General features: G+C 73.3%; 49 protein-coding genes and 2 tRNA genes (1 of these 51 running past the window's edge). 7 read left to right on the top strand and 44 right to left on the bottom strand.

Annotation, left to right across the window (positions count from 1 at the left end):
• The 6 genes from AWH51_RS10685 to AWH51_RS10660 form a co-directional block, all read right to left on the bottom strand.
• Positions 1–97 carry the start of a glycoside hydrolase family 3 protein gene (locus AWH51_RS10685; RefSeq protein WP_063072047.1) on the bottom strand. Its footprint begins 1757 nt before the window's first position, so the window shows 97 of its 1854 coding nt (coding positions 1–97); the start codon lies at positions 95–97; its stop codon lies off the left edge, out of view.
• 32 nt (positions 98–129) lie between these two features.
• The gene (locus AWH51_RS10680; protein ID WP_063072046.1) at positions 130–1041 is read right to left on the bottom strand and encodes a carbohydrate ABC transporter permease; all 912 of its coding nucleotides are present in this window, start codon (positions 1039–1041) and stop codon (positions 130–132) included.
• Positions 1042–1052: 11 nt separating this feature from the next.
• Positions 1053–1994, bottom strand: a complete 942-nt coding sequence (locus AWH51_RS10675) for a carbohydrate ABC transporter permease (protein ID WP_107490193.1) — start codon at positions 1992–1994, stop codon at positions 1053–1055.
• A 3-nt stretch (positions 1995–1997) separates the two neighbouring features.
• Entirely contained in the window at positions 1998–3266 is a 1269-nt protein-coding gene (locus AWH51_RS10670; protein WP_063072045.1) for an extracellular solute-binding protein, read from the bottom strand.
• A gap of 189 nt (positions 3267–3455) precedes the next feature.
• Positions 3456–4022 (bottom strand): hypothetical protein, encoded by a 567-nt coding sequence (locus AWH51_RS10665; protein WP_063072044.1) that lies wholly within the window; start codon positions 4020–4022, stop codon positions 3456–3458.
• A gap of 5 nt (positions 4023–4027) precedes the next feature.
• Positions 4028–4852, bottom strand: coding sequence for a ribokinase (locus tag AWH51_RS10660; RefSeq protein ID WP_175345510.1), 825 nt, complete (start codon positions 4850–4852; stop codon positions 4028–4030).
• Positions 4853–4998: 146 nt separating this feature from the next.
• Between AWH51_RS10660 and AWH51_RS10655 the strand changes: the two genes are divergently transcribed.
• Positions 4999–6351 (top strand): MFS transporter, encoded by a 1353-nt coding sequence (locus AWH51_RS10655; RefSeq protein WP_063072042.1) that lies wholly within the window; start codon positions 4999–5001, stop codon positions 6349–6351.
• Here AWH51_RS10655 and AWH51_RS10650 read toward each other — a convergent pair.
• Genes AWH51_RS10650 through AWH51_RS10640 form a run of 3 tightly spaced genes read right to left on the bottom strand, consistent with a single transcriptional unit; the run spans position 6314 to position 8963 of the window.
• On the bottom strand, positions 6314–7156 hold the full coding sequence (locus tag AWH51_RS10650) for an ABC transporter permease (protein WP_081235051.1): 843 nt from the start codon (positions 7154–7156) through the stop codon (positions 6314–6316). The genes AWH51_RS10655 and AWH51_RS10650 overlap by 38 nt on opposite strands.
• Complete coding sequence (locus tag AWH51_RS10645; RefSeq protein ID WP_063072041.1) at positions 7153–8040, bottom strand: ABC transporter permease; 888 nt, start codon at positions 8038–8040, stop codon at positions 7153–7155. Before AWH51_RS10645 ends, AWH51_RS10650 begins: the two co-directional genes overlap by 4 nt.
• Positions 8037–8963, bottom strand: coding sequence for an ABC transporter ATP-binding protein (locus AWH51_RS10640; RefSeq protein WP_063072062.1), 927 nt, complete (start codon positions 8961–8963; stop codon positions 8037–8039). Before AWH51_RS10640 ends, AWH51_RS10645 begins: the two co-directional genes overlap by 4 nt.
• Before the next feature lie 215 nt (positions 8964–9178).
• Between AWH51_RS10640 and AWH51_RS10630 the strand changes: the two genes are divergently transcribed.
• On the top strand, positions 9179–11122 hold the full coding sequence (locus AWH51_RS10630) for an ABC transporter ATP-binding protein (protein ID WP_063072039.1): 1944 nt from the start codon (positions 9179–9181) through the stop codon (positions 11120–11122).
• Between the two features lie 3 nt (positions 11123–11125).
• Here AWH51_RS10630 and AWH51_RS10625 read toward each other — a convergent pair whose 3' ends face one another.
• The 15 genes from AWH51_RS10625 to AWH51_RS10555 all read right to left on the bottom strand — a co-directional run bounded on the left by AWH51_RS10625 (position 11126) and on the right by AWH51_RS10555 (position 26510).
• A complete protein-coding gene (locus AWH51_RS10625) occupies positions 11126–11485 on the bottom strand; it encodes a DUF2834 domain-containing protein (protein WP_063072038.1) in 360 nt (119 codons plus the stop codon).
• Positions 11486–11512: 27 nt separating this feature from the next.
• Positions 11513–12331, bottom strand: coding sequence for a TrmH family RNA methyltransferase (locus tag AWH51_RS10620; RefSeq protein WP_063072037.1), 819 nt, complete (start codon positions 12329–12331; stop codon positions 11513–11515).
• Positions 12331–13812, bottom strand: coding sequence for an NAD-dependent succinate-semialdehyde dehydrogenase (locus tag AWH51_RS10615; RefSeq protein WP_063072036.1), 1482 nt, complete (start codon positions 13810–13812; stop codon positions 12331–12333). Before AWH51_RS10615 ends, AWH51_RS10620 begins: the two co-directional genes overlap by 1 nt.
• Before the next feature lie 99 nt (positions 13813–13911).
• Positions 13912–14502: an isochorismatase family protein gene (locus tag AWH51_RS10610; RefSeq protein WP_063072035.1), complete on the bottom strand. Its 591-nt coding sequence runs from the start codon at positions 14500–14502 to the stop codon at positions 13912–13914.
• A 64-nt stretch (positions 14503–14566) separates the two neighbouring features.
• Positions 14567–16072, bottom strand: a complete 1506-nt coding sequence (gene dacB, locus AWH51_RS10605) for a D-alanyl-D-alanine carboxypeptidase/D-alanyl-D-alanine-endopeptidase (protein WP_254654541.1) — start codon at positions 16070–16072, stop codon at positions 14567–14569.
• A 195-nt stretch (positions 16073–16267) separates the two neighbouring features.
• A tRNA-Thr gene (locus AWH51_RS10600) sits at positions 16268–16343 on the bottom strand.
• Between the two features lie 85 nt (positions 16344–16428).
• Positions 16429–17943, bottom strand: coding sequence for an alpha/beta hydrolase (locus AWH51_RS10595; protein ID WP_254654540.1), 1515 nt, complete (start codon positions 17941–17943; stop codon positions 16429–16431).
• Between the two features lie 98 nt (positions 17944–18041).
• Positions 18042–19247, bottom strand: coding sequence for a DNA polymerase III subunit delta' (locus AWH51_RS10590; RefSeq protein WP_063072034.1), 1206 nt, complete (start codon positions 19245–19247; stop codon positions 18042–18044).
• Positions 19244–19879: a dTMP kinase gene (gene tmk / locus AWH51_RS10585; protein ID WP_063072033.1), complete on the bottom strand. Its 636-nt coding sequence runs from the start codon at positions 19877–19879 to the stop codon at positions 19244–19246. Before tmk ends, AWH51_RS10590 begins: the two co-directional genes overlap by 4 nt.
• Positions 19876–22827 carry a type I DNA topoisomerase gene (topA, locus tag AWH51_RS10580; RefSeq protein ID WP_063072032.1) on the bottom strand — a complete coding sequence of 984 codons (2952 nt, stop codon included), beginning with the start codon at positions 22825–22827 and terminating at the stop codon, positions 19876–19878. Before topA ends, tmk begins: the two co-directional genes overlap by 4 nt.
• A gap of 326 nt (positions 22828–23153) precedes the next feature.
• Positions 23154–23531, bottom strand: coding sequence for an Rv3654c family TadE-like protein (locus AWH51_RS10575; protein WP_063072031.1), 378 nt, complete (start codon positions 23529–23531; stop codon positions 23154–23156).
• Complete coding sequence (locus tag AWH51_RS10570; protein ID WP_063072030.1) at positions 23521–23919, bottom strand: TadE family type IV pilus minor pilin; 399 nt, start codon at positions 23917–23919, stop codon at positions 23521–23523. Before AWH51_RS10570 ends, AWH51_RS10575 begins: the two co-directional genes overlap by 11 nt.
• Positions 23916–24113, bottom strand: a complete 198-nt coding sequence (locus AWH51_RS10565) for a DUF4244 domain-containing protein (RefSeq protein WP_063072059.1) — start codon at positions 24111–24113, stop codon at positions 23916–23918. The genes AWH51_RS10570 and AWH51_RS10565 overlap by 4 nt, the downstream gene beginning before the upstream one ends.
• Positions 24114–24498: 385 nt before the next feature.
• Positions 24499–25506 (bottom strand): type II secretion system F family protein, encoded by a 1008-nt coding sequence (locus AWH51_RS10560; protein WP_063072029.1) that lies wholly within the window; start codon positions 25504–25506, stop codon positions 24499–24501.
• Positions 25503–26510: a TadA family conjugal transfer-associated ATPase gene (locus tag AWH51_RS10555; protein ID WP_254654537.1), complete on the bottom strand. Its 1008-nt coding sequence runs from the start codon at positions 26508–26510 to the stop codon at positions 25503–25505. Before AWH51_RS10555 ends, AWH51_RS10560 begins: the two co-directional genes overlap by 4 nt.
• 673 nt (positions 26511–27183) lie before the next feature.
• On the opposite strand from AWH51_RS10555, the gene acs reads away from it, so the two are divergent.
• Entirely contained in the window at positions 27184–29223 is a 2040-nt protein-coding gene (gene acs / locus AWH51_RS10550) for an acetate--CoA ligase (protein ID WP_175345509.1), read from the top strand.
• A 74-nt stretch (positions 29224–29297) separates the two neighbouring features.
• On the opposite strand, the gene AWH51_RS10545 is transcribed toward acs, so the two are convergent.
• A complete protein-coding gene (locus AWH51_RS10545) occupies positions 29298–29762 on the bottom strand; it encodes a RidA family protein (protein WP_063072028.1) in 465 nt (154 codons plus the stop codon).
• The gene (locus AWH51_RS10540) at positions 29762–29944 is read right to left on the bottom strand and encodes a hypothetical protein (protein WP_063072027.1); all 183 of its coding nucleotides are present in this window, start codon (positions 29942–29944) and stop codon (positions 29762–29764) included. Before AWH51_RS10540 ends, AWH51_RS10545 begins: the two co-directional genes overlap by 1 nt.
• Before the next feature lie 105 nt (positions 29945–30049).
• Between AWH51_RS10540 and AWH51_RS10535 the strand changes: the two genes are divergently transcribed.
• The 3 genes from AWH51_RS10535 to AWH51_RS10525 all read left to right on the top strand — a co-directional run bounded on the left by AWH51_RS10535 (position 30050) and on the right by AWH51_RS10525 (position 33684).
• Complete coding sequence (locus AWH51_RS10535; RefSeq protein ID WP_063072026.1) at positions 30050–32590, top strand: transglycosylase domain-containing protein; 2541 nt, start codon at positions 30050–30052, stop codon at positions 32588–32590.
• Positions 32590–33534 (top strand): metallophosphoesterase, encoded by a 945-nt coding sequence (locus tag AWH51_RS10530; RefSeq protein WP_063072025.1) that lies wholly within the window; start codon positions 32590–32592, stop codon positions 33532–33534. The genes AWH51_RS10535 and AWH51_RS10530 overlap by 1 nt, the downstream gene beginning before the upstream one ends.
• A gap of 76 nt (positions 33535–33610) precedes the next feature.
• Positions 33611–33684: transfer RNA gene (locus AWH51_RS10525), tRNA-Pro, on the top strand.
• Between the two features lie 102 nt (positions 33685–33786).
• Here AWH51_RS10525 and AWH51_RS10520 read toward each other — a convergent pair.
• Positions 33787–34992: an acyltransferase family protein gene (locus AWH51_RS10520; protein WP_063072024.1), complete on the bottom strand. Its 1206-nt coding sequence runs from the start codon at positions 34990–34992 to the stop codon at positions 33787–33789.
• Positions 34993–35128: 136 nt separating this feature from the next.
• Entirely contained in the window at positions 35129–37336 is a 2208-nt protein-coding gene (locus AWH51_RS10515) for a transglycosylase domain-containing protein (RefSeq protein ID WP_063072023.1), read from the bottom strand.
• A 169-nt stretch (positions 37337–37505) separates the two neighbouring features.
• On the opposite strand from AWH51_RS10515, the gene AWH51_RS10510 reads away from it, so the two are divergent.
• On the top strand, positions 37506–38027 hold the full coding sequence (locus AWH51_RS10510; RefSeq protein WP_063072022.1) for a VanZ family protein: 522 nt from the start codon (positions 37506–37508) through the stop codon (positions 38025–38027).
• A 39-nt stretch (positions 38028–38066) separates the two neighbouring features.
• Here the strand turns inward: AWH51_RS10510 and AWH51_RS10505 are convergent, their stop codons facing one another.
• The 16 genes from AWH51_RS10505 to AWH51_RS10430 all read right to left on the bottom strand — a co-directional run.
• Positions 38067–38606 carry a hypothetical protein gene (locus AWH51_RS10505; RefSeq protein WP_063072021.1) on the bottom strand — a complete coding sequence of 180 codons (540 nt, stop codon included), beginning with the start codon at positions 38604–38606 and terminating at the stop codon, positions 38067–38069.
• Between the two features lie 299 nt (positions 38607–38905).
• Positions 38906–39481, bottom strand: a complete 576-nt coding sequence (locus AWH51_RS10500; RefSeq protein WP_063072020.1) for a hypothetical protein — start codon at positions 39479–39481, stop codon at positions 38906–38908.
• A gap of 88 nt (positions 39482–39569) precedes the next feature.
• Positions 39570–41384 carry a DUF4012 domain-containing protein gene (locus AWH51_RS10495; protein ID WP_063072019.1) on the bottom strand — a complete coding sequence of 605 codons (1815 nt, stop codon included), beginning with the start codon at positions 41382–41384 and terminating at the stop codon, positions 39570–39572.
• Positions 41381–42409: a hypothetical protein gene (locus tag AWH51_RS10490; RefSeq protein WP_254654536.1), complete on the bottom strand. Its 1029-nt coding sequence runs from the start codon at positions 42407–42409 to the stop codon at positions 41381–41383. Before AWH51_RS10490 ends, AWH51_RS10495 begins: the two co-directional genes overlap by 4 nt.
• A 327-nt stretch (positions 42410–42736) precedes the next feature.
• Positions 42737–44131, bottom strand: a complete 1395-nt coding sequence (locus tag AWH51_RS10485) for a polysaccharide biosynthesis tyrosine autokinase (protein WP_063072017.1) — start codon at positions 44129–44131, stop codon at positions 42737–42739.
• Between the two features lie 360 nt (positions 44132–44491).
• Complete coding sequence (locus tag AWH51_RS10480) at positions 44492–45166, bottom strand: thymidine kinase (protein WP_063072016.1); 675 nt, start codon at positions 45164–45166, stop codon at positions 44492–44494.
• Positions 45167–45847: a helix-turn-helix transcriptional regulator gene (locus tag AWH51_RS10475; protein WP_175345508.1), complete on the bottom strand. Its 681-nt coding sequence runs from the start codon at positions 45845–45847 to the stop codon at positions 45167–45169.
• A gap of 94 nt (positions 45848–45941) precedes the next feature.
• The gene (locus tag AWH51_RS10470; protein ID WP_063072015.1) at positions 45942–47138 is read right to left on the bottom strand and encodes an Rv2578c family radical SAM protein; all 1197 of its coding nucleotides are present in this window, start codon (positions 47136–47138) and stop codon (positions 45942–45944) included.
• An 81-nt stretch (positions 47139–47219) separates the two neighbouring features.
• A complete protein-coding gene (locus tag AWH51_RS10465; protein WP_081235049.1) occupies positions 47220–48698 on the bottom strand; it encodes a malate:quinone oxidoreductase in 1479 nt (492 codons plus the stop codon).
• A gap of 87 nt (positions 48699–48785) precedes the next feature.
• Positions 48786–49877 carry an aspartate-semialdehyde dehydrogenase gene (locus AWH51_RS10460; RefSeq protein ID WP_081235047.1) on the bottom strand — a complete coding sequence of 364 codons (1092 nt, stop codon included), beginning with the start codon at positions 49875–49877 and terminating at the stop codon, positions 48786–48788.
• A 34-nt stretch (positions 49878–49911) separates the two neighbouring features.
• On the bottom strand, positions 49912–51177 hold the full coding sequence (locus tag AWH51_RS10455) for an aspartate kinase (protein ID WP_063072013.1): 1266 nt from the start codon (positions 51175–51177) through the stop codon (positions 49912–49914).
• Between the two features lie 97 nt (positions 51178–51274).
• On the bottom strand, positions 51275–51874 hold the full coding sequence (recR, locus tag AWH51_RS10450) for a recombination mediator RecR (RefSeq protein ID WP_012297640.1): 600 nt from the start codon (positions 51872–51874) through the stop codon (positions 51275–51277).
• Between the two features lie 6 nt (positions 51875–51880).
• Entirely contained in the window at positions 51881–54496 is a 2616-nt protein-coding gene (locus AWH51_RS10445) for a DNA polymerase III subunit gamma and tau (RefSeq protein WP_063072054.1), read from the bottom strand.
• Positions 54497–54542: 46 nt separating this feature from the next.
• Positions 54543–55745 carry an HTTM domain-containing protein gene (locus AWH51_RS10440; protein WP_063072012.1) on the bottom strand — a complete coding sequence of 401 codons (1203 nt, stop codon included), beginning with the start codon at positions 55743–55745 and terminating at the stop codon, positions 54543–54545.
• Positions 55742–56638 carry a DUF5819 family protein gene (locus tag AWH51_RS10435; protein WP_063072011.1) on the bottom strand — a complete coding sequence of 299 codons (897 nt, stop codon included), beginning with the start codon at positions 56636–56638 and terminating at the stop codon, positions 55742–55744. Before AWH51_RS10435 ends, AWH51_RS10440 begins: the two co-directional genes overlap by 4 nt.
• A gap of 186 nt (positions 56639–56824) precedes the next feature.
• Positions 56825–57671, bottom strand: an 847-nt coding sequence (locus AWH51_RS10430; RefSeq protein ID WP_131798129.1) for an LPXTG cell wall anchor domain-containing protein, incomplete at its 5' end; no start/stop codon positions are given.

Below are 57671 nucleotides of genomic sequence, written 5' to 3'. Positions count from 1 at the left end.
GGCTCCGGCGCGGATCCTCGTAGGGCGCCATCACCCCGTCGCCGTCGAGGTCGCGGAACGGCGTGCCGTCGGGGGCGGTGAGCTGCGTGCGGGGCATGGGGGTCTCCATCGGTCGGAGGCGGGAGGGGGTCACTTGAGGCCGGCGGTCGCGACGCCCTGGATGAAGTGGCGCTGCAGCACCACGAACAGGGCGAGGATCGGCGCGATCACGAGCACGGATCCCGCGAGCAGCAGGCCGTAGTCGGTCGCGTTCTGCCCGGTCGAGTACAGCGACAGCGCGATCGGCAGCGTGTACATCTGCTCGCTCTGGGCCGCGACGAGCGGCCAGAGGAAGTTGTTCCACGAGGCGAGGAACGTGAGGATGCCGAGGGTCGCGAGCGGCGGCCCGCACAGCGGCATCACGATGCGGGCGAAGATGCGGAACTCGCCCGCGCCGTCGAGCCGGGCGGCCTCGATGAGCGCCTCGGGGATCCCGAGCATGAACTGCCGCATGAGGAACACCCCGATGGGCGCCGTGATGAACGGGAGGATGAGCGCCGCGTACGTGTTCACGAGTCCGAGCCCCGAGACCATGACGAACAGCGGCACGAACGTGACGACGCCCGGCACCATGAGCGTCACCATCACGGTGAGGAACAGGAGCCGCTTGCCGGGGAACTCCATCTTCGCGAGCGCGTAGCCGACCATCGAGCAGAACACGAGGTTGCCGAGCACCGTGATGAGCGCGACGACGAGGCTGTTGGAGAAGAACGTGCCGAAGTGCAGCGGCCCGAACCACTGCGCGAAGTTGTCGGCGACGGGATCGGCGGGCCACCACGTGGGCGGGCGCTGCAGGATCTCGCCCTGCGTCTTCACGCTGCCGAGCGCCATCCAGACGAACGGGATCAGCCAGACGCAGAGCGCGGCGGCGAGGACGAGGTAGAGGATCGCGCGGGCGCGACGCCCGCGGTCGGTGCGGCGCCGGGGGCGGCGGGGCGGGGTGCCGGTCGCGGCGTCGGCGACGACGGGCGCGGCGGCGGGGGCGGATGCGGTGGTGGTCATGCGCGGGCCTTTCAGTCCTTCGACCGCAGCAGCCGGAACTGCAGCAGGCTGAGCAGGGCGATGGCGAGGAAGAGGACGTAGCTCGCCGCGGAGGCGAGGCCGTACTCGCCGAAGCCGAACTGCCGGTACGTGTAGTACGCGACGGACAGCGTGGAGTCGAGGGGGCCGCCGCGCGTCATCACGAACGCCTCCTCGAAGAACTGCAGGAAGCCGACCGAGATGAGCACGGATCCGAGCAGCAGCGTCGGGCGGAGCAGCGGCAGCGTGACGGAGATGAGGCGGCGCCACGGGCTCGCGCCGTCCATCACGGCCGCCTCCTGCACCTCCTCGGGCACGGCCTGGAGGCCGGCCAGGAAGATGATCATGAGCGTGCCGACGTTCCGCCACACCGCCATCACGACGAGCGAGGGCAGCGCCCACGTGGTGTCGCTGAGCCAGTTGGGGCCGGTGATCCCGATGCCCGCGAGCGCTGTGTTGAGCAGCCCGTCCGGCAGCAGGATGTAGCGCCACACGACCGACACCGCGACGATGCTCGTCACGACCGGCGCGTAGAACCCGACCCGGAAGAACGAGACGATGCGGCCGCGTCCCGAGTTGAGCGCGAGGGCCAGCGCGAGCGCGATGACCATCGTCACCGGGATCCCGACGACCACGAAGAAGGCCGTGACCCCGATGGAGCGGAGGAACGTGGCGTCCGTGAAGAGCTTCGCGTACTGGTCGAGGCCGACGAAGTCGATCGCGAACGGCGAGCGGATGTCGGTCGCCCGGAAGTCGGTGAACGACATCGCGAACGAGCTGACGAGCGGCACGAGCATGAAGACCGCGAACACGGCCACGAACGGGAGGCAGAAGCCCCAGGCGACGAGCGCCTGACGACGGCGCTGCCGGGCGACGAGCGGGGACCGGGTGCGGCCGGGACGGGTCCCGGCCGCACGCGTGACGGTGATGGCCAACGGCTACTCCGCCGAGCCGATGGAGTCGGCGTCCGACTGCAGCTTCGCGAGCGCGTCGGGCACGCTGGCGGTGCCGCGGCGGATGCGCTCGAGCGCGGAGTCCGCGGCGGATCCCACCTTGACCCAGTTCGTGCTCACCGGCACCGACTTGGCCGTCTTCAGCTGCTCGCCGAACGCGGCGAGGGTGGGGTCGCCCTGGAGCGCCGGGTCCTGCCACGCGGACTGCTGCGCGGGCAGGTCGCCCGTGGCCGCGTACCAGGCCGCCTGCGTCTCGGGCTGGCCGAGCCAGCGGGCGAGCTTCCACGCGGCGTCCTGGTTCTTCGCCTGGTCGAACACGACGAGGTTGGCGCCGCCGCTGAACGACGCCGAGGTCTCCTGGGACGGCAGCACCGCGGTGGTGAACTTCGAGGCGAAGTCCGCGCCGCCGACGCTCTTCAGCTGGCCGATCTCGAACGGGCCCTCGATGAGCATGGGGGTGGATCCGTCGACGAACGACGACTCCTGCGCGCCCGAGGACACGTCGACGTCGGGGTCGGCGATGCCGTCGGCGAAGAAGCTGCCGTAGTACTCGTACGCCTCGCGCATCTGGGGGGTGTCGAGGGTCCACTTCGCACCGTCGGCGATCTCGGCGCCGTTCGACCACGGCATCCAGAGCGTGCCCTGGAAGGCGTCGTTGCCGGCGGGGAGGCGGATGCCGTGCTTAGCGCCCGCCTTCGTCTGCATGTCGGACGCCATCTGCTTCAGCTCGTCCCAGGTGGTGGGGGCCTTCGTCCAGCCGGCCTTCGCCGCGAGGTCGGTGCGGTAGTAGAGCACGCGGGTGTCGACGTACCAGGGGATGCCCGCGGCGCGGTCCTTGACGGTGTTCGTGGCGAGGGATCCCGGGAAGGCGCCGCTCGCGTCGACGTCGGTCGGCACGGTGGTGAGGGCGTCGGCGAAGTCGGCCATCCACGTCGTGCCCATCATGGCGATGTCGGGCGTCGTGCCGCCGGCGATCGCCGTCTGGATCTTGTTGTGCGCCGCGTCCCACGGGATCGCGGTGACGTCGACCTCGACGCCCGGGTTGGCGTCCTCGAAGGTCTTGAGGAACGAGGGCAGGGCCTCGCCCTCGGCGCCCATCGCCCACATCGTGACCTTGCCGGTGGCGGGCGCGGAGCCGAGGGTCGTCGCGGCCGCGGCGCCGGAGCCCTCGTCGGCGGACCGGCCGCAGCCCGTCAGCGCGACGGTGGCGGCCAGCACGGTCGCGACCGCTCCCAGACGCATGGATGTCTTCACGTGTTCCTCCTTGAACGAAGCGCCCGCGTCGCGAGCCGGTGATCTACTTATGCGCATAAGAAGCGCAACGCGTCGAGCATCTCATGGACCCCGTGCAGGGGGCAAGCGCGGGGTGCGCGCTCCCGCGATCCGCGCAGCCGGGAGGCGGTCGGCCCGCTGTCTGTCCGCTGTCGGCCCGATGTCGGGCGGTCAGGCGGGGTCGGCGGCGCCCGGTCTGACCGCGGGCGCGACGGCCGGCGCGTCGAGCACCGGTCCGTCGCCGGCGGCCGCCTCCGCGCGCGCCGACCGCTCGCGGTGCTCCACCCACGCCATCACGCTGCTGTCGACGCGGTCGAAGAGCTGGACACCCACCTCGAGCTCGCCGACGTCCCACACCACGGGGTTCGGCTGGCCCTCGATCGGCGAGCGGGACGGGCCGAGGGCGGCGGTGAGGGCCGCGACGAGCGCGTCGTGCTCGCGGCGGACGAGCGGATCCCGCGGGCCGCCGTGGCGCGCCAGGGAGAAGTGGGTGCTCGTGACCGCGCCCTCGTGGGTGCCGAGGCTCACGTGGTCGACGGTGTCGGGGCCGCCGGCCAGGGCGCGCGGCTCGGAGCCGCCCCCGTGCGCGTCCACCTCGCCCGTCGGATGCACGCCGAGGCGGGCCAGCATCCGCTCCGCCTCCGCCGCGTCATCCGGCCATGGCGGCGTCGTGAGGGCGAGGATGAACGCGACGACGGCCGCGGTCGCCCCGTGCGGATCCGGCGCCACGTCGGCCACGGGGATCAGTCGTCCGCCGGCTGCGCGCCCTGCCGCTGCACGACGACCGCGGCCGCGTCCGCCGCCACGACCAGGGCGCCCTCGCGGTCGGCGCCCGCGGCGAGCGCGGAGGCCAGCGCGCCGCAGAACGCGTCGCCGGCGCCCGTGGTGTCGACGACGCGGGAGACCCGCGACGCGGGCACCTCGACATCGCCCCACATCGCGCCCTCGGCGCCGAGGGTGACGAGCAGCGACGCGGGCGCGCGCGTGCCCGACTCCCGCAGCAGCCCGGCCTCGTGCTCGTTGACGACCACGGGATCCGCGAGCGCGAGGACGTCGGCGGGCAGCGCGGCGAACGGCGCGAGATTGAGCACGACGCGGGCGCCCGCGGCATGCGCCCGACGGACGCCCTCGGCGACGGTGTCGAGGGGCAGCTCGAGCGACGCGAGCAGCACGTCGCCCGCGGCGAGCGCGTCGAGCGGATGCAGGTGGGCCGACGCTACGCGCCCGTTGGCGCCGGGCGCGACGATGATCGTGTTCTCCCCGTCGTCGTCCACCGCGATGACCGCGAGGCCCGTCGTGGCGCCCTCCACGGTCACGAGGCCGGACACGTCGATGCCCCGGTCGGCGAGGCGCGCGCGGTACGCGGATCCGTCGGCGTCGTCACCCACGGCCCCGACCATCGCGACCTCGCCGCCCGCGTCGGCCGCCGCGACGGCCTGGTTCGCGCCCTTGCCGCCCCAGAGGCGCTCGGGGTCGGATCCCATCAGGGTCTCCCCCGGCTGCGGGTGCCGCGGGACGCGCACCACCTGGTCGACGTTGAGCGATCCGAGCACCACGACGCGGCCCATGGGCACCTGCCTCCCCCGGCCAGGCCGGACGCGCCCGGGTGGCGCTCCCCGCCAGGGTACCGAGCGGATCCGCCGCGCTGGCACCGCCCGGGCGCCGACGCGCCTGCCGCTACCGTGGGGAGGAGACGACGGATCGGAGGTCGCCCGTGCCCGACCCCGACCCGCGCGCGCCCGGCCCCCGCCGCCCGCTCCTGATCTCGCGCTCGTTCTCGCTGATCTGGCTCGCGCAGGCGCTCTCCGCGTTCGGCGAGTACGTGCTGGCGGCGACCGTCACGGTGTGGCTCGCCACGGGTCTCGCGCCCGGCGACCCGGCCCTGCCGCTGTACATCGGCGCCGTCGTCGCGGCGACGAGCCTGCCGCGGCTCCTGCTCGCGCCGGTGGCGGGCGTGCTCGTCGACCGCTGGCCCGCGCGCCGCGTGATGATCGCGGCCGACCTCGCGCGCGCCGCCCTCCTCGTGCCGCTCCTGGTGATCGCCGCGACCGGACCCGTGCCCGTGGTGATCGGGACGGTCATCGCCACCCAGTTCCTCATCGGCTGCGCGTCCCAGCTCTTCGACCCGGCGCGCGCCGCCCTCGTGCAGGTGGTCGTGCCCGCGGACCGCCGCGCCGCCGCCGCCGGCCGGTCGCTGCTCGCGAGCACGGGCGTGGGGATCCTCTCGGCCATGGCGGGCCCGGCCGTCTATGCGGCACTGGGGCCGGAGCCCGCCATCGTGATGGACGCCGCCTCGTTCCTCGTGTCGGCGGCGCTGGTGCTCGCGGTGCGGGAGCGCGGGGCCGTGGCGGCGGTCGGCGATCCGGCGGGAGCGGGTGCGGGAGCGGGCGGCGGCGGCACGCACGGCGCAGTCGCGAACGCCCGCGCGCGGTTCCGCGGGGAGCTGGCCGCCGGGATCCGGATCGTGAAGGCCTCGCCGCGCCTCCGGATCCTCGTGGCCGGCCTCGCCGCCTACGGCGTGACCCTCGGGGTCAACAACGCGACCCTCGCCCTCGTCGCCCTCACCACGATGGGGCTGACGGCCGCCGAGTACGGCGTGGTGACGGGCATGTTCGCGGTCGGCGGCCTCGTCGGATCGTTCACGGCGCCCGTGCTCGTGGCCCGCCTCCGTCCCGAGCGCGCGCTGCCGGCCGCGCTCGTCGCCCTCGGCCTCACCTACGCGGCCTACTCGACCGTGCGCGCGTTCCTGCCCGCGGCGATCCTCATGGGGCTGGCGGGCCTCGTCTTCGCCGTGTTCCTCGTCTCCCAGGGCCCGATCCTCCAGGCGGAGGCGCCCGTCGGCACCATGGGCCGGGTCTCGTCGCTCACGTCGACGGTGCTGGCGGCCTCGTCGCTCCTCGCGACCGTCGTGACGGCGCAGGTGCTCGCCCTCCTCCCGCCGGACGCCCAGCCCGCCGCCTACCCGGTCGCGATGGCCGCGGCGGCCGTGGTGATGGGCGGCGCCGGGCTCGGGCTGGTGGCGAGCGGCCTCAGTCGAGGAACAGGATCCGCAGCCGCCGCGTCGTGAAGACCAGGCCGATCGCCGTCATCACCGCGAAGTAGAGCACGTGGCCGACGACCGCGAACGAGATCGCGCCCGTCGTGAAGCCGCGCACGAGCTCCACCGCGTGCCAGAGCGGCAGCGCCTGGATCACCGTCTGGATCCACGCCGGGTAGACCGACAGCGGGTAGAAGGTCGCCGAGAACAGGAACATGGGCAGCAGGATGAAGTTGATCCAGTCCATCTGCTGGAACGTCTTCATGTAGCTCGTCACCGCCATGCCGAAGCTCGCGAACGCCAGCGCCACGAGCACGACCGAGGGCAGCGCGAGGATCGCCCACCACGACAGATTCAAGCCGAGCACCTGCATCACGACGAGGAAGCCCGACGAGTAGACGACGCCGCGCAGCAGCGCCAGCGAGATCTCGCCGAAGGCCACGTCGAGCGGGCCGAGCGAGGTCGCGAGCATGCCCTGGTACAGCTTCGAGTGGTTCATCTTGAAGAAGACGTTCCAGGTGGAGTCGTAGACGGCGCCGTTCATGGCCGAGACGGCGAGGAGCGCGGGCGCGATGTAGGCGGCGTACGGCACCGGCTGGCCCGTGCTCGTGGTCACGTCGCCCACGAGCGAGCCGAGGCCGATGCCCATGGCGAGCAGGTAGAAGACGGGCTCGAAGAAGCCGGAGAGGACGACGGTCCAGTTGGTGCTGCGCGTGGCGAGCAGGCCGCGGGAGAGGACCGAGCGAGCGTTGCCGGCGTAGAGCGCGCGGGGGCCGCCGCGGCTCCGGCGGGCGGCCGGTGCGGGGGCGTCCGCGGGCATCGTGGATCCGGTCATGCGCGGAGCCTCCTCGTCGCGACGCGGCGGGCCAGCGCCCAGCCCACCGCGAGCCAGAGCAGCAGGTACGCGACGTGCGCGAGCGTCAGCCAGAGCGGCTCCTGCATCCCGTAGGTGGCGACCCGCCCGAGCTCGGTGCCGTGCCAGAGCGGCGAGATCCAGCCGATCCACTGCAGCCAGATCGGGAACTGCGTGAGCGGGAAGAACGTGCCCGAGAACAGCGACAGCGGCGTGATGACGAAGCGCATCACCATGGCGATCTGGCCGGTGTCCTGCGTGAGGGTCGCGACGTAGGCCATGAGCATCACGCCGATGGCCATGCCGGTGAGCACGGCGGCGCCGATCGCGAGGACGCCCGTGCCGAGCGGCACCGCGCCGAAGAGCAGCATGAACGCGAAGTAAGCGATGCACGTGGGCGCCATGCGGATCGCCACGCCGATCACCTGGCCGTCGACGATCTGGGCCGGCGTGAGCGGCGACGCGTTCATGGCGTGGAACACGGGGTTCCACTTGAAGCCGCCGAAGATCGGGTAGCTGAACTCCTCGCTCGCGACCGTCATGGCGCTCGTCGCGAGGAGCGCGGGCGCGACGAACACCAGGAAGCTGACGCCGAGCGCCTGGTTCGCGCCCGTGCCGCGGTCGACGACCGTGGCGAGGCCGACGCCGAGCGCGTAGAGGTAGACGTACGGGCTCGCGATGCCGGTGGCGAGGGCCGTGCCGAGGTAGGCGCGGATCCCGAGCAGGCGGTGCTCGGCGGCGTACCAGCCGCCGAAGCGGCGCGGGCGGACGCCGCCGGCGAGGGCGCGCGCCCGGTCGTCGGCGCCGTCGCGGGGCCCGTCGGCGGCCGCTCCCCCGGCGGCGGCGCTGCGGTCGACGACGCTCACTCGACCAGGCTCCGTCCCGTGAGGCGGAGGAAGACGTCCTCGAGGCTGGAGCGGCGCACGAGAGTGGTGATGGGCTTCAGGCCCTGCTCGAGGATCCGGCTGAGCACGGCCTCGCCGTCGGACGCGTAGACGAGCACGCGGTCGGGCAGCACCTCCACGCGGTCGCCGTACCCGGCGATCTCGCGCGACGCGGACTCGTTGCGATCGGAGCCGAAGCGCACCTCGAGCACCTCGCGGCTGGAGTGGTCGCGGATGAGGGACGCGGGCGAGCCCTCGGCCATGATCCGGCCCTCGTCGACCACGACGATCCGGTCGCACAGCTGCTCGGCCTCGTCCATGTAGTGCGTCGTGAGCACGAGCGTCGTGCCCTGCTCCTTGAGGCGGAAGAGGCGGTCCCAGAGGATGTGGCGGGCCTGCGGGTCGAGGCCCGTCGTCGGCTCGTCGAGCAGCAGGATCCGCGGGTCGCTGATGAGGGCGCGCGCGATGGTGAGGCGCCGCTTCATGCCGCCGGAGAGGTCGTCGACCTTGGCGCCCGCGCGGTCGCTCAGCTGCGCGAACTCGAGCAGCTCGTCGGCGCGCGCGGCGACCTGCTTGCGCGGAAGCCCGAAGTAGCGGCCGTAGACGATGAGGTTGTCGCGCGCCTTGAGCTCCAGGTCGAGGTTGTCGGCCTGCGGCACGACGCCCAGCTGCGAGCGGATCTCGGGGCCGTGCGTGTCGGGGTCGAGCCCGAGGATGTCGAGCGTGCCGCCCGTGCGCGAGGAGACCGCGCCGATCATGCGCATGGTCGTGGACTTGCCGGCGCCGTTCGGGCCGAGGAGCCCGAAGGACTCGCCGGGCGCGACCTCGAAGGAGAGGCCGTCGACGGCGACGTGGTCGCCGTACTTCTTCACGAGGCGGTCGGCGGTGATGACGGGGGTGGGCACGATCAGCAAGCCTAGGGAGCCGAGCGCTTTTCCACCATGGGCGGGAATGCGCGGCGCGCGTCCGCCCCCGCCCGGCGGACCCCCGGCGCCCGGCGCGTAGAGTCCTGGAGGCGGTGCGACGCGCCCGATCCCGGGCCCCCGGCCCCGCCGACGACGCCCTGCGGGAGACCGCGGCCGCCCGCCTCGACCACGCTCACCACCCCCGGAGAACACGCATGAGCACCGCCCGCCCCTCCACCGCCGCCCCGCGCGCCCGGTCCCGCAACCCGTTCGCGCGCCGCGACTCCGCCGACGACGGGCCCCGCGCGCGCTTCTCGGAGCTGCTGCCCTACATCCTCGAGCAGCGCGGGCTGATGGCCTTCGTCATCGTGCTCAGCGTGCTCGGCGCGGCCGCCAGCCTCGGCCAGCCGCTCCTCGTGCAGCGCGTGGTGGGCGTCGTGCAGGCGGGCGGCGCGCTCGGCGCCCTCGTGTGGGCGCTCGTCGGCCTCGTCGTCGTGTCCGGGCTCCTCTCCGGCTACCAGCACTACCTGCTGCAGCGGATGGGCGAGGGCATCGTCCTCTCGTCGCGCCGCACGCTCGTGCGCCGCATCCTCCGCCTCCCCATCTCCGAGTTCGACACGCGCCGCACGGGCGACCTGGTCTCCCGCGTCGGCTCCGACACCACGCTCCTCCGCGCGGTCCTCACGCAGGGACTCGTCGAGGCGATCGGCGGCGCCGTCACGTTCCTCGGCGCGATCATCGCGATGTTCATCATCGACCCGGTGCTCCTCGGCCTCACCGTGCTGGTCGTCGCCGTCTCGGTCGTCGCGGTCGTGGGCCTCTCCGGCCGGATCCGCGTCGCCAGCCAGCGCGCGCAGCGCAAGGTCGGCGACCTGGCCGCGAGCGTGGAGCGGGCCATCGGCGCGATCCGCACCGTGCGCGCGAGCAACGCCACCGACCGCGAGATCCGCACCATCGAGCAGGACGCCGAGGGCGCGTGGGAGATGGGCATCAAGGTCGCGAAGGCGTCGGCCGTGGTGGTGCCGATCGCGGGCATCGCCCTGCAGGCGTCGTTCCTCGTGGTGGTCGGCGTGGGCGGGTTCCGCGTCGCGTCGGGTGCCATCGCGGTGGGCGACCTCGTGGCGTTCATCCTCTTCCTGTTCCTCATGATCATGCCGCTCGGCCAGGCGTTCGGCGCCGTGACCGCCGTGAACCAGGCGCTCGGCGCGCTCGGCCGGATCCAGGAGATCGTGAAGCTGCCCGTCGAGACCGACGGCGACGCGGAGCTCGCCGGCCGCCTCCGCGACGACGCGCCCGCCGCGGACGACCGCGCCGACGCGCCCGCCGTGGAGCTCGTGGACGTGCGGTTCGCCTATCCGGTGGCGGCCTCGGCCGACGACGAGGACGGCGAGGACGGCGAGGACGGCGAGGACGGCGCATCCTCCGCGAGCGGATCCGGCGCCGACGACGACGCCGCACCCGGCGCCGACCGCACCGGCGGCGGCGTCCTCCAGGGCATCAGCTTCCGTGCCGAGCGGGGCACGCGGATCGCGCTCGTCGGCCCGTCAGGCGCGGGCAAGAGCACGATCCTCGCGCTCATCGAGCGCTTCTACGACCCGACCTCCGGCGTCGTGCGCGTCGGCGGCCGCGACATCCGGGCTCTCGACCGCGAGGACCTCCGCCGCCAGATCGGCTACGTCGAGCAGGACGCCCCCGTGCTCGCCGGCACGCTGCGCGAGAACCTCACGCTCACCGCGTTCGACGCGACCGACGAGGACTGCGTGAAGGTCCTGCATGCCGTCAACCTCACGGAGGTGCTCGCCCGCAACGAGCTCGGCCTCGACGCGCCCGTCGGCGAGGACGGCATCATGCTCTCCGGCGGCGAGCGCCAGCGCCTCGCCATCGCGCGCACCCTGCTCTCCGCGCCGCCGATCCTGCTGCTCGACGAGTCGACGTCCAGCCTCGACGGCCTCAACGAGCAGCTGCTCCGCAAGGCCATCGACGCGGTCGCCGAGCACCGCACCCTCATCGTCATCGCGCACCGGCTCTCGACCGTCGTCGACAGCGACCTCATCGTCGTCGTCGAGAAGGGCCGCGTGGTCGGCACGGGCACGCACGCGGAGCTCGTCGTCTCGACGCCGCTGTACCGCGACCTCGCGAAGCACCAGCTGCTGGTGTAGCGCTCAGGTCGTCTCCGGGCGTCCCGCCGCGGCCAGGTGCATCTCCCGCGCTGCGAGGAACACCGGCAGCGCGACGGCGAACGCCACGAGCGGCGCGAGCAGCACGTAGATCCACACCCGCCGCATCCGGAGCCGGCGCCCCTCCACGATGATGAAGGTGACGCTCGCGACCGCGGCGATCAGCAGGTCCCACGACAGCGACGACACGGCCGGGCCGCCCGCGCCGAGGTCGGCGAGGAAGTCGCGGCCCTCCGTCATCACGCGGATGTTCGCCGACCAGGTGAGCACGAGGCCGGCCGCCGCGAGGACGAGGTAGACGACGGCGAGGCGCGTGGGGCGGCGGCGTGAGGATCGTGCGGGCATCGGGACCTCCTGGTGGCTGACGCCAGGCTAGGCGCTGGCCGGGGACGCCGTGAGCGCGTACAGCGCCACCGCGCTGGCGGCGGCGACGTTCAGCGAGTCGATGCCGTGCGCCATCGGGATCCGGACGACCGTGTCGGCCGATGCGATCGCCTCCGCCGAGAGCCCCGGCCCCTCCGAGCCGAGCACGATGGCGAGCCGCTCGTGCGCGTCGGCGCGGAAGTCCCGCAGCGAGACCGCATCCGGCGTGAGGGCGAGCGCGGCGACGTGGAAGCCGGCGTCGGCGAGCGCCTGGCGCGTCTCCGGCCACTCCCCCGCGCGGGTCCACGGCACCTGCAGCACGGTGCCCATGCTCACGCGGATGGCCCGACGGTAGAAGGGATCCGTGCAGCGCGGCGTCACGAGCACGGCGTCCGCCCCGATCGCGCCGACCGAACGGAAGATGGCGCCGACGTTCGTGGGGTCCACGACGTCCTCGAGCACGACGACCCGCCGCGCGTCCGCGAGCAGCGACGCGACCGACCGCAGGGGCGGCCGGTCGAGCGACGCGACGACCCCGCGATGGAGCACGTACCCGGTGAGCTCCGCGAGCAGCTCCCCCGGTCCCGTGAACACGGGCACGTCCCGGTCGCCCACGAGCGCCAGCGCCTCATCGACCGTGCCGCCGAGCGCGAGCACGGACCGCGGCGCGTGCCCCGCCCGCAGCGCCCGCTCCAGCACGAGCGCCGACTCCGCCAGGTAGATCCCGTGGCCCGCGCCCTCCGCCTTCCGGAGCGCGACGTCGGTGCGGTGGCTGTAGTCGGCGAGCCGCGGATCCGCGAGGTCCGTGACCTCGACGACGTGCGCCACTAGCCGGCGAACGGGTCGGGCGTGAGCGTGTACTTCGTGTCCAGGTACTCGTGGATGCCCTCGAGCCCGCCCTCGCGGCCGAGCCCGGACTGCTTCACGCCGCCGAACGGCGCCGCCGCGTTGGAGATGACGCCCATGTTGAGGCCCGTCATGCCCGTCTCGAGCCGCTCGATCATCCGCTGGCCGCGCGCGAGGTCGCGCGTGAAGACGTACGAGACGAGGCCGAACTCGGTGTCGTTGGCGAGGCGCACGGCGTCGTCCTCGTCGTCGAACGGCACGATCGCGACGACCGGGCCGAAGATCTCCTCGCGCAGGATGTCGCTGCCCTCGACGACCCCGGTGAGGAGCGTCGGCGGGTAGAAGTGCCCGGCGCCGTCGCGGGGCTCGCCGCCCGCGCGCACGTCCGCCCCGCGCTCCACGGCGTCGCGCACGAGCCGGTCGGCCTTGTCGACGGCGCGGCCGTCGATGAGCGGCCCCACGGTCACGCCCTCCTCGGTGCCGCGCCCGATCCGCATCGCGTCGATGCGCTCCCGGAGGCGGTCGGCGAACGCGTCGGCGATCGAGGCCTGCACGATGAAGCGGTTGGCGGCGGTGCACGCCTGCCCGACGTTGCGGAACTTGGCCGCCATGGCGCCCTCCACGGCCTTGTCGAGGTCCGCGTCCTCGAACACCACGAACGGCGCGTTGCCGCCGAGCTCGAGCGACACCCGCAGCACGTTCTCGGCCGCCTGCGCGCCGAGCTGGCGCCCGACGGGCGTCGATCCCGTGAAGCTCAGCTTGCGCAGCCGCGGGTCGGCGATGAGCGGACCGGTGACGCCCGCGGCGTCCGTGGTGGGGATCACGTTGAGCACGCCCGCCGGCAGCCCCGCCTCGGCGAGCAGCTCGGCGAAGCGCAGCGTGGTGAGCGGCGTGAGGTCGGCCGGCTTGATCACCACGGTGCAGCCCGCGGCGAGCGCCGGCGCGATCTTGCGGGTCGCCATGGCGAGCGGGAAGTTCCACGGGGTGATGAGGAGGACCGGGCCGACCGGGTGCTGCGACACGATCATGCGACCGGTGCCCTCGGGGTTGACGCCGTAGCGGCCCGTGATGCGCACGGCCTCCTCGGAGAACCAGCGGAGGAACTCGCCGCCGTACGTCACCTCGCCGAGCGACTCGGCGAGCGGCTTGCCCATCTCCAGCGTCATGAGGAGGGCGAACTCGTCCTTGCGCTCCTGCAGGAGGTCGAAGGCCCGGCGCAGGATCTCGCCCCGTACGCGCGGCGCGGTCGCGGCCCACTCCCGCGCGGCGTCCACCGCGGCGTCGAACGCGCGCATGCCGTCGGCCGGACGGGCGTCGGCGACCCGGGCGATGACCTCGTCGGTGGCGGGATCCCGCACATCGAACCTCGCGCCGCCCTCGGCGTCGACGCGGTCGCCGCCGATCAGCAGCGCGGTGGGCGTGCCGGCCAGGAGGTTGGTCTCGGACGGGGTGGATGCGGTCATGCTGTCCTCGCTTCTGCGTCGTGCGTGTGCGTGTGCGTGTGCTGCTGCCTGTGCGTGCGGCCGCCCGTGCGTGCGTGCGTGCCCGTGCGCGCGTGCCCGTCAGTCGGCGGGACCGGACACGATCTCCGCGCCCGCGTCGCGCAGGCGCTCGAGAGCCGCGGTGCTCGTGGCCGGGGCGACGCCCGCGACCAGGTCCGCGAGCACGCGCACCCGCTTCCCCTGGTGCACGGCGTCGAGCGCCGAGGCGAGCACGCAGTAGTCGGTCGCGATGCCCGCCACGTCGATGTCGGTCACGTCGTGGAGCACGAGGAGGTCCGCGAGCGGCACGCCGTCCTCCGTGGTGCCCTCGAAGATCGAGTAGGCGGGAGCCCCCTGCCCCTTGCGGAGGTGGAAGTCGACCGCCGTCACGTCGAGATCCGGGTGGTACTCCGCGCCCGTCGTGCCCTGCACGCAGTGCTCCGGCCAGGTGGTCGAGAAGTCGGGCACCGTGCCCGCGGCCGCGAAGTGCCCGCCGTTGCCGCCCGTGGCCTCATGCCAGTCGCGCGACGCGAAGACGTGGTCGTACCGGTACGGCTCGTCGGCGAGGAGGCGGGTGATCCCGCGGGCGACGTCGCCGCCGCCGTCGACGCCCAGGGCGCCGCCCTCCGTGAAGTCGTTCTGCACGTCGATGATGAAGAGCGCTCGGCTCATGCGCCGCTCCTTCCCCGGGCGATGCCCGATGCCGTGGATCCGCCGCCCGGGACCGGGCCGCGCGTCACTCGTCCCCCAGGTCCGCTCCGCAGCGGTACGCGCCGGCCGCGAGCGCGTCGAGCGCGACCTTCGCGTTCCCCGTCACGTTCCCGATCGCGTAGAAGGCGAAGGTGAGCTTGGTGCCGTCGGCCGCGTCGATGATGCCCGCGAGCGTGTAGCCCGTGTCGATCCAGCCGGTCTTGGCGACGATGTGCCCGCGCGCGACGGCGCTGTCCCCGGTGAAGCGGCTGGCCAGGGTGCCCGTCTTGCCCGCGACCGGCAGCCCGTCGTGCAGGTAGCCGAGCGCCTTCTGCCGCTGGTCGACCTGGATCATGAGCTGGGCCAGCAGGGACGGGGGCACGCGGTTGTCGGGGCTGAGGCCCTGCCCGTCGACGATGGTGAGGCTCGACGTGTCGAGGCCGTACGCCTGCAGCGCCTTCGGGATGCCCTGGGCCAGCGACTGCTGCGTGCTCCCGGCGCCCACCTCGATGGACACGAGGCGCGCGAGCGACTCGGCGAGGACGTTGTCCGAGTTGATGAGGGCGGTCTGGATGAGCGACGACACCGGCTGCGACTCGACCTTGCCGAGCACCGCGGCGCCCGCGGGGGCGGTGCCCTGGGTGACCTGCGCGGATCCGCCCAGCATGGAGCGGAACGTGCTGCCGACGCGCGCCAGCGGATCCTCGCTGCGGGCGGACACCACGGCCCCCGGGTCGGCGCGGTCGGCGTCGAGCTGGAGCGGCGTCATGAAGCTGGAGTAGCCGGCCTGCCGTTCGGTCGCGGCCCACGAGGGAGCCCAGGTCTCGCCGGAGAACAGGGACGTGTCCAGCACGATGCGGGTGATGGGGGTGCCGGCAGTGGCGGGATCCGCCGCCCACGCCGTGCGGACCTGCTGCGCGAGGTCGCTGAGGCGGGGCGCGCCGGGGTAGACGGAGCTGCCGCTCGTGAGGCGCGACAGAGTGGGGTCGCCGCCGCCGACCAGCACGACGGTGCCGGGCTCGGCGCCTCGCACGACCTTGGTGGTGATGCGCCGATCCGGTCCGAGGGCGGCGAGGGCGGCGGCCGAGGTGATGACCTTCATGACGCTCGCGGTGCGCTCCGGCGTGCCGCCGTTCCGGTCGAACAGGACGCGGCCGGTCGCGGCGTCGCGGACCTGGCCTTCGAAGGTGGCGAGCCGCGGGTCCTGCGCGAGGGAGGAGAGGGAGCACATGCGGAGGTCGCGGGCGGCGGGCGGGCTCGCCGGTGCCGGCCGCGCGGGGGCGACCGAGGGCGTGGGGCTCGGCGTGGGCGTGGGATCCGCGGTGGCCGCGGTGTCCGCGGTGTCCGCGACGCTCGCCGAGGCGCTGCCCGCCCGGCCGGTGGCCGCTCCCGCGCCCACGGCGCCCGCCGCGAGGAGCGCGACGACGGCCACGACGGCCGTCACCCGACCGGTGCGCCGGCGGCCGGGACGGAGCGCGGCACGCCGCGAGGTGGGAGCCGTCGCGCCGCGGTCCGCGCGCGGGGCGTCGGGGCCGTCGGCTTCGGATCGCATGGGGCCATGTTAGACGGCGCCGTGGTGGGCTCCCCCTGCGTCCGCCCTGCGCCGCGGAACCGGAGGTCCGCCTCCCTGGGGAGGGACGGCGAGGGAAGCCGCCGGATCGCGTGGACCCGGTGCCCGGCAGGATGCCGGTGCGGATCGCCGCCCGGCGGACGGTGCGGATGGGGCGCGGGTGCGCGATGACGCGCGTGGAGCCGCCTGTCAGAATCGAACTGACGACCTTCTCATTACGAGTGAGATGCTCTACCGACTGAGCTAAGGCGGCCCGGCCCGGACTCAGCGAGTACCGGGCACGAATAGAGAGCATACCGGATGCCGAGGGGCCTCCCGTCCACCGAGCGGCTCCGCCGTCACCCGCAGGTGGTGCCGTCCGCGGGCGGATCGCCGCCGAGCAGGTACCCGTCCACGGCCGCCACGATGCAGGGATCGCGCTCGTCGTAGGCGATGTGCCCCTCGCCGCGGTAGGTCAGGAGCACGCCCGACGACAGCTGGCCCGCGAGCGCCTGGGCCCAGGAGTACGGCGTGGCCGGGTCCCCCGTCGTGCCGACCACGACGATGGGCGCGGCGCCCTCGGCCGTCACGGGCGCCGGCGCCTGCCGGGCCGCGTACGGCCAGTTGGCGCAGATGGGATCCGGCTCGGCGTCGCGGGAGGTGTCGGGATCGGCGAGCTCGCCCTGCGCCGAGCGGATCTCGCGTGCCTCGGTCGCGAGCACCGACGGGTCGCGCTCGACGGGGTGGTCGACGCACTGGATGGCGAGGAAGGCCTCGAAGTAGTTGCCCCGGTAGGTGCCGTCCGGGTTCCGCCCGAAGTAGTTGTCGGCGAGCGCGAAGGCGGTCGACGGATCCCCCTGCATCGCCTGCGTGAACGCCGTCGTGAGGGCGGGCCACTGCCGCTCGCTGTACAGGGCCGAGTCGATGGCGCTGCGCATGACCGCACGGTCGAGCTGGCGCCCGTCGCGGGCGCGCACCGGGCTCTCGTCGAGCGTGGTGAGGAGCGACGCGACCATGCCGATGCCGTCGTCGACGGATCCGCTGAACGGGCAGCCGCTCCCGGCCAGGCAGGCCGCCATGTAGGCCTCGAAGGAGTCGCGGAAGCCCGTCGTCTGCGCGAGCACCACGTCGAAGGAGCTGGCGGCGGGATCCGTCGCCCCGTCGAGCACCATGCGTCCGACGTGCGCCGGGAAGTCCTGGGCGTACTGGGCGCCGATGCTCGTGCCGTACGAGTACCCGAGGTAGTTCAGCCGCGGATCGCCCACGAGCGCCCGCAGCATGTCGAGGTCGTGGGCCGTGCTGCGGGTGTCGATGAACTCGAGCAGGTCCCCGGAGCGTGACGCGCAGGAGGCGGCGAAGTCCTTCGACGCCTGGGTCAGCTCGTCGTCGGCCTGCGGGCTGCCGGGGGCGGCGTCCGTCTCCTGGTAGAGCAGGGCGTCGAGCTGGGGGTCGTCCACGCAGTCGACCGCGGTGGAGGCGCCGACGCCGCGCGGATCCCAGCCGACGATGTCGTAGCCGTCCTGCAGAGCGCGCGAGGTGGCGGAGTCGACGCCCGACTTCACGAAGTCGACGCCGGACGCGCCGGGGCCGCCGGGGTTGACGAACAGCGATCCGCGTGGCTCGCCCGATCCGCGCGCCGTGTGCCGCACGAGCGCGAGCTGGATGTCCTTCGCGGGGTCGGGAGCCGACCAGTCGAGGGGCGCCGTGGCCGTCGTGCACTGGGCGCCGTCCTCGCACGGCGACCACTGCAGCGTCTGGTCGTAGTACCTCGCGAGATCGGGGGCGACCTCCTCTGCCGTGGGGCTGGAGGTGGCGCTGCGGGGCGCGGGGATGCCGAAGGCGCCGCAGCCGCTGAGGACGAGGACGCCGATCACGAGGGCGGCGACCGCGGTGGCAGCGCGACGCGCGGTCCGACGCCGACCCGGGGCGCGGGCTCCCCGGTCGCGGGGCCCGATCGGACGCGGGCGCCGCATCATGACCGGCCCGCCGTCCGCGTGCGCGTGAGGGAGACCAGCATCGCCTCCAGCGCGAGGGCCGGCGAGACGTTGCCGTCGATGCGCCGTCGGGCGACCGCGACCGCGTCGAGCACGGCGAGGGAGGCGGCGGCGGATCCGGCGGCGGCCGCCTCGGCGATGCGCGGTGCGATCGCCTCGTTCACGGCCGGCAGGTCGGCGCCGAGCTGGTGGAGCAGCACGTCGCGGTGGAGGGACATGAGGTCGACGAGGATCCGGTCGATGCCGTCGCGGAGGCTCCGCGTGGCGCGCCGCTTCTGGTCCTCCTCGAGCTGCCGGATCTGCGAGCGCAGCTGCGGGGGGATCGACCCGCCCTCCTGCACGCCGAGCGAGCGCAGCGCGCGCTCGCGCTCGTCGGCGTCGCGCTGGACGGTGAACGCCTTCGCGTCCTGACCGGCCAGCTCCAGCAGGGCGCCGGCGGCTCGCACGGCGTCGCCGACGGTGCGGATCCCCAGGGCGAGCTCCAGCGTGCGGCTGCGGCGCTCGCGCGCCTCGGCGTCGGTGGCGAGGCGGTGCGCCATCCCGATGTGGCTCTGCGCCTCGCGGGCTGCCCGGGTGGCCGTCGCCCGGTCGACGCCGTCCCGGCGCTGGATGAGCGCGGCGACGTCCTCGACGGACGGGATCCGCAGCCGCACGCTGCGCACGCGCGAGCGGATCGTGGGGATGAGGTCGGCCTCGCTGGGGGCGCAGAGGATCCAGATGGTGCGCTCCGGCGGCTCCTCGAGCGCCTTGAGCAGGAGGTTGGAGGTGCGCTCTGTCATGCGGTCGGCGTCCTCGACGACCATGACGCGGTAGCGGCCGACCGACGGCGAGTACTGCGACGACGTGACCAGGGCGCGCACCTCGTCGATGGCGATGATGACCCGCTCCGTCGCGAGGACGCCGAGGTCGGGGTGGCTGCGCGCGGCGACCTGGCGGGCCGTCGCCGCGTCGCCCTCGGGCGTGCCGTCGCTGAGCAGCGCGGTGGCGAAGGCGTAGGCGAGGTTCGACCGGCCGGACCCGGGCGGCCCGGTGATGAGCCAGGAGTGCGCCAGCGCGGTGCCGGCGGCGTCGCGGGCGGTGGCGCGGGGGCTGCTCGCGGCGGCGAGGAGGGCCACCGCCTCGGACTGCCCGGTGAGGTCGTCCCAGATGGCGCGCCCGTCGGGTGCGGTGACGACGACGCTCACGCGGGGGCCCCCGCACGGAGCAGCACGGCGACCCGTGCGCGGATGCGCTCGGCGATCTCCTCGCGAGGCGACGACGCGTCGACGACGAGGAACCGGTCGGGCTCGGCGTCGGCGAGGGCGAGGAACGCGTGGCGCACGCGCTCGTGGAAGTCGGCCCGCTCGGACTCGAGCCGGTCGAACCGCGTGCGGGCGGCATCGAGACGCGCGCGTGCGGACGCCTGGTCGAGGTCGAGGAGCACGGTCAGGTCCGGGAGGAGGCCCTCGGCCGCCCAGAGCGACAGGCTCCGGACCTCCCGGGCGTCGAGGACGCGGCCCGCGCCCTGGTAGGCCACGGACGAATCGAGGTACCGGTCCTGCAGCACCACGGCCCCGCGCTCGAGCGCGGGGCGCACGACCGCGTCGACGTGGTGCGCGCGGTCGGCCGCGTAGAGGAGCGTTTCCGCTCGCGGGGCGATGTGGCCCCGCCGATGGAGGACGATCTCCCGGATCTCGGCCCCCAGCTCCGTGCCGCCCGGCTCGCGCGTGGGGACGACCTCCTGGCCCTGCTCCTCCAGCCACGTGCGCAGGAGCGCCGACTGCGTGGACTTGCCCACGCCGTCGCCGCCCTCCAGGGTGATGAAGACGCCGGTCACGTCGCGTCGGATGCCGCCGCGGCGGCCGCGGCCCTGTTCGCGGCCCGGGTGGCAGCAGCCTTGGTGGCGGCAGCCGATCGGGTCGCCGACGTCGTCTTGGCGGCGGTGGTCGACTTCGCGGCCGTGGTCGACTTCGCGGCCGTGGTCGACTTCGCGGCTGCCGGTGCCTTGGCCTTCGCGGGAGCCTTCGCCTTGGCCTTGGCGGGCGCCTTGGCCTTCGCCTTGGGCTTGGCCGGCCCCTTCGCCCGCTTGTCCGCGAGCAGCTCGACCGCCCGGTCGAAGTCGATGTCCTCGACGGACTCGCTCTTCGGGATGGTGGCGTTGGTCTCGCCGTCGGTGACGTAGGGGCCGAAGCGGCCGTCCTTGACCTTGATGCCCTTGCCGCTCACCGGGTCCGCGTCGAACTCCTTCAGCGCGCTCGACGGTCGGCGTGCGCCGTACTTGGGCTGCGCGAAGACCTCGAGGGCACCCGGGAGGTCGATCTCGAAGATCTGCTCCTCGCTCGTGAGCGACCGCGAGTCCGTGCCCTTCTTGAGGTACGGGCCGTACTTCCCGTTCTGGGCAGTGATGGGCGTCGCGGTCTCCGGGTCCTCCCCGACGACGCGCGGCAGGTCGAGGAGCCGGAGCGCCGTCTCGAGGTCGACGGTCGCGAGGTCCATGGACTTGAAGATGGACGCCGTGCGCGGCTTGACCGCGGCTGCCTTCTTCGCGGCGGGCTTCTTGGCGGGCGCCTTCGTGGCGGGCGTCGCCGCGGTCGTCGCGGCAGCTGTCTCGAGCACCTCGCCCGTCGCCGGGTCGACGCCGTCGACGGGAGCCGCCGGAGTCTCCTCGGGCTCGGGATCGAGCTCGGTCACGTAGGGGCCGTAGCGACCGTCCTTCGCGACGACCTGCTTCCCGTTCGCCGGATTGATGCCGATGACGCGGTCGTTGACGACCGGCGCGTCGATGAGCTCGCGCGCCTTGGCGGACGTGAGCTCGTCGGGAGCGAGGTCCTCGGGGAGGTTGACGCGACGAGGCGTCGCGTCGGGCGCCGCGCCCTCCTCGTGCACCTCCAGGTACGGGCCGTACTTGCCGATGCGTAGCGTGATGTCGTCGGCGATGCGCAGGGAGTTGATCTCCCGGGCGTCGATCTCGCCGAGGTTGTCGATGGTGGGACGGAGGCCCTTGTGGGAGTCGTTCCCGTAGTAGAAGCCCTTCAGCCAGTCGACGCGCTCGGCCGAGCCGTCCGCGATGCGGTCCAGGTCGCTCTCCATGCCCGCGGTGAAGTCGTACTGCACCAGCTCGGTGAAGAACTCCTCGAGCAGCCGCACCACCGAGAAGGCGATCCAGTTGGGCACGAGCGCCGTGCCGCGAGGGGTCACGTATCCGCGGTCCACGATGGTGGAGATGATGGCCGCGTACGTGGACGGGCGCCCGATGCCGAGCTCCTCGAGCGTCTTCACGAGGCTCGCCTCCGTGTAGCGCGGCGGCGGGCTGGTCTCGTGGCCCTTGGCGTCGACGTCGACGAGACGGAGGTCCTGCCCCTTCTTCAGGTCGGGCAGCTTCGCCTCGCGCGGCTCGGCGGTGCCGTGCCGATCCTCGTCGCGACCCTCCTCGTAGGCGGCGAGGAAGCCGCGGAAGGTGATGACGGTGCCCGACGCGGCGAACTCGGCGACCTCGCCCGCGGACGTGGGGCCCGCCGCGATGACGACCGACGCGGTCGATCCCTTCGCGTCCGCCATCTGCGACGCGATGGTGCGCTTCCAGATGAGGTCGTAGAGCTTGTGGTCGTTGCCGCGGAGCGTCGACGCGAGCTGCTGCGGCGTCCGGAAAGTCTCCCCCGCCGGGCGCACGGCCTCGTGGGCCTCCTGCGCGTTCTTGCTCTTGCCCGCGTAGAGGCGCGGCTTGTCCGGCACCGTCTCGGGGCCGTAGAGCTCCGCGGCCTGCTTGCGCGCCGCATTGATCGCCTGCTGCGAGAGCGAGGGCGAGTCGGTGCGCATGTAGGTGATGTACCCGTTCTCGTAGAGCGACTGGGCGACGCTCATCGTCTGGCGAGCGGAGAAGCGGAGCTTGCGGGCGGCCTCCTGCTGGAGCGTGGACGTGGTGAAGGGCGCCGCGGGCCGTCGCGTGTACGGCTTCGACTCGACGCTCTGCACCCGCAGGGGGACGGACGGGTCGCGCAGCGCCTCGGCGAGCGCCTCCGCGGTCGCGGCATCGAGCGGCCGGGAGTCGTTCTTCAGCGCGCCCTTGTCGTCGAAGTCGCGACCGGTGGCGATGCGGGCGCCGTCGATGCGGACGAGCCGGGCGTCGAACGGGAGCTCCTGCTGGAGCGGCGACAGCGACGCGGTCAGGTCCCAGTAGGCGGCGGTGACGAAGGCGAGGCGCTCGCGCTCGCGGTCGACGACGAGGCGCGTGGCCGCGGACTGCACGCGTCCCGCCGACAGCCCCGGGCCGACCTTGCGCCACAGCACGGGCGACACCTCGTAGCCGTAGAGGCGATCGAGGATGCGCCGGGTCTCCTGGGCGTCGACGAGCGCCGTGTCGATGTCGCGCGTGCTGTCGCGGGCGCGCTCGATGGCCTCCTTGGTGATCTCGTGGAACACCATCCGCTTCACGGGCACCTTGGGCTTGAGGACCTGCAGGAGGTGCCAGGCGATGGCCTCCCCCTCGCGGTCCTCATCCGTCGCGAGGAAGAGCTCGTCGGCGTCCTTCAGGGCGCGCTTGAGGTCGGCCACGGTCTTCTTCTTCTGGTCGCTCACGACGTAGTACGGCTCGAAGCCGTTCTCGACGTCGACGGAGAACTTGCCGAGCGTGCCCTTCTTGAGCTCGGGCGGCAGGTTCTTCGGCTCGATGAGGTCGCGGATGTGGCCGACGGACGCCTGCACCTCGTAGCCGCTGCCCAGGTACTGGCCGATGGTCTTGGCCTTGGCCGGCGACTCGACGATGACCAACTTCTTCGTGCCGGGCACGTGACTCCTTATATATGCGTTCGCGGGGGCCGGTCTCCGGCCCGGGTTGCGGGATGCGTGCCGGCACGGGATGCGCTCCGGGCGACGTGCGGCGGGGTCCCCGACAAGGCACACCATACACACGAGCACCGACCGTGCACCTAATCCCGGAGACGGTCGGACACGGCGTCCGCCGGGCCCCGCACGGACCCTCGGGCGCTTGCCATGCAGCCGTGGGACCGGTCCTCGGGGTGTTCGCGCTGGTGCTCCTCGCGGGTGCGTTCGGCGCCGTGCTGGTGCGGCGGTTCCGTGATGGCGCGGACGGTCGCTGAGGCGCGCGGGGACGGTCACGGCGTCGCCCCGGGCACGCCGGCCGCATCGCCCTCGGGCTGCCCCGCCCTCGCCCGGGCGCTGATCGGCACCCCGAACGGAGGGTGCGGGATGCGCACCCGCACGTCGGCCGTCGTCCCGTCCACCGCGCATCCGACGAGCTCGGCTCCCAGCGGGGCCATGAGCTCCCCCGCGGCGTCGCAGGGCGGGCCGCTGACGTACCCCGCGGCCGCGTCCGCCGCAGCGAGCGCGGCGGAGTCCGCCGCGCCCGATGCGATCGCCCGGTCGACCAGGAGCGCCGAGACGGACACCGCGGCGAGCGCGAGAGCCGTCACCGCCCCGAGCAGGCCGACCGCGAGCACGGAGCCGGACCCCGAGTCCTCGTCACTCCTCATCGAGGTCCTCCGACCGCGCGCACCCCCGCGCGTGCACGGCGATGCCGGCCGCGGCCGCGGGAGCGAATCGGCTGGGCGCCGACAGGTCGACGCAGACGTCGTGCCCCGGATGCTCGACCTCGAAGGAGGCGCCGGACGCGGCTCCCTCGATGCGCGCGGCCGCGGTACCCGAGGACTCGCCCCGGCCGAGGCTCCGCGCCGCCTCCTCGGCAGCCGAGGTGAGCGCCACCTGCTGACCCACCGTCTGCACCGCTCCGAGGCACAGGCCCAGGACGAGCACGACAGCGGGGAGCACCACCGCGAGCTCCGCGGCCGCGGCTCCGATGTCCCCGTCCGCGCCGGCGCGCGTCGGCCCGATCGGGTATCGAGGACACGCGACCCGGCTCATCGGTCGTACGTGAGGGCACGCCGGACGAGGTCGAGGAGCATCCCCCGCACCTCGTCGCTCTGCAGGATGACCACGAGCAGCCCGGCGAACGCGACGGCGGCCATGGTCGCGATGGCGTACTCCGCCGTCGCCGCACCGCCGTCCTCGCTAACGCACGCGCGCACGACACGCCGCGCCGCGCGCACCACGCGCATCGCCCCCCGCGACGAGGCGGAAGGGCCTGATGCGCCCCTGCACGTGCGGCAGGCGGATGCGCCGCCAGCGCCGCCCGACGCCCGCCCCGACGGCCCCGGGCCCGTGGACAAGCCCGAGGCCGCGGACGCTGACCCCGATGCCGCCGACGTCGCCGCCAGCGGCCAGACGGCACGCTCCCCGTCCCCCGTCGCCCCCGCCTCCATGCGCTCCCCGCGCCCCACGACCACCGCTCCACCGCACTCCTCGATCCGAGACATGTCCTTCGCCCTCCCCTGCCCGAGCTCCCGCTCGCGCCGTCCTGATGACGACCGTCCGTCGGCCGCGTGGTCACCATGCCCCGGCGAGGCGGGCGCTGATCCGCGTGCCCGCGGACGGTGGAGTCCGTCACCGCCGTCCGAGTGTTGAGGACACGACCGCCATGAGCATCGGGACGACGCCCACCGCCAGGAAGGCGGGCAGGATGCAGGCTCCGAGGGGGAGCATCAGCCGTGCTCCCAACCGCGCGGCCGCCCGTTCCGCCCACGTGGACGCGTCGCGGCGCGCGCGGTCCGCCTCGCCGCGGAGGAGCACCGCGACGGGCGCTCCCGTCCGGACCGCTGCGGCCGCGACCGTGCGGACGCGCTCGATGTCCGACCCGACGGGCAGGCCGTTCCGTTCGCATGCGATGCGGACCACCGACGTGGCACGTGGGACCGACGAGCCTCCGGCCATGGCCGTCGCCACGAGGTCGAGCACCAGGCCGGGCGCGGGATCGCCGGGCACGGCCGCCCGGACCAGCTTGCCGTTCCAGCGCCAGCCCACGACCACCAGCGAAACGCCGACCACGAGGCAGGCGGCACCGGGCACGGTCGTGAGGAGGATGCGCAGGGGATCGAACCCGAGCCCGGCGGCGAGCAGGAGCCCCGCCGCCGGAAGGAGCAGCACCGTCCGCGCCGTCGCGACGGGTCCGGCGAGCGCCGTGCCCGCGTCCCGCCGCACGCGCCCGACGGCCACCAGGGCGTCCGCGAGCCGCGTGAGCGCCGCGGCGAGGGGAGCACCCGTGCGGTCCGCCACCTCGAGCGCCGTCGCGAGCGCCCGCCAGGACCGGGCGGTGTCGGCATGCCCGGCTGCCTCGTCGCGGGACGCGGCGCAGGCGATGCGCTCCGCCAGGCAGAGGGACCGCGACCCGACCGCGACCTCGCGCACGACCGCCTGCACCAGGCCGTCGGACCGCCTCGGCCGTGGACCGGGCGGCGCGAGCTGCTGCCACGCGCGCTCGGGATGCAGGCCGGCGCGGAGGAGCACGGCCAGGCGACGCACCGTCGCGGCGATCTCCTCGACCTCCTCCACGGCGGCGCCGCCCGCAGCGGCCCGGCTCCGCCGCACCCGCCGCGCGAGGGCGGCCCCGATCACGGCGCGCCTCCGCCCGCCGCGTCGTGACCCACCGCGACGGCCGGACGAGCGGCGCCGCCCTCCCAGCGGACCGGCATGACGCGGAGCCGCCCGTCATGATCCGTCGTGAGCCGACCGGCACCGACCACACGGCGTCCGGACGGCGTGCGCGCCAGGTGCACCACGAGCCCGATCGCGCTGACCGCCTGCCGGGCGACCGCGACCGCATCCATGCCGGCCAGTGCGCCGAGGGCCTCCAACCGCGACGGCACGTCGACGATGCCGTTGGCGTGCAGGGTCCCCGCCCCGCCGTCGTGCCCCGTGTTGAGGGCGCCGAGGAGCTCCCGGATCTCGCCGCCGCGGCACTCCCCCACCACGAGGCGGTCCGGCCGCATCCGCAATGCCTCCCGCACGAGGCGGGGCAGCGGGAGCTCGCCGGCACCCTCGATGTTCGCCTGGCGCGCCTCGAGCGACACCACGTGGGGATGTCGGATCCGGAGCTCCGCGACGTCCTCGACGAGCACGATGCGCTCCCGCGGGTCCGCACGCGCGAGCAGCGCGCCGAGCAGCGTCGTCTTCCCGCTGCCGCCGGCACCCGTGATGAGGAGGTTGGTGCGCCGGCGCACGGCCTCCTCCAGGAGCGCGCGACAGCCGGGCGGGAACGCGTCCGCGGCGTCGAGCGCGTCCATGCTCGGGCGCGCACGGGCCGGGAGGCGGATGGACAGCAGCGTGCCGCGCGTGGACACCGGCGGCAGGACGGCGTGGACGCGCATGCCGTCGCCGATGCGCACGTCGACGCAGGGCGCCGCCTCGTCGAGGTGCCGACCGCCCTCGGAGGCGAGGCGGACGGCCAGCGCCCGCACGGCGGGCTCGCCTCCGAGGTCGACGGCCGGGAGGCGCTCGGCGCCGGAACCGCGGTCGACCCACACCTCTCCGTCCCCGTTGACGAAGACGTCGGTCGTGCGGGGGTCCCGGATGAGGCGGGCCAGCGCGCCGAAGGCGTCCGGCGCATGACGCGACCCCACCGCCGCGATCGCTCCGGGCGGGCGGTCCGGCACGAGCGCGCTCGGCCCCGCCCCGGCATCCGGTCCGGCGTCCGCCCCGGCGTCCGGTCCGGTGCGCGCGCCCGGACGGTACAGCGCGGCACCGGGAGCGGTGCCGTCGGGCGGGACCCGCCTGGGTCGCGGGACGAAGGCCGCGGCCGTCGTCTCCCCGAGCCCGGACGCCGCCCCGCATCCGGACACCGCCTCGGCTGCCGGCCCGCCCGGCGGACCTGCACGCCGTCCCCGCCGCACCGCGACCCCGCCGACGCCCCTCGATCCCCGCTGCTCATCCATGCGCGGAGGCTAGGCACCTGCACCGCGCGGCCTGCGGCGGTCCTGCGTCCCTCGGGACACCGGCACGCGTCCGCGCCTGGGGAGGGAAAGGCCTGAGGAGGGAAGAGGAGAGGGGAGGGAGAGTAGAGAGGGGCGGCGCCCATCGGGGGAACGGGCGCCGCCACGTGACGACGGATCGGGGGAATCCTGCAGTCGTCACACGTCGGACTTGGCCCGACTTCCCCGATCATACGCCGGGCGCCTCCCGCCACGGGAGGGTTGTGCGTGTTCTGGCCGTTCCCACACCGGTCTCCCGGGCAAGGCGCTCCCCCGGAACCCGCCGGCACCGGCTCGAGCACCGCTAACGTGGTGCGCGGAGAGGATGACGATGTCCACGAACCCCGAATCGACCGAGCCCGGATACCCGGCGACCGCCGCGCGCGAACAGGACGAGGAGGGGACGAGGTCGCCCGCCCGCCCTCCTGAGGTCCCCGAGCCCGGCCCCGTGCACCCGCCCACCGAGGCGTTCCGCGCCACGCGCGTCGCCGACGAGTCGCTCGCCGAGGCCGCGGCCGCGGACCGGCTCGGCTTCTGGGCCGACCGCGCCCGCGAGCTCGTGACCTGGGAGACGCCGTTCGACACGGTGCTCGACTGGTCGGACGCCCCCGTCGCGCGGTGGTTCCCCGAGGGCCGGCTCAACGTCGCCTACAACTGCCTCGACCGGCATGTGCTCGCCGGGCACGGCGACCGCGTCGCCCTGCACTGGGAGGGCGAGCCGGGCGACACCCGCGACCTCACCTACGCCGACCTCACCGCCGAGGTCAAGCGCGCGGCGAACGCCCTGCTCGGCCTCGGCGTCACGGCCGGCGACCGGGTCGCCATCTACCTCCCGATGACCCCGGAGGCCGTGGTCGCGATGCTCGCCGTGGCGCGCATCGGCGCCGTGCATTCCGTCGTCTTCGGCGGGTTCAGCGCGGAGAGCCTCCGCGCGCGCATCGACGACGCCGCCGCCCGCGTCGTCATCACGGCCGACGGCGGCTGGCGCAAGGGCAAGGTCTTCCCGCTCAAGCCCGCCGTGGACGCCGCGCTCGTGGGATCCGCCGGATCCGTGGAGCACGTCCTCGTCGTGAAGCGCGGCGAGAACGAGGTGGACTGGGACGACGCCCGCGACCTCTGGTGGCACGAGCGCGTCGCCGCCGCCGACCCGGAGCACGAGGCGGAGGCGTTCGAGGCCGAGCACCCCCTCTTCATCCTCTACACGAGCGGCACCACGGGGAAGCCGAAGGGCATCCTGCACACGTCCGGCGGCTACCTGACGCAGGCCGCCTACACGCACCGCAACGTCTTCGACCTGCACCCCGAGTCGGACGTCTACTGGTGCACGGCCGACGTCGGCTGGATCACCGGCCACAGCTACGTCGTCTACGGCCCGCTCGCGAACGGGGCCACGCAGGTCGTCTACGAGGGCACCCCCGACACCCCGGAGCCGGGTCGCTGGTGGGACATCGTGGAGAAGCACGGCGTCACGATCCTGTACGCGGCGCCCACCGCCATCCGCTCCTTCATGAAGGCGGGCCGCGCCATCCCGGACGCCCGGGACCTCTCCTCCATCCGCCTGCTCGGCTCGGTGGGCGAGCCCATCAACCCGGAGGCCTGGCGCTGGTACCGCGACGTGATCGGCGGCGGCGACGTGCCCGTGGTCGACACGTGGTGGCAGACGGAGACCGGCGGGATCATGATCTCCCCGCTGCCCGGCATCACCGCGACCAAGCCCGGCTCCGCGCAGACGCCCCTCCCGGGCATCTCCATCGCCGTGGTCGACGACGCCGGCGAGCCCGTCGGCCCCGGCGAGAGCGGCCTGCTCGTGGTGACCGAGCCGTGGCCCGGCATGCTCCGCGGCATCTGGGGCGATCCGGAGCGGTACCGCGAGACGTACTGGGACCGCTTCGGCGACCGGTACTTCGCGGGCGACGGCGCCCGGCTCGACGAGGACGGCGACGTGTGGCTCCTCGGCCGGGTGGACGACGTGATGAACGTCTCGGGCCACCGCCTGTCGACCGCGGAGATCGAGTCGTCGCTGGTCGCGCACCCCTACGTGGCCGAGGCCGCGGTGGTGGGCGCCTCCGACGAGGCGACGGGACAGGCGGTCGTCGCGTTCGTGATCCTCCGCACGGCCTCGGCGAGCGCGCTCGGCGACGAGGACCCTAACGAGGTGCTCCGCACGCACGTGGCCGACCAGATCGGCGCCATCGCGAAGCCGCGGCGCGTGTTCGTGGTGCAGGAGCTGCCGAAGACGCGCTCCGGCAAGATCATGCGCCGGCTCCTCCGCGACGTGGCCGAGGGACGCGCGGTCGGCGACACGACCACGCTCGCGGACACGCAGGTGATGCAGGTCATCAGCGAGCGCATGGCAGCGGGCTGACGCCGGGACGTCGCGGGACGCGAGGAGGGCAGGGTGCGCGCACCCTGCCCTCCTCGCGTCCGTCGGCGCGGCGGCTACTCGACGAGCGCCACCACGAGCTCGACCTCGACGGGCGCTCCGAGCGGCAGCTCGGCGACGCCCACGGCGGAGCGCGCGTGGATCCCCGCGTCGCCGAGGATCTCCCCCAGCACCTCGCTCGCGCCGTTGATCACGCCCGGCTGGCCGGTGAAGCCCTCGGCCGATGCGACGAAGCCCGTGACCTTGACGACGCGCGCGATGCGGTCCAGGCCGCCGGCGGCATCGGCCGCGGCCGCGAGCCCGTTCAGCGCGCAGGTGCGGGCGTGCGCCTTCGCGTCCTCGGCCGACACCTCGGCGCCGACCTTGCCGGTCGCGGCGAGCGCGCCGTCGACGAAGGGCAGCTGGCCGCTCGTGTAGACGAGGCCGCCGTGCACGACGGCGGGGACGTACGCGGCGACGGGCGCCGCGACGGCGGGCAGCTCGATGCCGAGCTCGGCCAGCCGGTCGGCGATGGCGCCCATCAGGCGCCGTGCTCGGCGCCGGCGACCGGACGCTTCATGTACGCGACGAGGCCGCCCTCGGGGCCGGTGACGACCTGCACGAGCTCCCAGCCCTGCGAGCCCCAGGTGTTGAGGATGGCGGCGGTGTTGTGGATCATCAGCGGCGTGGTGAGGTACTCCCACTGCCCGGGCGTTGCGGTCATCTCGGCTCCTTGCCGGTCGGGTCTGGATGCATGACGGGACGGGCGCGGGCGGCCGGCGCACAGGTCTCACGGGTTCCCATACACCCTTCCCGTACTCTGGAGTCTATGTCTGCTTCCAAGAACACGCCCGGCCGCGTCGCCGCCGCGCTCACGGGCGTCCTCGGCATGAGCGTCGTCGCCGGCGTCCTGGTCGCCGCGATGGTCACCCCCGCCATCGCCGTCACGAGCCTCGCCGCCAACGACACCATCGGCATCTTCGACGACCTGCCGGACTACCTGCAGATCGACAACCTCGCCCAGAAGACCGAGCTCTACGCCACGCAGGGCGGCCAGCCGGTCAAGTTCGCCGAGTTCTACGCGCAGAACCGCCAGGAGGTGGGCTGGGACGAGGTCTCCGACAACGCCAAGGCGGCCGCGATCGACACCGAGGATCCCCGCTTCTACGAGCATGCGGGCGTCGACGTGAAGTCGACCTTCCGCGCCCTCGCCCAGAACGTGATCGGCGGCGGCGTCGAGTCGGGCGCCAGCACCATCACCATGCAGTACGTGAAGAACGTGCTCGTGCAGAAGGCGGAGGCGCTCGCCGAGACGGATCCGGACGCCGGCAAGAAGGCCTACAAGGAGGCGACCCAGGAGTCGACCGCCCGCAAGCTCAAGGAGATGCGGCTCGCGATCGGCCTGGAGAAGAAGTTCTCGAAGAACGACATCCTGCTCGGATACCTCAACATCGCCACCTTCGGCGGCAACGTGTACGGCGTCCAGTCCGCGGCGAGGTACTACTACGGCGTCGACGCCAAGGACCTGAGCATCGCCCAGGCCGCCAGCCTCATTGCCACGGTGAACTACCCGACCGCCCTCCGCATCGACAAGCCCGAGAACGTCAAGGCGAACCAGGCGCGACGCGACGTCCTGATCGACAACATGCTGAAGCACCACAGCATCACGCAAGCCCAGCACGACGAGGCGATCGCCACGCCCGTGAAGCCGGTCATCACGCCGTCGGTCAGCGGCTGCAACGCCGCCCAGCCCTCCAGCGCCGCGTACTTCTGCGACGCGGTCAAGTACACGGTCGAGAACTCGAAGGAGTTCGGCGCCAGCGCCGACGAGGCCCGCCGCAACCTCAACCGCAACGGCTACAAGATCTACACGACGCTCAACCTCGACCTGCAGGCCAAGGCCACGGACGACATGCGCAAGCAGATCCCCACCACCATGAACAGCATCAACGTCGGATCCGCCATGACCAGCGTCGAGGCCAAGACCGGCCGCGTGATCGCCATGGTGCAGAACACCGACTACGGCAACGGCGACCAGCGCGGCGTGACGAGCGTCAACTACAACACCGACAAGAACTACGGCGGCTCCGGCGGCTTCCAGGTGGGATCGACGTACAAGCTCGTCACCCTGCTCGAGTGGCTGAAGGAGGGCCACTCGGTCAACGAGGTCGTCCGCTCCTCGAACGGCACCTGGGCGGGCAAGGACTTCCGCGACTCGTGCACGGGCGGCACGCTCGGCTCGCCGCCGTTGACCGTCACCAACGACGGCGCCGCCCCCGGGTCGAACCGGACCGTCATGTCCGGCACGGCGAACTCCACCAACACGGCGTTCATGGCCATGGCCTCCGAGCTCGACATGTGCGGCATCGCGCAGACGGCGAAGGACATCGGCATCCACCAGGCCGATCCCAAGAAGCAGCTGTCGAACTTCGTCTCGGACATCATCGGCTCGGGCGGCAACAACATCGCCCCGCTCACCATGGCGTCGGCCTATGCCACGGTCGCCAACAACGGCACCACCTGCACGCCCGTGATGATCGACAAGGTCGTCCTCCCCGACGACACCGAGGTGGCCCCGCCGCCCGCGAACTGCCGTGAGACAGTGAGCCCCGACGTGGCCCACACCGCCGCGTACGCCCTCGCCGGCGTCATGAGCGCCACGGGCGCCGCGGGTAACACCAACGACGGCACGCCGCTCATCGGCAAGACGGGAACCACCGACAAGGCGAAGGACACCTGGTTCGTGGGCTCGAGCACCGAGGTCACCACGGCCATCTGGGTGGGCAGCTCCTCGGGGCAGCAGATCCAGCAGCGCAAGACCAACCTGCCGAACGGGCAGCTCATGTCCACCGCTCGCTTCGCCGTGTGGAAGCCGTTCATGCAGGCCGTCAACGGCGTCTACAAGGGCTCCGCGTTCCCCGGCCCGGCAGCGGACCTCACCCGCACGCCGACGGTGCAGGTACCGGACGTGTCGGGCATGTCGCCCGCCGACGCGCAGTCCGCCATCGAGGGCGCGGGCCTGTCCTTCGCCCAGGGCGGCGCGCGCGCCTCCGCGAACGTGCCCGCCGGTCAGGTCGCCGGGTCCGACCCGGGCGCCGGCGCCAACGCCGCGCGCGGATCCACCGTCACGGTGTTCACCAGCAGCGGGCCCGACCAGAGCCAGCCGCAGGGCACCCCGGGCACCGTCCCGGACGTGCGTGGGCAGGACGTGACGGCCGCGCGCCAGACCCTGCGCTCGGCCGGCTTCAACGTGACCGTGGCGCAGGAGCAGGTGCAGGACAGCTCCCAGGTCAACAAGGCGACCCGCACGGATCCCGCGGCCGGACAGCAGAGCGGCGGTCCCGTGACGCTCTTCGTCGGGCGCACCTGATGAGCGTCGTCGGCACGATCGCCCGCACGGCCGGCGGCGTCGTCGCGGCCGGCGCCGCGGTCTTCGCCTACGCCTCGTTCTACGAGCGCCGCCGCTTCACGCTGCGGGAGGTGACGGTGCCGGTCCTGCCGGTGGGCGCCGACCCCATCCGCGTGCTGCACCTCTCGGACATGCACATGGCGCCGTGGCAGCACAAGAAGCAGCGCTGGGTGCGCGAGCTCGCGGAGCTCAAGCCCGACCTCGTCGTCGACACGGGCGACAACACGGGCCACGAGCAGGGCATCGTCGCGGTCGAGGAGACGCTCGAGGCGTTCCGCGGCGTCCCCGGGGTCTTCGTGCACGGATCGAACGACTACTACGGGCCGATGATGAAGAACCCGCTGAAGTACTTCACGGCCAACACGCACGCCACGCAGCGGCCGGCGGACCTCGACCTCCCCCGGCTCGAGCGCCTCTACGCCTCGCTCGGCTGGCTCGACCTCAACAACGCCGCGGGCGCCGTCGAGGTCAACGGCACGCTGCTCGAGTTCTTCGGCGTCGACGACCCGCACCGCGACTTCGATCGCCTGGAGGCGATCCCCGGGGCGCTCGACGAGCTCCGCGAGGACGGCGAGGCGTACCAGGGGTCCTCGGGCGCTCCGGTGGTCTCCATCGGCGTCGCGCACGCGCCCTACCGCCGGGTGCTCGACTCGTTCGTCACCAACGGCGCCCGCATGGTCTTCGCCGGGCACACCCACGGCGGCCAGGTGTGCGTGCCCGGCTACGGCGCGCTCGTCACCAACTGCGACATCCCGCGCCGCCAGGTGAAGGGCCTGAGCGTCTGGCCGCACGCGGACCGGGCCTCCTTCCTGCATGTGAGCGCGGGCCTCGGCACCTCGATCTACGCGCCCGTGCGGTTCGCGTGCTTCCCCGAGGCGACGCTGCTCACGCTCACGGCGGTCTGACCGCCCGCCGCGCGCTGCCCAGGCGTACGCGGGAGCCCGGAACATCGGGTATCGTAGAACTCGGTCCTCGGGCCATCGGGGTGTGGCGCAGTTTGGTAGCGCGCTTCGTTCGGGACGAAGAGGTCGCAGGTTCAAATCCTGTTACCCCGACACACCGCCTCCTCCGGAGGCACCGCATTAACAGCAGCACGACGAAGGGCCGCTCCTCCGGGAGCGGCCCTTCGTCGTCCGAGCAGGCGATGCGGTCGCGGGTCACCGCCCTCCGGGCTTCAGCCGCAGCGCCGGCCGCTCGATGGCGTAGTACGTCGCCGCCGAGAGCACGAGCGTCACCGCCCCCACCACGAGCGTGTTCAGGGCGAAGCCGGCGAGCGTGTCCGGCAGCACGAGGCCCGCGCGACGGAGGAACCGGATCACCGGTAGGTGCCACAGGTAGACGCTGAACGAGATCGTGCCGAGCCAGGCGATCCACCGGAGCTCGAGGACCCGCGTCACCGGGCCTAGGGATCCCCCGCGCCGCGGCAGCGCCACGAGGAGCAGCAGCGTGGCGCAGGAGGCCGCCACGACGCTCTCCTCGAACGCCTCGACGGGCGCCTCGGACGCGACCACGATGAGCACCGCCGCCAGGATCCCGACCGGCACGCGCCAGCGGGCGACGCGGTCGCGCAGGCTCTCGTCGGCGGACAGGGCGAGCAGGACCACGGCCGCCGCCATGCCGTAGGCGAAGAGGTCCGCGTGCACGAGGATGCTGCGGTTCACCACCGCCTCCCACGTCACTCCCCACTCGCTCGCGAGCCGGCCGCGGTGGCCGAGCGGCGCCTGCGCGGCCATCGACCAGATCTTGCCGGCCACGCCGACCAGCAGGAGCGCCGCCGCCGGCGCGAGAGCGCGGATCCACGTCGCGCGTCCTCGGAGCAGCCGCGCGGCGAGGAGCGCCACCACCGGCAGGACGACGTAGAAGGACACCTCGACCGCCAGCGTCCACGCGACCTCGATGCCGCTCCGGAGCGTGCGCGGGCTGTACCCCTGGAGCAGCAGCGCGTTGAGGACCGAGTCGACCGGGCCCAGCGTGCCCAGCGAGATGCCGTCGTCGCGCGTCTCCCGCGGCAGGATCGCGACGCGCAGCACGAGGCTCACGAGCAGCAGCACGACGACGTACCCGGGGAGCACGCGGAGCGCGCGGTTGGCGGCGTAGCTGGAGAGCCGCGGCATCGGCCCGCCGTCGACGAGCGCACGTGCGAACGGCAGGAACAGCAGGAAGCCGCTCAGCACGAAGAACAGCGTCACGCCGTGGCTGAAGAAGGCGACCTCGCCGACGAGCGGCACGTCGGTCGTCGGCCGGGCCAGCTGGCGCTGCACGTGGTACAGCAGCACGGCGACCGCGGCGACGCCGCGCAGACCCTCGATGCCCGGCAGGAGCGTGCGCAGGCGTGCGGGTGCGGACGTCGGGGTCCCGGTCATGAGGGCCTTCCCGGGTCGGTGGATCGGCGGTCGTCCAGTCTACGAGGCGCTCGATCCGGGGCCGGCGGCCGCACAGCACGACGGCCGCCGCCCGGAGGCGACGGCCGTCGGCGCGCGCTCCCCATCGAGCGCGGGCTCATTCCCCCGCGGGCGGGGCGGGCGGCGCCGGAGGCGCCTCGGGCGCGGCCGACTGGGTGGGCTGGGGCTTCGGCGCGACATAGGGCCGCTTCGTCAACGTGCTGCTCGGCGAGGGGAAGCCCTCGGCCGGGTAGCGGTCGTCGATGAAGGTCTGCAGCGGCTTGAAGATCCGGTGACGCGCGCTGTCCGCGGCCGACCCGTTGAGGACGTTGCGGCGCATGGACGCGAAGCCCTCCACGTTGCCGACCCACACGGCCGTCGTGACCTCGGTCGAGGATCCGACGAACCAGGTGTCCTTCGATCGGTCGGTCGTGCCCGTCTTGCCCATGATCTCGGTGCCGTCGCGCGGGTTCGACGCCGCACCGGTGCCGCCCATCACGGCCTTGAGCGTGAAGGCGGCCGTGTTGGCGACCTCGGGGCTCATGGCCTGCGCGCACTCGCTCTTCGGGGTCACGAGCTCGGACTCGTCCGGGAGGACGACCTTGTCGATCGCGACCGGCGGGCACATGGTGCCCTGGTTCGCGACGGAGCCGAAGGCGGTCGCCATCTGGAGCGGGGCCACGTTGTTGGCGCCGGATCCCACCACGTCGGACGGGACGCTCGAGAGCTCGCGACCGTCGGCGTTGTAGATCCCCATGTCCCGCGCGGTCTGGCTGATGTCGCACAGATCGAGCTGGCTCGCCATCGCGATGAAGGCCGAGTTCACCGAGGCCACGGTCGCCGCGAGGACGGTCTGGTTCGAGGTGGGACCGGTGTTCGTGTCGTTGGTGACCTGGTAGGCCTTGCCGGCCAGCGGGCCCCCGCACGCGGTGAACTCGTTCTGCGACCAGAGCGTCTTGGACGCGTTGACCGTCTGGTAGATCGACTTCCCGCTCTTGAGCCAATCCACCAGGGTGAAGATCTTGTAGGTCGAGCCCACCTGGAAGCCGGCGGAGCCGCCGTGCGCCTTGTCGGCCGAGTAGTTGATCTCGGTGACACCGGGCTGGTCGGCCGCGACGCCGTAGTCGGTGTTCTGCGCCATCGCGATGATGCGACCCGTCTTCACCTCGCGGGAGACCACGGATCCGCCGATCTTCGTGAAGCGCGCCGTCGCCGGCACCTGCTTGCGCATCTGCTCCGCGGCGTTGCCCTGGATGTCGAGGTCGAGCGTCGTGTAGACCTGCATGCCACCGCGCTTGAGCACCGCGTCGCGCTCGGCCGCCGTGTCGCCGAACTCCTTGTTCGTGAGGATCTCGTTCTTCACGTAGTCGCAGAAGTACGCGGCGGAGATGGGGTCGGCCTGGATGCAGCCGCTCGTGGAGGGCGTGATCTTCGGCGTGATCGGCGTGGCCTCGGCCGCGTCGTACTGCTCCTGCGTGATCTTCTGCTCCTTGAGCATGTTCCGCAGCAGGAGGTCGCGGCGGGCCTTGTTGCGCTCGAGGTTCGCCGGGTTGTCGATCTTGTAGATCTCCGGCGCGTTGACGGTCGCGATGAGGGTCGCGGCCTGGTCGAGCGTGAGGTCGGCGGCCGAGACGTCGAAGTAGTACCGCGCCGCGGACTCGATGCCGTACACGCGGCTGCCGAAGTTCGCGATGTTGAGGTAGGCGAGGAGGATCTCGTTCTTGGAGTACTTCTTCTCCACCCCGATCGCCATCCGCATCTCCTTGAGCTTGCGGGGCATGTCGGGCTGGGTGGCCTCCTGGAACGCCTTGCGGCCCGCGGCCTGCGTCGCCTTGTCGGAGGAGTCGACCATGTTCTGGGCCTTCTGGACCAGGACGTTGCGGACGTACTGCATGGTGATCGTCGAGGCGCCGGACTGCACCTCGTCGTTGAGGACGTTCTGCGCGAGCGCGCGGGCGGCCGACAGCACGTCGACGCCGCCGTGCTCGTAGTAGCGGGGGTCCTCGGTCGCGATGGCCGCGTCCTTCGCGTACGGGGAGACGGCCTCCCACGGGACCTCCTCGCGGTCCTGCGAGAAGAACTCGGCGAAGGGCACCTGCTGGTCGCCCTTCTTGGCGAACAGCACCGTCTTCTGCGCGAGGTTGTCGATCTGCAGGTTGTCGGGGATGTCCTCGAACACGCCGATGGTGCTGTTGGCGGCGATGCCCGAGACGGCGATCGCGGGGGTCACCATCGCGGCGACGAGCACCCCGGCGATCGTGCTCATGCCGACGAGTCCGAGGAACGCGCCCAACCGGGTCGAGATGGTCAGGTCAGTTTTCCTCATGCTCTGAATCTAACCTGCGCGCCGAGGCCGGACATCCGCCTCAGGTAGGGTCCCAGCTCCCCGTGGCCGAAATGTGATGAGTGCACGTACGAGCCGAATGCGACGGGGGACGGAGGATGCGTGCAGGCGGCGTCCCCGGCCCCAGGAGGCGTTGCTAGTCTGCCGCCACATGGATCCCGCCGCCCCCGCTCCCCCACGCCGGTCGGCGGATGGCGGAGCCACGCCGTCGCCCTGGGGCGTGGAGCGGGAACGACGGCTGATGCGCCGGCGGCACCGCCAGGCCGGCGGGCTCCTCGCGCTCTACGTGGGCCTCGTGGCGCTCGTGACGCTGACGCCGGACAGCGTCGACCGCGGGATCTACCCGCTCCTCATGCGGGGGGTGCGCTTCGTGCAATTCCACGGCGTGCCGGCCTTCCGCTACTCGATGATCGAGGAGGGCGCCAACGTCGCCCTGTTCGTGCCGCTGGGGATGCTCGGAGTGCTCGCGTTCGGGATGCGGCGCTGGTGGGCGGTCGCCCTCGCGGGCACCGCGCTGTCGGCGTGCGTCGAGCTCGCGCAGGGGGCGTTCCTCCCCGCGCGGGTGGCCTCCCTCTCGGACGTCGCCGAGAACGGGGCGGGCGCCGTCATCGGCGCGGCCCTCGCGGCGGCCATCGCGGTGCGGACGCGCCGACGCCGGCGGCCCCGGTCGTGATCGGGGCCGCCCGCATCGGGGGTCGTATGCGGTCGCGCCTCAGGAGGCGCGACCTCGGCGCGACGCGGCGATGCCGGCCGCCGCGGCGCCGGCGAGGAGCAGGCCGCCGGCCGTGACCGCGAGCCCGGTCGGCAGCGTGCCGCCCGTGATGGGGAGCGAGCCGGTCGAGGCGGTGGCGGTGCTGCCGGGGACGACCGAGACGAGTCCGCACCAGTGCGAGCCGGATGCCGCGTCCTCGTTGGCGCGCCAGGTGCCGGTCGCGGTGGCCGGGACCGTCAGGCTGCCGATGACGGAGCCGTCGGCCGCCGCGCTGACGGAGACGGCGGGGTCCCCTGCCGCGGCGGGTGCGCCGGGGGTGGCGGAGAGGCGGAGGGCGACGGTCTCGCCGGCGGCGAACGATCCGGCCGCGCCGCTGATCGTCACGGCCTCGCCGGGTGCGACGGCCGCCGGGGTGACGGACATGCCGCCGCACGAGAGCAGCGAGTCCGTGGGCACGTAGTTCTCGGCCTGGGCGGCGAGGGGAGCGGAAACGGTGATGACGAGCGCGACGAACGCGCCCGCCAGGGTCTTGGCGAGCATCTCGGGTGGCCTTCTCGGGTACGTCCGAGGCGGACGTGCGGGGGCACGACGGGTATCGCCTCGGGGCGGTGGTGTCCGCGGCGCGCGATTTCGGGTCGGCGCCGTCAGGCAGACAGCGGGTCGGGTAAACCCACGATCGAGATGCTATCCGCGTCCGGTCCACGCGACCGCTCCCCGGGACGGGATGGGCCCCGGACTGGGGGTGGGCGCCCGGAGACGGCGGAAGGCCCCGAGGCTATGCCTCGGGGCCTTCCATCGCACTGCTCCGTGGAGTCAGGCGATGTGTGTCGTGATGTGGATCAGACCGTTCCACGCTGGCGACGGACCGTGGTCAGCACGACCACGAGCGCGGCGCCGAGGAGCAGCAGGCCGCCGCCGGTCCAGATGAGGACGACGGGGAGCTGACCGCCGGTGACGGGCAGGCCCGAGGCGGAACCGGTGCCGTTGGAGGTGCCGGTGCCGGCTGCCGCGACGACCGAGATCGACGTGGAGACGGTGTTGCCCTGGGCGTCCGTGCCGACGAGCGTGTAGGAGCCCGAGGCGGAACCGGCCGGCAGGGTGACGGTGACGCGGAGGCCGCCGGCGTTGCTCGACGTCTTGGTGATGGAGTTCGACGTGACGGCCATCGGGGCCGTGCGGAACGAGGCGAGCGTGGCGTTGGCCGCGTCCTCACCGGTGATGGTGACGGTGACGGGGCTGTTCGGCGCGAAGGAGCCGTCCGCGAAGGTGAGGACGGTGCTCTGGCCGGGAGCGACGGTCGCGTCGCTGACGGTGACGCCGCCCTCGGGCGTGTACGGGTCCGCGTTGGCAGCGGTGGAGACGGTGAACGTGGCGGCGAGCGCGATGGCCGCCCCGGCAAGGATCTTCTTGAGCATGTGTGGTTCCCCCTGGGTGAGATTGCGCGGTGCAAGGGGGCACTCGACGGACTCGGGTCCGCCGTCGGTCAATCCCCCACTCGCCACACTACCGGGATCCGTCGCAGGAGAGCGAGCGGAATTGCGTTTCCGTGGCGTCGATCACCGGCGTCGTCACGATCGAGAGCGGCGTGTCGGTCTTTTTGTCCCCCAGGGTGTCCACCGAAATGCGGACCTCCTGACCGGGCGCGAGCGTCACCTCGACCTGCGCCACGGCGCGCCCGCCCACGATCTCGGGCTGGAAGCCCGTCTCCTGGTCGTCGATGCGCACGCTCAAGGGGATCGTGCCCGGGGGCCCGTAGACGGCCACGCGCGTCTTGACGTCGCCCGGTGGGACACCGTACTGCCCGCCGCCGGTGACGACGTACGGGAGCGATGCCGCGTCCGCGGGAGCCGTGGAGCGGAGCGTGACCTCGGTGCGGTAGTTCGGGCGGCCGTCGTCGCGGCACATCGCCATGCCCTGCGACGTCGCGAGCTTGAGGAAGTAGTCCATCTTGGCGCCGGTCGCGTCGTTGAGGAACACGCCGAAGACCGTCGACTCGCTGTTGTCGGCCGGCAGCGAGCCCTGCAGCGTGGTGCCGTCCAGCGTCGCCTGCTCGTCCGGTCGCGCGTTCCAGATGAGGATGCGGCGCTCCTCGGCGGCGCGGGTGAGCGCGGAGACGAGGGCGGCCGGCTTCACGTCGCCGGAGGAGACCTTCGAGAAGACCGCCTCCGCGACGCTCGCGAACACCGCGTCCTGCACGTCGGCATTCGGATAGCGGAGGTAGACGTCGTGGAGCAGCAGGTCGACGGCGTCGTCCGAGCGCAAGACGTCCCCGGTCGGCAGCGTGATCGGCCCCGTCGCCTCGAGCAGGTAGGACAGCGCGACCGGGTCGATGCTGATGACGCCGTCGACCGGCTCGCGGTGCTTGAGGCGCCACATCTCCGCGGCGAGCGGGGCGGCCTGGGTGAAGTCGGGCGTGAGGGTGACGTCCTGCATGTACCGACCCGTGATGGTGCCGTAGAGGCCCGCGGTCTGCGTATCCAGCGGGAGCGCGGGCTCGGCGAGGCGGGGGAACGCGCGGGCGGAGTCCTGCGTGCCGAGCGAGAACGCGCCGTCTCCGGTCTTCAGGAGCGCGAGAGCCCCGGGGATGCCGCCCGTCGAGCGCACCTCCGCGTTGTTCTGGAACATGAGGAGGTAGTCGCGGTTCCCGTCCGCGCCGAGCATGGCCGGCGCCAGGTCCGCGACGTGGCGCACTATGGCGAGCGTCTCGGCGGCGGACGTCACCGTCTTGCGCAGGCGGGTCACGGCGTCGGTGACGGGCGCGACGGTCGACCCCGTGTCGATCGCCGTCACGTCCTGGAGTGCGGTGTCGAGCGCGTCGTCCGCCTGCCGCACCGGCTCCTGCGCCGCGATGATGGGGTCCAGGTCGATGCGCCCGTCCTTCGGCGTGAGGCTGCCGAGGTCGAGGGTGCCGGCGATGCCCACCACGGGCTGGAGGGCCTCGCCGCCGATGTGGTCGACGACCGCGGCGACCGACCGGAAGGCGCGGAGGTTCGGGCCCACGCCCGGGACGACCTCCGTGGCGGCCCAGACGGGATCCGACGTGAGGGCGACGGCGCGCGACGAGTGCTCGCGCAGCTTCGCCACGCCGGCCGCCGCGCCGGCGGGGTCGCCGGCCAGGAGGTCGCGCTGCACCGACGACGCGAGCGGCACCGCCTGCTCGAGCTCGGCGCGGGCGAGCAGGGCGCGGGCCGCGATCCAGGCGATCCAGAGGACGACGAGCAGAGCGAGGCCAGCGGCGACGGCCGCGAGGATCCGGCGGCGCGTCCAGGGACGTCGGGAGCGGCGGACGTGGCGGGAGCGGATCGTGGAGGAGGTCACCAGGTGCCCCCGCCGTCGGTGGAGACGCTCACGGCGTCCCCCGTCAGGAGCCACACGTCGCGCCCCGCGGCCGAGAGGGCCACCGCCCCGCTCGCGGGGACGGCGGAGGCGCAGCCGGCGACGCTGACGGCGCCGGACGCCGGCACGATGCGACCGACGCTCGTGCCGCGGCAGGAGTCGGAGGTGCCCGCCGTGAGGATGCCGTCCGGGCCGAGCGCGAGCGCGAGGACGCCGGGCGCGTCCACGCGCCGGAAGTCGCCGCCGCCCGAGCGCACGTGGACGGCGCCCGATGCGCAGAGGACCGCGGCGGCCTGGCCGCTGTCGACGACCTGGACCGCGTCGCCGCACGGGGCGTCCCGCTGGCCCTGGGCGAGGTGCACGATGCCCGGCTGGGCGGGGTCGACGTAGGCCGTCGTGGTCGTCAGCGCCGGCGCGTCGCGCCAGAACTCGCCGCCCGTGAAGCTCTGCAGCGCCGTGCGGGAGCAGGCGGTCTTCACATCGGCGACGATGCTGCCCACGTCGGGGCCCGTGACCGAGAGCGCGAGCACGCGCCGTGCGTCGAAGGTGTCCGTCGTGCGGGTGTCCCAGGTGCGACCCCGGTCGATGGTGGTCTGGATCCGCGCGGCCTCGCCGGTGCAGGAACCGGCCGTGGCACGCCAGGCGACGTCGGCATTCCCCGCGGCGAGGAACACGGTCGGGGCGGCGACGGATGCGACGGGTGCCGCGGACGGAGAGGCGGACGGCGCGGCGGACGGCGCGGGTGCGGGAGCGGGAGCGGCGGGCTCCGGCGCGGACTCGGTCGTCGCGGCGGCCTCCGGGGTCGGCGCGGCGGCGCCGGTGGCCGCGCCGCTGCCGCCGCCGGTGCGGGTGACGGCGGCCGAGACCAGGATCAGGTCGATGACCAGGAAGGCGACCACGGCCGTCACCCCGACCCCGGGGAGCAGGCGGGACAGCGACCGAGGGCGGCGGGAGGGACGGCCGGTGACCGCCATCGGCTTCCGGCTGTCGGACGAGGGCCTAGCCACGGACGGCTCCCTCGGATCGGCGGGCGCAGGGGTCGGAGGAGCGTCCTCCTGGGCGGCGCGTCGGCGCCTCGGCCTGAGCCGACATGGTGTCTCCCGGTGTCGCGGGCATCGAGCGGACGGCGGATGCGGCCTCGCGTGAGGTCGACCCCCGACCGCGTCCGGACGGGGATCCGCGGTCCGACCCCGGTGGGGAGCTCGGACGCGGATTCCGCGCAGCGGGAGATGCGGAATGGAGCGGTGGTGTCATGCGGATGGTACAGGCCCGCACCGGGCTGCTCCCGACGACACGGGCTCGGCCGTCGCGCCCGGAGGCGGACGGCCGGCCGGTCACGCGGGGGCGGGGGCGGTGCCGTCCGCGCCCTCGGGGCGGACGTACGAGTACCCGTACTGGCCGTAGCCGTACGCGTCCGGGCCCTTCGTGGGCAGCATGGTGAGGACGACGCCCAGCACCTCCGCGCCGACGCTGTTGAGCGACTCGATTGCGGCGTGCACCTGGCCGCGGTGCGCGCGACCCGAGGAGACGACGAGGATCGCGCCGCCGGCGCTCTTGGAGAGCACCGCGCTGTCGGTGACGGGCAGGAGCGGCGGCGCGTCGATGAGGACGGTGTCGAACTCCGCCTCGAGCTCCTTGAGCAGCGTGACCATGGTGCGCGATCCGAGCAGCTCGCTCGGGTTCGGCGGGATCTGGCCGGCGGGCAGGACGAACATGTTGCGGTTGCCCCAGGGCTGAAGCACGTCCGCGAGCGTCGCGCGGCCGATCAGCACGTCGGTGAGCCCGACCGCTCCCTCGAGCCCGAGGTAGGACGCGAGCTTCGGACGGCGGAGGTCGGCGTCGATCACGGCGACGCGGGCACCGGCGTCGCTGAGGGCGATGGCCAGGTTGGCGGTGGTCGTCGACTTGCCCTCGGACTCGACCGCGCTCGTGATCACGAAGCTGCGCGCGCGTCCGCCGAAGTCGAGGAACTGGAGGTTCGTGCGGAGGCTGCGGAAGGACTCGGCCCGGGGGCTCCGCGGGTCCGACTGCACGATGAGGGGACGCTCCTTCGCCTTCGGGTCGAAGGCGATGCCGCCGAGCACGGGCGCGTGCGTGACCAGCCGCAGGTCCCGCTCGCCGCGGATGCGCGTGTCCAGGGTGGAGCGGAGCACCGAGACGGCGATGCCGAGCGCGAGGCCCACGAGCGCGCCCAGCGCGAGGTTGAGCGGCACGCGCGGCGACACGGGGGCGGCGGGGATCCGCGCCTCCTGCAGGGTGGTGACCTTCACCTGCGACTGCCCGCCGGTGTTCTCCGCGGTGAGCTGCCCGACGACGTCGGAGAAGCTCTTCGCGACCGCGTTGGCGATGGACGCGGCGGACTCCGCCTGCTGGTCCTCGGCCGCGATCTCGATGATGACGGTGTCGGCCGCGGCGGAAGCCGAGATGCGCGGCGCCAGCGTCTCGGCGGTCTCGTCCAGCCCCAGCTGCGCGATGACCGGCTCCAGCACGACGGGCGTGGACACGACGTCGGCGTAGCTCTTCACCGCCTGCTGCGTGAACGCGTTGCCCTGGCTGAGGTCCGTCACGGAGCCCGCGGACTGCGTCGACACGAAGACCTTCGCGGATGCCCGGTACTCCGGCGTCTGCGCGAGCGAGTAGCCGGCAGCGGCCCCCACCCCCAGCAGCAGCGCCAGAAGGATGAGGATCCACGAACGTCGCAGTATCCGGATGTATTCACGCAGTTCCACAGGCGCTCCCCCTCGTCGGTGCGGTGCCCCCCGACGGCACCTCCGCCCATGCTCCCACAGCCGGGAGCCGTCGTCCGACCTCCTCGGGTGCCGATGTCGTCCATCGCCTCGTGCCCCGTCTTCTGGGGCGGGGCAGCCGCGGGGAGGGAGGCTAGCGTGGACGGCGGGGGCCGGACCACCCACCCGCGCCCCGCTCGACCGAACGCTCACCCGAAGAGAAGGTCCGGATCCCGATGCCCGACGTCTGCGCTGCCCTGGTCCCGTTGGCCACCCTGCTCATCACCGGCGTGCTCACGGCATGCGGGCTGCGCTACCTGCGCGACTGACCGCGGCGCGGCGTCCGGCCGGAGCGGTCCCCGATCAGGTGAAGTCGGCGTCCGGTCCCGCCGCGTAGCCGAAGCCCGCCGGCGCGGCCTCGACCGGACGGCCGCTCGACAGCGCTCCCCCGCTCTCGGCCAGGTAGCACGCGCCGCAGAGCGACATGTAGGTCACGTCCTCGCCGTCGATCGCGACCTGGTCGCCGGCGAAGATGAAGCGCTCGCCCACCTGGCGGGCGTTGAACACGGCCTTGCGTCCGCAGCGGCAGATGGTCTTCATCTCCTCCAGGCTGTGCGCGATCTCCAGCAGGCGACGGCTCCCCGGGAACGCGACGGTCTGGAAGTCGGTGCGGATCCCGTAGGCGATGACGGGCACGTCCTGCAGGATCGCGATGCGCAGCAGGTCGTCGACCTGCGACTCGCGGAGGAACTGGGCCTCGTCGACGAGCAGGCACGCGGTGGGGCCGCCGAGCTCCTGCAGCACGCGGTCGCGGTGGATCCCGAACTCCTGCCAGACGTCCGCGTCGGGCTCGAGCAGGAAGTCGACCGGACGCCGGACGCCGAGGCGGGAGACGATGTCGCGGTCGCCCTTGGTGTCGATGACGGGCTTCGTGAGCAGGACGTGCTGTCCGCGCTCCTCGTAGTTGTACGCGGCCTGCAGCATCGAGGTGCTCTTGCCGCTGTTCATCGCGCCGAATCGGAAGTAGAGCTTGGCCATCTACCGAAGGTAGCCGTCCTCGGCGGCCCGTTCGATCAGGTCCGCCCGGCGCCCGGCAGCGCGGCCCACGAGACGGTACTTGGCCCGGGCCCGCCGGAGGTAGGTCTTCGCGGTCTCGTACTGCACGTTCATCTGGGCGGCCACGTCGAGCGTCGAACGGCCCGTGACGTAGAGGCGGAGCGCCTGCTCCTCGCCCTGGCTGAGGCGCGGGCTCGTGAACGCGGGCGCCGGCTCCGGCGCGGGGACGGCGGTGCGGGCGGCCGCGACCACGGAGCGCACGGCGGCGACGATGTCCCGGGCGGGCACGGGGCCGGCGAGGAGCGCCGCGGCACCGGAGTCGAGCACCCGGCGACGCACCTCCGGGCTCCCGGAACGGGAGAGGACGACGACGCTCGCCCCGGCGGCCCGGCAGGACCGCACGCGCCCCTCGAGGCTGACCGCGTCGGCGAGCTCGTAGTCGAGCACGACCACCTCGGTCGGGAAGCGCGGCGACTGGACGAGCTGCAGCCAGCCCGTGGTGCCGACGACCACGTCGACCTCGGGGGCGCGCTCGCGGAGGATCGAGCACACCTCGTCGAGCGCCGGCACCTGGCCCATGAGCACGGCGACGCGGACGGGCTGCGCGATCCCCCGCCCGTCGGCGGACCTCGGCCCCGCCCCGGGGAGCCGCAGGGTGGTCATGGGAGAACTGTAGCCAGCGCGCACGGCTCGGCGGCGGCCCGGACCCTCCGCGGACACCGCTGCCGCCGCCCGCCCCTGCCGCGGATGCCGCCGCTCAGAAGAGGGTGGCCTGCGTGCCCGCGGGCCCGGCGGGGAGCGCGGCCGCGACCAGGGGCCCCGGCGCCGGCGCGAGGGCGGCTCCGGTCGCCCAGCTCCCGCGCCCTCGGGACGTGGTGGCACGGCTGTCCGCGCCCTCCTGGCTCCACCCCGGTCGCGCGGCTCCGGGCCGGGCGACCTGGCCCTCGATGCCGGGGACGTCGGCCCGGGAGAGCACGCCGCCCGTGCGCGGGTCCACCCGGCCGCCGCCGAGCCCGTGCCGCCGGACCAGCGGGTCCATGCGGGCCTTCAGCCACGACCGGTACGCCTGCGGGGCGTAGGCGCCGCGCGCGTACAGGTCCAGGTAGCGGCCCACCAGGTCCGGGCGCTCGCGCTCGAGCCACTCCAGGTACCACTCCTTCACGCCGGGCTTGAGGTACAGCGCCGAGTAGAGGACGCGCGTGCCGCCGGCCTCGCGGATGCGCGTGAGCGCGTGGTCGAGGTGCTCGACCGAGTCGGTGAGCATCGGCAGGATCGGCATCATGAAGACCGTGCAATCCAGACCCGCCTCGCGGATCGCGGTGACGGTCGCGAGACGCGCCGCGGTCGTGGGCGTGCCCGGCTCGACGGACTGCTGCAGGTCGTCGTCGAGCACGGCGATGCTCATCGCCAGGTCGACGGGGACGGTCGCCGACGCCTCGGCCAGCAGCGGGAGGTCACGACGGAGGAGCGTGCCCTTGGTGAGGATCGACAGCGGCGTGCCGGAGGACGCGAGCGCCGCGATGATGCCGGGCATGAGCGCGTAGCGGCCCTCGGCGCGCTGGTAGGGGTCGGTGTTGGTGCCGAGCGCGACGGCGTCACGGGTCCAGGTGGGCTTCGCGAGCTCGCGGGCGAGGACCTCCGCGACGTTGACCTTCACGACGATCTGGTCGTCGAAGTCGCGGCCGCCGTCGAGGTCGAGGTAGGCGTGCGTCGGGCGCGCGAAGCAGTAGACGCAGGCGTGGGTGCAGCCGCGGTACGGGTTGATGGTCCACCCGTACGGCATGACCTTCGACTCCCCCGGCACGCGGTTCAACGCCGACTTGGCGAGCACCTCGTGGAACGTCACGCCCTGGAACTCCGGGGTGCGGACGCTCTGCACGAAATTGCTCAACCGCACGAGGCCGGGCAGTGCATCCGCGCTCGCGTCCGACAGCTTCTGCGCGCTCCATCTCATGCGCCCATTCGAACACACTTTCGAACGCGATGCGGACGGAGGCGGGAGAGGGCGGCCGCACGCGGCGCGACCGCCCCCTGCTCAGTGCTGGAGCTCGAGGACCTCGGTGGTCTCCTGGATGATCTTCGGCGTCTTCTTCGGGTCTGACGCGACGAGCGTGCCGTAGTTCGGGATCATGCGCTTCAGCGGCTTGCGCCACCCGTCCATGCGCTCCGGGAAGCAGCGCTCCAGCACGTCGAGCATGATCGGGACCGCCGTGGAGGCGCCGGGCGACGCGCCGAGGAGGCCCGCGATGCTGCCGTCGGCCGCCGCCACGACCTCGGTGCCGAACTGGAGCACGCCGCCCTTCTGCGCGTCCTTCTTCATGACCTGCACGCGCTGGCCGGCCGTGACCTGGTACCAGTCCTTCGGGTCGGCCGTGGGCATGAACTCCCGGAGCGCGTCGAACTTCGTCTCCTTCGAGGCGATGAGCTGGCTCACGAGGTACTTGATGAGGCCCAGGTTGTCCTTAGCGACGGCGAGCATCGGGATGATGTTGTGCGGCCGGATGGAGGCGAAGAGGTCGAGCAGCGAGCCCTTCTTGAGGAAGCGCGGGCTGAAGCCGGCGTAGGGCCCGAAGAGGAGCGAGGTCTCGCCTCCCACGACGCGCGTGTCGAGGTGCGGGACCGACATGGGCGGGGAGCCGATGGCGGCCTTGCCGTAGACCTTGGCCCGGTGCTTGGCGACGATCTCCGGGTCGTCCGTGCGGTACCACTCGCCGCTGATGGGGAAGCCGCCGAAGCCCTTGATCTCGGGGATGCCCGACTTCTGCAGGAGGGGCAGCGCTCCCCCGCCCGCGCCGATGAAGACGAACTTGGCGTGCACCTGCACGGTCGACCGGCCGACGTCGTTGCGGATGCGGAGGCGCCAGCTGCCGTCCGGGTCCTGCGACAGGCTGCGGACCTCGTGGTTGAGGTGCAGGGCCGCGCCGTGCTCGGTGAGGTAGTCGACGAGCTTGTTCGTGAGGGCGCCGAAGTCGACGTCGGTTCCGCCCTCGAAGCGCGTGGCCGCGATGACCTCGTCCTTGTCGCGCTGCAGCACGAGGAGCGGGGCCCAGGAGTGGATGACGGCCGGGTCCTCGGTGTACTCCATGGCCTCGAAGAGGGGGTGCGCGCGCAGGGCGTCGAAGCGGCGGCGCAGGTACTCCGCGTTCTCCTTGCCGCGCACGAAGGTCATGTGCGGGGTGGGGTTGATGAACTCCTTGGGCTCCGGCACGGCGCCCGCGGTGACGAGGTGGGCCCAGAACTGGCGGGAGAGCTGGAACTGCTCGTTGATGCGGGTCGCCGCCCCGATCTCGATCTTCCCGTCCTTCTCCGGCGTGTAGTTCAGCTCGCAGAGCGCCGCGTGGCCGGTGCCCGCGTTGTTCCACGGGTTGCTGGACTCCATGGCGACCTCGCCGAGGCGCTCGAAGATCTGGATGGTCCAGTCCGGTTCGAGCTGCTTGATGAGGGTGCCGAGCGTGGCGCTCATGATGCCCCCGCCGACGAGGACGACGTCTACCGGTTCCGCTGTATCGCTCACCGGATCAGTGTACGCCCGCCTTCTCGGGCCCCCTCGGGGGCCCCGGGGAGTGGTACGGCGACCCTCACGAGCGCGGCTGGGGAGGGATCAGCGGTGTGCCGCGACGACCTCGGCGATCTGGACGGCGTTGAGCGCGGCGCCCTTGCGGAGGTTGTCGTTGCTGATGAAGAGGGCGAGTCCACGGCCCTCGGGCGCGCCCTCGTCCGCGCGGATCCGGCCGACGTAGCTGGGGTCGGTGCCGGCGGCCTGGAGAGGCGTGGGGATGTCGGACAGCTCGACGCCGGGCGCCGTCGACAGCAGCTCGGTGGCGCGCGCGACGCTGAGGGGCGACGAGAACTCGGCGTTGACCGACAGCGAGTGGCCGGTGAAGACGGGGACGCGCACGCACGTGCCGCTGACGAGCAGGTCGGGGAGCCCCAGGATCTTGCGGCTCTCATTGCGGAGCTTCTTCTCCTCGTCGGTCTCGAACAGGCCGTCGTCGACGATGCTGCCGGCGAGCGGGATGACGTCGAAGGCGATGGGGCGCTGGTAGACGGCGGGCTCGGGCAGCTCGACCGCACGGCCGTCGTGGACGAGGCGGCGGAGCGCATCCGGGCCGGCGGCGACCGCGGCTTCGGCCTGGCCCGCGAGCTCCTCGGCGCCGACGAGGCCGGATCCGGAGACGGCCTGGTAGGTGCTCACCACGAGGCGGGTGAGGCCGGCCTCCTCGTGCAGGACCTTGAGGACGGGCATCGCGGCCATGGTGGTGCAGTTGGGGTTCGCGATGATGCCGCGGCGCGCGTCCGCGATGGCCTCCGGGTTGACCTCGGAGACGACGAGCGGGACGTCCGGGTCCATGCGCCAGGCGCTCGAGTTGTCGATGACGAGCACGCCCGCCTCGGCGAAGCGCGGCGCCTGCGCCCGGGACGTGGTGGCGCCCGCGGAGAACAGCGCGATGTCGAGGCCCGTGGGATCCGCGGTCGCCGCGTCCTCCACGACCACCTCGCGGCCCGCGAACGGGAGCGTGGTGCCCGCCGAGCGCGCCGAGGCGAAGAACCGGATCTCCGCGATCGGGAACGCGCGCTCCTCGAGCAGGCGCCGCATCACGGCGCCGACCTGGCCGGTGGCGCCGACGACGCCGACGCGGAGGCCGGCGGTCTCGGGGGCGGGGGCGGATCCGATGGGGGTGGCGTCGGTCACGGGTGTCTCCTCCTGCAGTGCGCGGGCGTGCGGGTCAGCGGCCGGTGCCGGCGTGGACGACGGCGACGTCGTCCGCGTCGAGCCCGAAGGCGTGGTGGACCACGCGCACGGCCTCGTCGATGGTGTCGGCGCGCGTGACGACCGAGATGCGGATCTCGCTGGTGGAGATCATCTCGATGTTGATGCCCGCGTCGGACAGCGCCGTGAAGAGCTGCGCGGAGACGCCGGCGTTGGTGCGCATGCCGGCGCCGACGAGCGCGAGCTTGCCGATCTGGTCGTCGTGCTGGAGGCCCGTGAACCCGACGGCGTCCTTCTCGGCCGCGAGCACCGTCAGCACGCGCTGGGCGTCGGACTTCGGGAGGGTGAACGAGATGTCCGTGAGGCTCGTGGCGGCGGCCGACACGTTCTGCACGATCATGTCGATGTTGGCGCCGGTCTTGGCGACGATGGTGAAGATCTGCGCGGCCTTGCCCGGTACGTCGGGGACGCCGACCACCGTGACCTTGGCCTCGCTGAGGTCGGCGGCGACGCCGACGATGACGGGCTCTTCCACATTCTCTCCATCCGTGGGGTTGTAGACGATGGTGCCCTCGTTGTGCGTGAACGAGGAGCGGACGTGCAGCAGGACGCCGTGCCGGCGGGCGTACTCGACGGCGCGGATGTAGAGGACCTTCGCGCCGGACGCCGCGAGCTCGAGCATCTCCTCGCTCGTGATGCGGTCGATCTTGCGGGCGAGCGGCACCACGCGCGGGTCGGCCGTGAAGATGCCGTCGACGTCGGTGTAGATCTCGCAGACGTCGGCGCCGAGGGCCGCCGCGAGCGCGACCGCCGTGGTGTCGGATCCGCCGCGGCCCAGGGTGGTGATGTCGCCCGTGCCGCGGTTGAAGCCCTGGAAGCCCGCGACGATGGCGATGGCGCCCTCGCCGAGCGCGTCGCGGACGCGGCCGGGCGTGACGTCGACGATGCGGGCGGCCCCGTGCTGCGCGTCGGTGATCATGCCCGCCTGGCTGCCCGTGAAGGAGCGCGCGTCGTAGCCCATGCTCTTGATGGCCATCGCGAGGAGCGCCATGGAGATGCGCTCGCCCGCGGTGAGGAGCATGTCGAGCTCGCGCGGAGCGGGGATGGGGGTGACCTCGTGGGCCAGGTCGAGCAGCTCGTCCGTCGAGTCGCCCATCGCGGAGACGGCGACGACCACGTCGTTGCCGGCCTTCCGCGCGGCGACGATGCGCTTCGCGACGCGCTTGATGCTCTCGGCATCGGCGACCGACGATCCGCCGAACTTCTGCACGATGAGGCTCACGGGCGACTCCTGGGGCTCGGGTGGGCGCGGGCGGCCCGGATCACGATCATATGGGGGCGGCATCGGCGGATCCGCCGCATGACGCAGGGGCGCCGGGTCACTCCCCCACGAGGCGCCGGCCCTCGAAGGCACGGCCGAGGGTGACCTCGTCGGCGTACTCGAGGTCGCCGCCGACAGGGAGGCCGGAGGCGAGGCGGGTGACGCGGATGTCGAAGGTGGAGAGCAGCCGCGAGAGGTAGGTGGCGGTCGCCTCGCCCTCCAGGTTCGGGTCGGTGGCGATGATGACCTCGGTGACGGTGGCGTCGGCGAGGCGCTGCATGAGCTGGCGGATGCGGAGGTCGTCCGGTCCGATGCCGTCGATGGGGCTGATGGCCCCGCCGAGGACATGGTAGAGCCCGCGGAACTCGCGCGTGCGCTCGATGGCGACCACGTCCTTGGCCTCCTCCACGACGCAGATGGTGGCGGGGCTGCGGCGGGGGTCGCGGCAGATGCCGCACGTCTCCTCCTCGCTGACGTTGCCGCAGATGGCGCAGAAGCGCACCTTGTCGCGGACCACCGTGAGCACCTCGGCCAGGCGCGACACGTCGAACGTCTCCGTCTGGAGGATGTGGAACGCGATGCGCTGGGCGGACTTCGGGCCGATGCCCGGCAGGCGGCCGAGCTCGTCGATCAGCTCCTGGACGATTCCCTCGTACATGCGGCGCTAGTCCTGACCTGTGGGGCGGATGGTGGGGCGGGCCTTGCGCTCGACGGGCTTCTCCTCGATGAAGCTCGCCTGGAGGATCTCGCGGACGACGGACTCGCCGTAGCGCTGCGGGGCGGTCTTCGCGGCGGGGGCGGATGCGGGACCGGTGGACTCCCTCGCGTCCGGCGCCGTCGTCGATGCGGACGGCGCTCGCGTCTGCGCGGGCGCCGACGGCGCGGCGACCGCCGGGGCCGGGCGCGACACCGGCGGGGCCGAGTCGGGCGAGCCGTCGCCGGTGGCCCAGCCGGGCTCCGCGGGGCCGAACTCGTCCGGCTCCGGCTCCTCGAAGTCGGGCACGTGCGCGTCCGGGACGACCGCGGATCCGCGACGAACAGGACCGGTCGTGGTCGCGGCGGCCGGGGAGGGGGGCGCGGGGGTCGCGGCGGCGGGTGCCGACGGCGGCGTGGACGGCACGGGCGGCACGGGGCGCTCCGGACGCGCCGCGGGGGCACGCCGGTCGTGAGCGGGATCGCTCGCGCCGGGGTCGGACGTGGGGATGGCGACGGTGGCCCATCCGCCGCCGGCCGGCGTGGTCTTCGCGGGAGGCGACGTCTTGGCGCGAGGGGCGTTGGCGGCTGCCGGCGGCGTCGACCTCGCCGCGGGGGTGGCCTCGCCGTCGCGCGCGGACGGTGCGGATGCGGCCGCCGCGGACCGGGGACCGGCTGCCGGCGCGGGTGCCGGGGTCGGTGCCGTGGGCCCGGCGGCCCCACCCGTCGGCGCCGGGGTGCCGGTCGGCGCCGGGGTGCCGGACGGTGCCGGGGTGCCGCCGTGGGGCTCGACGCGGGCGATGAACTTCACGCGGAGGCCGAGCACCTCGAGGATGGCGGTGCGGAGGATGTCGCTGACGCCCTGCCCCGGGACGCCGCGCTCCTTGAAGCGCTCGGCGTCGTTGGCGCTGACGAAGGACAGGGTGAGCACGTCGCCCGCCAGGGCACGGGGCGTGGCCGTGACGGCGACGAGCCACGCGCTGCGCTTCGCCTTCTCCACCGCCTCGACGACCGACGGCCACGCGTCGCGGAGCTGCTCGAACGTGATGGGGCCGACGGGCGCGGGCGTCGCGGGAGCGGATGCCGGCGGCGTGGTCGCGGGCGTCGCGGAAGAAGATGCCGGCGGCGTGGAGGCGGCCGGCGCGGCGACGGCCTCGGTGGTCTCCCGGACCTGCGGGGTCGCGGGCGCCTCGTCCGCGGGCGCCTCGGCCGCGGACGCCTCGTCCGCGGACGTGACGGGCTGCGCCGGGGCGGTGTCGACCGCCGGCACGGGATCCGCCGAGTGCGCCGGAGCCGGAGCTGGCACTGGAGCGGCAGCGGGAGCGGAGGCGACAGCGCGTGCGGGCGCAGCGGCAGCGGCAGCGGCAGCGGCAGCGGCAGCGGCAGCGGCAGCGGCCGGAGCCGGATCCGCCCCCGAGTCCGCGACGCCCACCCGGCGCTCGAGGCGCTCGACGCGGGCCAGGGCGCCGCGGTGCGTGTCGTCGCTGGCGGGGACGAGCACGCGCGCGACCAGCAGCTCGAGGTGCAGGCGCGGCGAGGTGGCGCCCGTCATCTCGGTGAGGGCGGCGTTGACCACGTCCGCGGCGCGCGACAGCTCGACGGCGCCGAACGCGACGGCCTGGGCGCGCATGCGCTCGAGCTCGTCCTCCGGGGTGCCGCGGAGCACCGCGGCCGCGCCCTCGACGGACGTGGCGCCCACGATGATGAGGTCGCGCAGGCGCTCGAGGAGGTCCTCGACGAAGCGGCGCGGATCCTGCCCGGTCTGGATGACCCGGTCGACTCCCGCGAAGGCGCCGGCCGCGTCGTGCCGGGCGACCGCGTCGATGACCTCGTCGAGCAGGGCCGCGTGCGTGTAGCCGAGGAGCGCGACGGCGCGCTCGTACTCGACGCTCTCGTCCTCCGACCCCGCGATGAGCTGGTCGAGCAGGGACAGGGTGTCGCGCACCGATCCCCCGCCGGCGCGGACGACGAGCGGCAGCACGCCGGGCGCCACCTGCACGCTCTCCTCGCGGGACAGGTGCTCCACGTAGTCGAGCATCTGCGCGGGCGGCACGAGCCGGAACGGGTAGTGGTGCGTGCGGGAGCGGATGGTGCCGATGACCTTGTCGGGCTCCGTGGTGGCGAAGATGAACTTCACGTGCTCCGGCGGCTCCTCCACGATCTTCAGCAGCGCGTTGAAGCCCTGCGGCGTGACCATGTGCGCCTCGTCGAGGATGAAGATCTTGTAGCGGTCGCGCGCCGGCGCGAAGACCGCGCGCTCGCGGATGTCGCGTGCGTCGTCGACGCCGTTGTGGCTCGCGGCGTCGATCTCGACCACGTCGAGCGAACCGCTGCCGTCGCGGCTGAGCTCGACGCAGCTCGGGCAGACGCCGCACGGGGTGTCGGTGGGCCCCTCGGCGCAGTTGAGGCAGCGCGCCAGGATGCGGGCCGACGTGGTCTTGCCGCAGCCGCGCGGCCCGCTGAACAGGTACGCGTGGTTGACGCGGTTGGTGCGGAGGGCCGTGCGCAGCGGATCCGTCACCTGCGTCTGGCCGATGAGCTCGACGAAGTTCTCTGGCCGGTAACGGCGATACAGGGCGGTGACCACGGTCCCGAGGATACCGGGCACCCCCGACCGTCCCGCCGCCCGCCGGTCAGGCCTCGGCCGGGGCCTCGACGGACGCGGCTGGGGAGGGAGCGGAGGCGCGGCGCCCGTGCACGCCCCCGCGCTCGCGCATCCGCCGGGGCGTCCGCGACCGCCAGCGCCCGAGGAGCGCGAACCCCTCCCGCCAGGTCGCGTCGCGCACGAAGAGGAAGTCGAGCGCGATCATCGCGAGGGAGAACGGCCACAGGCCGAGCAGCACGCCGATCATCACGTGCATGCCCGTGATGACCACGAGCGCCACGATGCGCGTCGGCCGCCAGAGGATCAGCAGCGGGAACAGGCCCTGGAACGCCACCGCGGCGAGGCTCGCCAGCGCGATGCCGATGCTCGACTGCACGAGGAGGTCGTTGATCCACGGCCACGGACGGTACCCGTCGATGACGAGCGAGTAGTAGGTGGCCGAGCCGTCCCGCCACTCCTCCCCCTGCAGCTTGAGGAACGCGGAGTTCACGTAGATGAGCATGATCTGGTACGCCGACAGCACCAGCGCGGTGTTGTGCAGGAGCACCGGCACGAGCCGCGGGATCCGCGCCACGAGGCGACGCGTCGCGACCACGGCGGACGACGGGCGCCGGGCGCCCGGCTCGGCCTCGCGGCGGCGGCGCAGGGCGTCGAGCGAGAAGTGCCGCGACAGGTCGGCGAAGAGGGCGAAGAACAGCGTGAGCCGCAGCACGGTGTCGCCGCCGTTGCTGAGCAGCGTGCTGTTGGTGGAGAGGCTGATCCACAGCAGCAGGAGGAACGGCGTCACGATCCGCGAACGCCAGCCGAGGGTGAACAGCACCGCGAGCGCCGCCAGGGCGAGGTAGGCGAGGTCGAACAGCGTCGCGTCGGTCTTGGAGAAGATGCCCTCGAAGAACGGGGGCCACCCGCGGCGGCTCGCCTCGGGGTCGATGAACCGGGATCCGACGCCCCAGAGGTAGTGCCGGTCGGCGAAGCAGGTGACGAGCACCAGCAGGATCACGGAGCCGAGCGTGATGCGGAGCGCGGCGAAGCTGTACGTCGCGTGCTCCCGCTCGGTCATCCACATGGCGACGCCGCGGGGCCAGCCGCGCGGGTCGCGGAGCGCGCGCAGCAGCTCGCGGTCCTGCATCACCTGGCGGAACCGAGCGGCCGCCTGGGCGCGCGGGCCGGTGCGAGGGGCCGCGGGGACGGGACGGTCGGCGGGACGGGTGTCGTCCGTGCGGGTGCTCATCGTGCGTACCTCTCCACCACTGCCTGGTAGGCGCCGAGCGCCCGGGGGTCGATGACGTCGTCGACGTGGCGCCATCCGAAGGTGCGGACCGAGGGCGCGAACTGGCGCTCCTGGTCGAGCCGGTGCTCGAAGTCGTTGGGGCGCGTCGTGACGATGCGCCAGCGGACGCGCTCCACGTCGCGGCCGAAGTAGGCCGTCCCCCAGTAGGTCGCGAACTCCTTCATCACGTAGTCGTAGCGGAGGAACGAGACGACGCGACCGCTCGTGCCCTCGGTGAGGCCCGTGAGCTGCTGGACGAGCGAGGTCGGCGTCTTGGCCGCGAAGCCGTCGTCGGTGCGCCGGATGAAGGTGTCCCGCGCGACGGCCCGCTGCTCCTCGCTGAGGGCGAGGTAGCGGGCGCTGTAGGTCTTGAGGAGGTTCGCGCTCTGCTTGTTGGCGCGCGACGCCTGGACGTGCCCGTCGCCCGACTCGTACTCGGCGTCCGTGATGTCCACCCACTCGCTCTTCACCAGCGCGCCCGAGCCGTCGCGCCACTGCGCCTGCATCTGGAGGTAGCGGTTCGTCTTCTGGATGGAGGGGGCGAACACGTTCCACTGCTGGCCGAAGTAGGGGCGGGCCGGGGCGGTGAGCGCGCGGGTCGTGGAGGTCTGCGGGACGACCATGAGGATCGTGGTCGCCACGTAGACGGCGACGACGAGCGCGGCGATCGCGGTGCCGATGCGGGCGCCGCGGGTCAGCGGCCGGCGGTCCCGGGCGTGCGCTCCGGGTGGGTCCGCGGCCGGCGGCGACGCGGTCGCGTCGGTGGCGGGGTCGGCCTCGGCGTCGGCCTCGAGGCCGTCCGCGTCCCGGGCGTCGTCGGTGCCGGTGTCGTGGTGGTGGGTCGTGTCGGTCATGCGCCGTCCCCCTCGTGCGTCGGGTGGGTCCTGTCGGCGGCGGGAGCGGGTGGATCCTGCCGAGCCGTCGTGCTGGTCCTGCGGTTCGTGCTGCGCCGGTCTCTCCGCGGGGCGGACGGCGGGAGCGGGAGGGCGGGCGACCCGGCTGTCGTGCCGGATCACCCGCCCGCCTGCGTCAGCGGTGCGTCACACCTGGCGGCTGCGACGGCCGCGGTGCAGGGCACCGGCGCCCGTCAGCATCATCAGGAGCGCGATGCCGCCGAGGAAGAGCATCCCGTCGGCGTCGCCGCCCGTGACCGGGAGGATCCCGCCGCCGTAGCCGCCGGTCCCTCCGCGGATCGGGGTGCTCGGCAGACCGGCCGGGACCGTCTGGCCGATGACCGAGAACCGCGTGTTCGGCACGTCCACCGGGCCGGTCACGCTGCCCGAGATGGTGACCGAGTGCTGGCCGATCTCGAAGTCCTCGTGGATCGGGAAGGTGAAGGTCACCTGCCCGTTCGCGGGGGCGATCTGGTCCGGCAGCGGCATGGGCGTGGAGTTGACCGTGGCGGAGACCGTCTCACCGGGCATGAACCCGACGGCGGTCACCTCCTGGTCGATGCCCATGCCGCGCATGACCTCGAAGAAGCGGACCGAGGCGAGGGTGCGGAGCTCGCTGCCGTCGGGGCCGCCGTCGGCGGCGTCCGTGGCGTCCGTGGCGTCGGCGGCGTCAGCGGCATCCGTCGCGTCAGCGGCATCCGTCGCGTCAGCAGCATCCGTCGCGTCAGCAGCATCCGTCGCGTCGACCGCGTCGGCCACATCGCTGCCGCCGTCGTTGTCGGCGTCGTTGTCACCGTCGGCGTCGTTGTCGCCGTCAGCGTCGTTGTCGCCGTCAGCGTCGTTGTCGGCGTCGTTGTCACCATCGGCTGCGTCGACCGCGTCGGTTCCGTCAGCGTCGACCACATCGGCGACGTCCGCGGTGTCCGCGTCCGCCACGTCGAGGTCGAACGAGATGTCCGTCGAGTCGTCCGAGTCGTTGGCGTCGGAGTCGACG

This window comes from Clavibacter tessellarius (genome assembly GCF_001618005.1).
GTDB classification, from domain to species: Bacteria; Actinomycetota; Actinomycetes; order Actinomycetales; family Microbacteriaceae; genus Clavibacter; species Clavibacter tessellarius_A.
Note: the sequence above shows the minus strand (reverse complement) of the source record. Positions and strands in the feature narration are given on the sequence as shown.

What these genes read in the sequence shown, in the direction of transcription:
- AWH51_RS10680 (WP_063072046.1), bottom strand. Translation starts at nt 1,041, where the DNA reads ATGACCACCACCGCATCCGCCCCCGCCGCCGCGCCCGTCGTCGCCGAC.
- AWH51_RS10660 (WP_175345510.1), bottom strand. Translation starts at nt 4,852, where the DNA reads ATGGGCCGCGTCGTGGTGCTCGGATCGCTCAACGTCGACCAGGTGGTG.
- AWH51_RS10650 (WP_081235051.1), bottom strand. Translation starts at nt 7,156, where the DNA reads ATGACCGGATCCACGATGCCCGCGGACGCCCCCGCACCGGCCGCCCGC.
- AWH51_RS10630 (WP_063072039.1), top strand. Translation starts at nt 9,179, where the DNA reads ATGAGCACCGCCCGCCCCTCCACCGCCGCCCCGCGCGCCCGGTCCCGC.
- AWH51_RS10625 (WP_063072038.1), bottom strand. Translation starts at nt 11,485, where the DNA reads ATGCCCGCACGATCCTCACGCCGCCGCCCCACGCGCCTCGCCGTCGTC.
- AWH51_RS10615 (WP_063072036.1), bottom strand. Translation starts at nt 13,812, where the DNA reads ATGACCGCATCCACCCCGTCCGAGACCAACCTCCTGGCCGGCACGCCC.
- AWH51_RS10610 (WP_063072035.1), bottom strand. Translation starts at nt 14,502, where the DNA reads ATGAGCCGAGCGCTCTTCATCATCGACGTGCAGAACGACTTCACGGAG.
- dacB (WP_254654541.1), bottom strand. Translation starts at nt 16,072, where the DNA reads ATGCGATCCGAAGCCGACGGCCCCGACGCCCCGCGCGCGGACCGCGGC.
- AWH51_RS10575 (WP_063072031.1), bottom strand. Translation starts at nt 23,531, where the DNA reads ATGAGGAGTGACGAGGACTCGGGGTCCGGCTCCGTGCTCGCGGTCGGC.
- AWH51_RS10570 (WP_063072030.1), bottom strand. Translation starts at nt 23,919, where the DNA reads ATGAGCCGGGTCGCGTGTCCTCGATACCCGATCGGGCCGACGCGCGCC.
- AWH51_RS10565 (WP_063072059.1), bottom strand. Translation starts at nt 24,113, where the DNA reads ATGCGCGTGGTGCGCGCGGCGCGGCGTGTCGTGCGCGCGTGCGTTAGC.
- acs (WP_175345509.1), top strand. Translation starts at nt 27,184, where the DNA reads ATGACGATGTCCACGAACCCCGAATCGACCGAGCCCGGATACCCGGCG.
- AWH51_RS10545 (WP_063072028.1), bottom strand. Translation starts at nt 29,762, where the DNA reads ATGGGCGCCATCGCCGACCGGCTGGCCGAGCTCGGCATCGAGCTGCCC.
- AWH51_RS10540 (WP_063072027.1), bottom strand. Translation starts at nt 29,944, where the DNA reads ATGACCGCAACGCCCGGGCAGTGGGAGTACCTCACCACGCCGCTGATG.
- AWH51_RS10535 (WP_063072026.1), top strand. Translation starts at nt 30,050, where the DNA reads ATGTCTGCTTCCAAGAACACGCCCGGCCGCGTCGCCGCCGCGCTCACG.
- AWH51_RS10530 (WP_063072025.1), top strand. Translation starts at nt 32,590, where the DNA reads ATGAGCGTCGTCGGCACGATCGCCCGCACGGCCGGCGGCGTCGTCGCG.
- AWH51_RS10520 (WP_063072024.1), bottom strand. Translation starts at nt 34,992, where the DNA reads ATGACCGGGACCCCGACGTCCGCACCCGCACGCCTGCGCACGCTCCTG.
- AWH51_RS10515 (WP_063072023.1), bottom strand. Translation starts at nt 37,336, where the DNA reads ATGAGGAAAACTGACCTGACCATCTCGACCCGGTTGGGCGCGTTCCTC.
- AWH51_RS10510 (WP_063072022.1), top strand. Translation starts at nt 37,506, where the DNA reads ATGGATCCCGCCGCCCCCGCTCCCCCACGCCGGTCGGCGGATGGCGGA.
- AWH51_RS10505 (WP_063072021.1), bottom strand. Translation starts at nt 38,606, where the DNA reads ATGCTCGCCAAGACCCTGGCGGGCGCGTTCGTCGCGCTCGTCATCACC.
- AWH51_RS10500 (WP_063072020.1), bottom strand. Translation starts at nt 39,481, where the DNA reads ATGCTCAAGAAGATCCTTGCCGGGGCGGCCATCGCGCTCGCCGCCACG.
- AWH51_RS10480 (WP_063072016.1), bottom strand. Translation starts at nt 45,166, where the DNA reads ATGGCCAAGCTCTACTTCCGATTCGGCGCGATGAACAGCGGCAAGAGC.
- AWH51_RS10475 (WP_175345508.1), bottom strand. Translation starts at nt 45,847, where the DNA reads ATGACCACCCTGCGGCTCCCCGGGGCGGGGCCGAGGTCCGCCGACGGG.
- AWH51_RS10470 (WP_063072015.1), bottom strand. Translation starts at nt 47,138, where the DNA reads ATGAGATGGAGCGCGCAGAAGCTGTCGGACGCGAGCGCGGATGCACTG.
- recR (WP_012297640.1), bottom strand. Translation starts at nt 51,874, where the DNA reads ATGTACGAGGGAATCGTCCAGGAGCTGATCGACGAGCTCGGCCGCCTG.
- AWH51_RS10440 (WP_063072012.1), bottom strand. Translation starts at nt 55,745, where the DNA reads ATGAGCACCCGCACGGACGACACCCGTCCCGCCGACCGTCCCGTCCCC.
- AWH51_RS10435 (WP_063072011.1), bottom strand. Translation starts at nt 56,638, where the DNA reads ATGACCGACACGACCCACCACCACGACACCGGCACCGACGACGCCCGG.